The 57671-nt window shown below is 45.9% G+C and carries 51 protein-coding genes (2 of these 51 only partly in view); 21 read left to right on the top strand and 30 right to left on the bottom strand.

The genetic code is table 11. The features are described 5' to 3' along the window. Nucleotides 1-2358, top strand: the 3' portion of a protein-coding gene (locus SDEN_RS10405; protein ID WP_011496435.1) for an EAL domain-containing protein. Its footprint begins 210 nt before the window's first position; the window shows 2358 of its 2568 coding nt (coding positions 211-2568); its start codon lies beyond the left edge, outside the window; its stop codon occupies nucleotides 2356-2358. Between the two features lie 101 nt (nucleotides 2359-2459). Here the strand turns inward: SDEN_RS10405 and SDEN_RS10400 are convergent, their stop codons facing one another. From SDEN_RS10400 to SDEN_RS10360, 9 genes are all read right to left on the bottom strand, one after another. After that, the gene (locus SDEN_RS10400; protein ID WP_011496434.1) at nucleotides 2460-3803 is read right to left on the bottom strand and encodes an anti-phage deoxyguanosine triphosphatase; all 1344 of its coding nucleotides are present in this window, start codon (nucleotides 3801-3803) and stop codon (nucleotides 2460-2462) included. Between the two features lie 168 nt (nucleotides 3804-3971). Beyond that, a complete protein-coding gene (gene yfbR, locus SDEN_RS10395) occupies nucleotides 3972-4559 on the bottom strand; it encodes a 5'-deoxynucleotidase (protein ID WP_011496433.1) in 588 nt (195 codons plus the stop codon). Nucleotides 4560-4668: 109 nt separating this feature from the next. Continuing rightward, entirely contained in the window at nucleotides 4669-5883 is a 1215-nt protein-coding gene (locus SDEN_RS10390; protein WP_011496432.1) for a pyridoxal phosphate-dependent aminotransferase, read from the bottom strand. A gap of 420 nt (nucleotides 5884-6303) precedes the next feature. Continuing rightward, a complete protein-coding gene (gene efp / locus SDEN_RS10385; RefSeq protein WP_011496431.1) occupies nucleotides 6304-6864 on the bottom strand; it encodes an elongation factor P in 561 nt (186 codons plus the stop codon). A 2-nt stretch (nucleotides 6865-6866) separates the two neighbouring features. Then, complete coding sequence (earP, locus tag SDEN_RS10380) at nucleotides 6867-8090, bottom strand: elongation factor P maturation arginine rhamnosyltransferase EarP (RefSeq protein ID WP_011496430.1); 1224 nt, start codon at nucleotides 8088-8090, stop codon at nucleotides 6867-6869. Nucleotides 8091-8184: 94 nt separating this feature from the next. Beyond that, complete coding sequence (gene fldA / locus SDEN_RS10375; protein ID WP_011496429.1) at nucleotides 8185-8712, bottom strand: flavodoxin FldA; 528 nt, start codon at nucleotides 8710-8712, stop codon at nucleotides 8185-8187. Nucleotides 8713-8764: 52 nt separating this feature from the next. Continuing rightward, nucleotides 8765-9037, bottom strand: a complete 273-nt coding sequence (ybfE, locus tag SDEN_RS10370; protein ID WP_011496428.1) for a LexA regulated protein — start codon at nucleotides 9035-9037, stop codon at nucleotides 8765-8767. Nucleotides 9038-9046: 9 nt separating this feature from the next. Continuing rightward, nucleotides 9047-9268, bottom strand: a complete 222-nt coding sequence (locus SDEN_RS10365) for a DUF2788 domain-containing protein (RefSeq protein ID WP_011496427.1) — start codon at nucleotides 9266-9268, stop codon at nucleotides 9047-9049. A 270-nt stretch (nucleotides 9269-9538) separates the two neighbouring features. Then, a complete protein-coding gene (locus SDEN_RS10360; protein WP_011496426.1) occupies nucleotides 9539-10300 on the bottom strand; it encodes an alpha/beta fold hydrolase in 762 nt (253 codons plus the stop codon). Between the two features lie 327 nt (nucleotides 10301-10627). On the opposite strand from SDEN_RS10360, the gene seqA reads away from it, so the two are divergent. Both seqA and pgm read left to right on the top strand, forming a co-directional pair. Then, nucleotides 10628-11389, top strand: a complete 762-nt coding sequence (gene seqA / locus SDEN_RS10355) for a replication initiation negative regulator SeqA (protein ID WP_011496425.1) — start codon at nucleotides 10628-10630, stop codon at nucleotides 11387-11389. Nucleotides 11390-11619: 230 nt separating this feature from the next. Then, complete coding sequence (gene pgm / locus SDEN_RS10350) at nucleotides 11620-13326, top strand: phosphoglucomutase (alpha-D-glucose-1,6-bisphosphate-dependent) (RefSeq protein WP_011496424.1); 1707 nt, start codon at nucleotides 11620-11622, stop codon at nucleotides 13324-13326. A 652-nt stretch (nucleotides 13327-13978) separates the two neighbouring features. Here the strand turns inward: pgm and dndE are convergent. From dndE to SDEN_RS19815, 3 genes are all read right to left on the bottom strand, one after another. Further along, nucleotides 13979-14320: a DNA sulfur modification protein DndE gene (gene dndE / locus SDEN_RS10345; RefSeq protein ID WP_011496423.1), complete on the bottom strand. Its 342-nt coding sequence runs from the start codon at nucleotides 14318-14320 to the stop codon at nucleotides 13979-13981. Continuing rightward, on the bottom strand, nucleotides 14320-15618 hold the full coding sequence (dndD, locus tag SDEN_RS10340; protein ID WP_198134591.1) for a DNA sulfur modification protein DndD: 1299 nt from the start codon (nucleotides 15616-15618) through the stop codon (nucleotides 14320-14322). The genes dndE and dndD overlap by 1 nt, the downstream gene beginning before the upstream one ends. A gap of 167 nt (nucleotides 15619-15785) precedes the next feature. Next, nucleotides 15786-16940 (bottom strand): hypothetical protein, encoded by a 1155-nt coding sequence (locus SDEN_RS19815; protein WP_011496421.1) that lies wholly within the window; start codon nucleotides 16938-16940, stop codon nucleotides 15786-15788. 490 nt (nucleotides 16941-17430) lie between these two features. Here SDEN_RS19815 and SDEN_RS10330 point away from each other — a divergent pair, with 490 nt between their 5' ends. From SDEN_RS10330 to SDEN_RS10305, 6 genes are all read left to right on the top strand, one after another. After that, a complete protein-coding gene (locus SDEN_RS10330) occupies nucleotides 17431-17877 on the top strand; it encodes a c-type cytochrome (RefSeq protein ID WP_011496420.1) in 447 nt (148 codons plus the stop codon). Between the two features lie 15 nt (nucleotides 17878-17892). Continuing rightward, nucleotides 17893-19308, top strand: coding sequence for a cbb3-type cytochrome c oxidase subunit I (locus SDEN_RS10325; protein WP_011496419.1), 1416 nt, complete (start codon nucleotides 17893-17895; stop codon nucleotides 19306-19308). A 201-nt stretch (nucleotides 19309-19509) separates the two neighbouring features. After that, nucleotides 19510-21453 carry a nitric oxide reductase activation protein NorD gene (locus SDEN_RS10320; RefSeq protein WP_011496418.1) on the top strand — a complete coding sequence of 648 codons (1944 nt, stop codon included), beginning with the start codon at nucleotides 19510-19512 and terminating at the stop codon, nucleotides 21451-21453. Between the two features lie 139 nt (nucleotides 21454-21592). Further along, on the top strand, nucleotides 21593-22399 hold the full coding sequence (locus tag SDEN_RS10315) for a CbbQ/NirQ/NorQ/GpvN family protein (RefSeq protein ID WP_041405760.1): 807 nt from the start codon (nucleotides 21593-21595) through the stop codon (nucleotides 22397-22399). A gap of 8 nt (nucleotides 22400-22407) precedes the next feature. Continuing rightward, nucleotides 22408-23139 (top strand): cytochrome c oxidase subunit 3 family protein, encoded by a 732-nt coding sequence (locus SDEN_RS10310; RefSeq protein WP_011496416.1) that lies wholly within the window; start codon nucleotides 22408-22410, stop codon nucleotides 23137-23139. A 24-nt stretch (nucleotides 23140-23163) separates the two neighbouring features. Next, a complete protein-coding gene (locus SDEN_RS10305; RefSeq protein WP_011496415.1) occupies nucleotides 23164-23457 on the top strand; it encodes a cytochrome C oxidase subunit IV family protein in 294 nt (97 codons plus the stop codon). Nucleotides 23458-23474: 17 nt separating this feature from the next. Here SDEN_RS10305 and SDEN_RS10300 read toward each other — a convergent pair whose 3' ends face one another. The 4 genes from SDEN_RS10300 to SDEN_RS10285 all read right to left on the bottom strand — a co-directional run bounded on the left by SDEN_RS10300 (nucleotide 23475) and on the right by SDEN_RS10285 (nucleotide 26294). Further along, the gene (locus SDEN_RS10300) at nucleotides 23475-23903 is read right to left on the bottom strand and encodes a DUF6326 family protein (protein WP_011496414.1); all 429 of its coding nucleotides are present in this window, start codon (nucleotides 23901-23903) and stop codon (nucleotides 23475-23477) included. Between the two features lie 416 nt (nucleotides 23904-24319). Continuing rightward, nucleotides 24320-24637: an antibiotic biosynthesis monooxygenase family protein gene (locus SDEN_RS10295; protein WP_011496413.1), complete on the bottom strand. Its 318-nt coding sequence runs from the start codon at nucleotides 24635-24637 to the stop codon at nucleotides 24320-24322. Between the two features lie 66 nt (nucleotides 24638-24703). Next, nucleotides 24704-25879, bottom strand: coding sequence for a lanthionine synthetase C family protein (locus SDEN_RS10290; RefSeq protein WP_198134590.1), 1176 nt, complete (start codon nucleotides 25877-25879; stop codon nucleotides 24704-24706). A gap of 61 nt (nucleotides 25880-25940) precedes the next feature. Continuing rightward, the gene (locus SDEN_RS10285) at nucleotides 25941-26294 is read right to left on the bottom strand and encodes a DUF1428 domain-containing protein (protein ID WP_011496411.1); all 354 of its coding nucleotides are present in this window, start codon (nucleotides 26292-26294) and stop codon (nucleotides 25941-25943) included. A 370-nt stretch (nucleotides 26295-26664) separates the two neighbouring features. Between SDEN_RS10285 and SDEN_RS10280 the strand changes: the two genes are divergently transcribed. After that, complete coding sequence (locus SDEN_RS10280; RefSeq protein ID WP_198134589.1) at nucleotides 26665-27339, top strand: DUF4253 domain-containing protein; 675 nt, start codon at nucleotides 26665-26667, stop codon at nucleotides 27337-27339. 78 nt (nucleotides 27340-27417) lie between these two features. Here the strand turns inward: SDEN_RS10280 and norR are convergent, their stop codons facing one another. The 4 genes from norR to SDEN_RS10260 all read right to left on the bottom strand — a co-directional run bounded on the left by norR (nucleotide 27418) and on the right by SDEN_RS10260 (nucleotide 31655). After that, complete coding sequence (norR, locus tag SDEN_RS10275) at nucleotides 27418-29034, bottom strand: nitric oxide reductase transcriptional regulator NorR (RefSeq protein ID WP_011496409.1); 1617 nt, start codon at nucleotides 29032-29034, stop codon at nucleotides 27418-27420. A 213-nt stretch (nucleotides 29035-29247) separates the two neighbouring features. Then, a complete protein-coding gene (locus tag SDEN_RS10270) occupies nucleotides 29248-29559 on the bottom strand; it encodes a cytochrome C oxidase subunit IV family protein (RefSeq protein ID WP_011496408.1) in 312 nt (103 codons plus the stop codon). 59 nt (nucleotides 29560-29618) lie between these two features. Further along, complete coding sequence (locus SDEN_RS10265; RefSeq protein ID WP_157599850.1) at nucleotides 29619-30248, bottom strand: cytochrome c oxidase subunit 3 family protein; 630 nt, start codon at nucleotides 30246-30248, stop codon at nucleotides 29619-29621. A gap of 309 nt (nucleotides 30249-30557) precedes the next feature. After that, nucleotides 30558-31655 (bottom strand): cation diffusion facilitator family transporter, encoded by a 1098-nt coding sequence (locus tag SDEN_RS10260; protein WP_011496406.1) that lies wholly within the window; start codon nucleotides 31653-31655, stop codon nucleotides 30558-30560. 239 nt (nucleotides 31656-31894) lie between these two features. On the opposite strand from SDEN_RS10260, the gene SDEN_RS10255 reads away from it, so the two are divergent. The 4 genes from SDEN_RS10255 to SDEN_RS10240 all read left to right on the top strand — a co-directional run bounded on the left by SDEN_RS10255 (nucleotide 31895) and on the right by SDEN_RS10240 (nucleotide 37171). Beyond that, the gene (locus tag SDEN_RS10255; RefSeq protein WP_011496405.1) at nucleotides 31895-33643 is read left to right on the top strand and encodes a phospho-sugar mutase; all 1749 of its coding nucleotides are present in this window, start codon (nucleotides 31895-31897) and stop codon (nucleotides 33641-33643) included. Between the two features lie 151 nt (nucleotides 33644-33794). Further along, nucleotides 33795-34106 (top strand): hypothetical protein, encoded by a 312-nt coding sequence (locus tag SDEN_RS10250; protein ID WP_011496404.1) that lies wholly within the window; start codon nucleotides 33795-33797, stop codon nucleotides 34104-34106. A gap of 308 nt (nucleotides 34107-34414) precedes the next feature. Further along, on the top strand, nucleotides 34415-35290 hold the full coding sequence (locus SDEN_RS10245; RefSeq protein ID WP_041406220.1) for an EamA family transporter: 876 nt from the start codon (nucleotides 34415-34417) through the stop codon (nucleotides 35288-35290). Between the two features lie 273 nt (nucleotides 35291-35563). Beyond that, complete coding sequence (locus SDEN_RS10240) at nucleotides 35564-37171, top strand: methyl-accepting chemotaxis protein (RefSeq protein ID WP_011496402.1); 1608 nt, start codon at nucleotides 35564-35566, stop codon at nucleotides 37169-37171. A 61-nt stretch (nucleotides 37172-37232) separates the two neighbouring features. Here SDEN_RS10240 and SDEN_RS10235 read toward each other — a convergent pair whose 3' ends face one another. The 3 genes from SDEN_RS10235 to yvcK all read right to left on the bottom strand — a co-directional run bounded on the left by SDEN_RS10235 (nucleotide 37233) and on the right by yvcK (nucleotide 40750). Continuing rightward, entirely contained in the window at nucleotides 37233-37643 is a 411-nt protein-coding gene (locus SDEN_RS10235) for a CBS domain-containing protein (RefSeq protein WP_011496401.1), read from the bottom strand. A 334-nt stretch (nucleotides 37644-37977) separates the two neighbouring features. Then, entirely contained in the window at nucleotides 37978-39582 is a 1605-nt protein-coding gene (locus SDEN_RS10230) for an ABC-F family ATPase (RefSeq protein ID WP_011496400.1), read from the bottom strand. Nucleotides 39583-39790: 208 nt separating this feature from the next. Beyond that, a complete protein-coding gene (yvcK, locus tag SDEN_RS10225; RefSeq protein WP_011496399.1) occupies nucleotides 39791-40750 on the bottom strand; it encodes a uridine diphosphate-N-acetylglucosamine-binding protein YvcK in 960 nt (319 codons plus the stop codon). Between the two features lie 303 nt (nucleotides 40751-41053). Between yvcK and SDEN_RS10220 the strand changes: the two genes are divergently transcribed. After that, a complete protein-coding gene (locus tag SDEN_RS10220; RefSeq protein ID WP_011496398.1) occupies nucleotides 41054-41704 on the top strand; it encodes a DUF2987 domain-containing protein in 651 nt (216 codons plus the stop codon). A gap of 223 nt (nucleotides 41705-41927) precedes the next feature. Here the strand turns inward: SDEN_RS10220 and asnS are convergent, their stop codons facing one another. Beyond that, nucleotides 41928-43328 carry an asparagine--tRNA ligase gene (gene asnS / locus SDEN_RS10215; RefSeq protein WP_011496397.1) on the bottom strand — a complete coding sequence of 467 codons (1401 nt, stop codon included), beginning with the start codon at nucleotides 43326-43328 and terminating at the stop codon, nucleotides 41928-41930. A 243-nt stretch (nucleotides 43329-43571) separates the two neighbouring features. On the opposite strand from asnS, the gene SDEN_RS10210 reads away from it, so the two are divergent. After that, nucleotides 43572-43907: a hypothetical protein gene (locus SDEN_RS10210; RefSeq protein ID WP_011496396.1), complete on the top strand. Its 336-nt coding sequence runs from the start codon at nucleotides 43572-43574 to the stop codon at nucleotides 43905-43907. Here the strand turns inward: SDEN_RS10210 and SDEN_RS10205 are convergent. Further along, nucleotides 43872-44474, bottom strand: a complete 603-nt coding sequence (locus SDEN_RS10205; RefSeq protein WP_011496395.1) for a CoA pyrophosphatase — start codon at nucleotides 44472-44474, stop codon at nucleotides 43872-43874. The genes SDEN_RS10210 and SDEN_RS10205 overlap by 36 nt on opposite strands. A gap of 197 nt (nucleotides 44475-44671) precedes the next feature. Here SDEN_RS10205 and SDEN_RS10200 point away from each other — a divergent pair, with 197 nt between their 5' ends. Next, nucleotides 44672-45046, top strand: a complete 375-nt coding sequence (locus SDEN_RS10200) for a SirB2 family protein (protein ID WP_011496394.1) — start codon at nucleotides 44672-44674, stop codon at nucleotides 45044-45046. Nucleotides 45047-45079: 33 nt separating this feature from the next. Here SDEN_RS10200 and yfaE read toward each other — a convergent pair whose 3' ends face one another. The 3 genes from yfaE to nrdA form a co-directional block, all read right to left on the bottom strand. Next, on the bottom strand, nucleotides 45080-45493 hold the full coding sequence (gene yfaE, locus SDEN_RS10195) for a class I ribonucleotide reductase maintenance protein YfaE (protein ID WP_011496393.1): 414 nt from the start codon (nucleotides 45491-45493) through the stop codon (nucleotides 45080-45082). Further along, nucleotides 45483-46613, bottom strand: a complete 1131-nt coding sequence (gene nrdB / locus SDEN_RS10190) for a class Ia ribonucleoside-diphosphate reductase subunit beta (protein ID WP_011496392.1) — start codon at nucleotides 46611-46613, stop codon at nucleotides 45483-45485. The genes yfaE and nrdB overlap by 11 nt, the downstream gene beginning before the upstream one ends. A 64-nt stretch (nucleotides 46614-46677) precedes the next feature. After that, nucleotides 46678-48966 (bottom strand): class 1a ribonucleoside-diphosphate reductase subunit alpha, encoded by a 2289-nt coding sequence (gene nrdA / locus SDEN_RS10185; protein ID WP_011496391.1) that lies wholly within the window; start codon nucleotides 48964-48966, stop codon nucleotides 46678-46680. Nucleotides 48967-49819: 853 nt separating this feature from the next. Here nrdA and SDEN_RS20530 point away from each other — a divergent pair. Both SDEN_RS20530 and SDEN_RS10180 read left to right on the top strand, forming a co-directional pair. Continuing rightward, a complete protein-coding gene (locus SDEN_RS20530) occupies nucleotides 49820-49987 on the top strand; it encodes a hypothetical protein (protein ID WP_157599849.1) in 168 nt (55 codons plus the stop codon). Between the two features lie 618 nt (nucleotides 49988-50605). Continuing rightward, on the top strand, nucleotides 50606-51700 hold the full coding sequence (locus SDEN_RS10180) for a hypothetical protein (protein ID WP_011496390.1): 1095 nt from the start codon (nucleotides 50606-50608) through the stop codon (nucleotides 51698-51700). Nucleotides 51701-52401: 701 nt separating this feature from the next. Here SDEN_RS10180 and SDEN_RS10175 read toward each other — a convergent pair. Together SDEN_RS10175 and ubiG are read right to left on the bottom strand one after the other, a co-directional pair. Then, nucleotides 52402-53088, bottom strand: coding sequence for an HAD family hydrolase (locus SDEN_RS10175; protein ID WP_011496389.1), 687 nt, complete (start codon nucleotides 53086-53088; stop codon nucleotides 52402-52404). Beyond that, nucleotides 53088-53816 carry a bifunctional 2-polyprenyl-6-hydroxyphenol methylase/3-demethylubiquinol 3-O-methyltransferase UbiG gene (gene ubiG / locus SDEN_RS10170; RefSeq protein WP_011496388.1) on the bottom strand — a complete coding sequence of 243 codons (729 nt, stop codon included), beginning with the start codon at nucleotides 53814-53816 and terminating at the stop codon, nucleotides 53088-53090. The genes SDEN_RS10175 and ubiG overlap by 1 nt, the downstream gene beginning before the upstream one ends. Nucleotides 53817-54186: 370 nt before the next feature. Between ubiG and gyrA the strand changes: the two genes are divergently transcribed. Both gyrA and serC read left to right on the top strand, forming a co-directional pair. Further along, complete coding sequence (gyrA, locus tag SDEN_RS10165; protein ID WP_011496387.1) at nucleotides 54187-56913, top strand: DNA gyrase subunit A; 2727 nt, start codon at nucleotides 54187-54189, stop codon at nucleotides 56911-56913. Nucleotides 56914-57077: 164 nt separating this feature from the next. Further along, nucleotides 57078-57671, top strand: the 5' portion of a protein-coding gene (gene serC / locus SDEN_RS10160; protein WP_011496386.1) for a 3-phosphoserine/phosphohydroxythreonine transaminase. The gene runs 498 nt beyond the window's last position; the window shows 594 of its 1092 coding nt (coding positions 1-594); its start codon is at nucleotides 57078-57080; the stop codon falls past the right edge of the window.

The following is a 57671-nucleotide window of genomic DNA, read 5'->3' as shown; positions in this document are numbered from 1 at the left end:
CAATATAAGGACATCCCTTTTGTTTTTTATACTGCCACCTACGTCGAATCGAAAGATGAACAATTAGCGTATGCGCTAGGCGCTCAGCTATTTCTAATTAAGCCACTGGAGCCATTAGAGTTTATAAAGCGCATTAAAGGAGTGGTAAAAGATACATCATTAGGAAAGCTTACACCTGTAAGTATTGATGAAAATGAAAGTATTACGCAGCAGGAATATATTAAATTTTACAATTCTCGTATTAGAAAAAAATTAGACAAAAAAACTTTGGAACTGAACTCTGAACAGGAGGTTAGCCAGCAACATGAGAAAAATTATCAACGTTTAGTGGAGAGTTTAGATGTTGGTGTATTAGAGCTTGATCTAAAATTATTTATTTTGAACGCAAATAAAGCATGGCATAAACTACTGGGGGCAGCACTGGTTAAATTAGAGACTAATATGAGTTTCACTCAGTTATTCTCCACAGAGAATGCACTTATTTTACAGAGTGAGTGCGCGAAAATTATTGCTCAATCACAATTTAATTCAACCCAAACCATGCAGTTGAAAATGCTGGGGATAGAACATGACGTGCTATGGCTGAATCTGAGGCTGTCCGCGGTTATGGAAAATAATCACGTTATTGGTTTTTCTGCGATAATTTATAATATTACAGCGAGTTTGATTGACAGGCAAAAAATAGAGCGTTATTCGAGTATTTTTAACCATACTTCTCATGGGATCTTGGTATTGGATCATAATGGAAAAGTCGTCGAGGTTAATCCCGGGTTTCTAGCCTTGACTGGCCTGCCCATAGAGCCGTTCCTTGGCCGAGATTTTACTAAATTAAATTCAATAAAATTTACCAAGGAACAAAGAGCGAGTTTACGCTTATATATTAAGGCCGGTAAACCCTGGCAAGGTGAAGTAGTACATATACACTTAAATGGGATATCTAGAATTAGTCTGTTAAGTTTATTTGTATTACCTAGCCAAATGGTTGAACTACAGCAATTAGTGTGTTTTTTTACCGATATAAGTGACATAAAATCTTATCAAGATCAATTGCTGTATTTAACACGTCACGATAAAAATACCGGCCTTTACAATCGACTTCATTTTGTCACTTTACTCGATTATGAGTTAAAGCGTTGTGCAAGAGATGGTAGGCAGTTGGCTGTTTGTTTTTTAGATGTTGATAATTTTAAAGACATTAATGACACGTTTGGTCACGCCATTGGCGATGAGTTTATTGCTCTGCTAGCAACTAATCTTAAGAACAAGTTGCGACAAACGGATGTGATAGCGCGTTTTGGGGGAGATGAATTCATTATTTTCTTTGAAATAGAAGCCGAGCAGCAGAGTGCGGAGCAATCTATTACCAATATTCGCCAATTAGTGTCTGGTGAATTTATTACCAGCCAAGCGGTGATCAACGCGTCAGTGTCTCTTGGAATAGCGATTTATCCCAATGACGGACTCACTTCTGCGGAATTAATTAAAAATGCTGATACGGCAATGTACCATGCAAAAAAACAGGGTGTAGGCAGTTTCGCCTATTATCGTCAAGCACTTACAGAACAAGTGGTACGACGTATTTCGATCGTGGAAGATATTAAACAGGCATTACTGCTTAATCAATTTGAAATGTGGTATCAGCCTCAAATTGATGTGATCACCGAAGAAATTTCTGGTGCCGAGGCGTTAATTCGTTGGCAACATCCAACGAAGGGACTTATCAATCCAATAGATTTTATCCCTTTGGCAGAAGAATTAGGCCTCATAGCTGAGGTCGACCGTTGGGTAATGAACTCGGTATTTAATCAAGTTTTTAAGTGGCATGAAAAAAAGCTGTTTTTTGGTAGAGTGGCTTTAAATGTATCAACCAAGACCTTCAAACAATCAAAATTTAGACAACACTATGCTGAGGCTATTTCGCAATATCAGATAGACCCCAGTCATATTGAAATAGAAATAACTGAAGGTGCTTTTTCAGATGAGGAGGATATCTCACCTTTTCTGCAAGAATTACAGTCCCTAGGTTACGGGATTGCTATTGATGATTTCGGTACGGGTTATTCATCCTTATCAAGACTCAGATCCATACCTGTTAATAGGCTGAAAATAGACCGTAGTTTTATTGACCCTATAACAGACTCTCTCGCGGCTAAAGCCTTAGTGAAGTCCATTATAAATTTGGCACATTCACTGGACTTATGTGTCATTGCTGAAGGGATTGAAACCCAGCAGCATTTGACCATATTGAAGGAATTAGGCTGCAATCATATGCAAGGCTATTATATATCACGGCCACTACCTGTAGCCTTGTTTGAGATGTTTGTACAATCCTATTGCCCCAATCCCACTGGAACCTGACGTCACAGCATCACTCTCGTGGCAAGAGTGATGTCCAACTATTTTACATACATTCTCTATGGCGGAATTCAGAGACTAATTCGAGTTAATTTGACGAGGGATCACTGACCTAAATCCATAATGCCAGCAAATTTGGGGTCGAACAGTTGCTGATGCAAACGCCCCGCAAACTCATCTGTCATCCCTGAAATATAATCGGCAATCACCCGCATGGGATCCTGTCCGGCTTCACAGGCTTGGTGCCAACGGCTCTGAGTATTAAGCGGCAGCAAGCGTTCGGGATCGCTGGCAAAGGCTTCAAATAACTGCATCACGATTTGCTGGCCTTTATATTCTAGCATTTGAATTTCAGGTTTTCTGACAACATGCCTAAGCACAAACTGCTTGAGCACTTCCAATGCGGTGGCAAATCCAGGCTCCAATGTGGCATTGTATTTCAGCAGTGGATCACTGAAGTCTGGATGTTCTTCGATTAAAATGGCGGTGACAAACCCATTGACTAAGGTACCTATGGCATCTTTTCTGAGGTGGTGCTCACTGGAAAACAGCTTGTTGCCTATGGAGGAAAATTCCTTGGCCACCCATGCATCGTCACTCTGACTTAGGCAGGCGGCCACATCTTTGTCCCATTGCTCCCTCGTGACTATCCCCATGACGATGGCATCTTCTAAATCGTGCACCGCATAAGCTGTGTCATCGGCAAGCTCCATGATAGAGCAATCAAACGATTTATAAGCGGTTTTTCTGTGGGGATAACTTAGGTTATTGCTCAGAGGGGCAAGGCTCATAAATTTGTCTCTGTCTGCCGCCAGTAATGGCGCCAGCACCCAATCAAAATTGTCCTTATCCTCATTGAATATGCCTTTGACCGGTGTCCACTGTGAGGGTTTGAGCTGCCGATAGTTGGCAGGGGGGACAGAGCCTTGGTCAATATACATTTGCGAGCGAATAGCCGGGTATTTAAGTACGCCGAGTAAGGTTCTACGGGTAAGATTCATCCCCCAAGATAAGGTATAAGGCTCAAGGCGGGTTAGGATGCGAAACGTCTGGCCATTGCCCTCAAAACCGCCATGCTCACGCATCATGTAATTGAGCGCCACCTCGCCGCCATGGCCAAAGGGGGGGTGACCTATGTCGTGGGCCAGACACAAAGATTCTATCAAGCTCATGGAATTAAACAGAAACTTAAGCTGCGGGTATTTACGCTTAAGCTGCGCGGCTATGCCGGTGCCAATTTGTGACACTTCTAAGGAGTGAGTCAAGCGAGTACGATAGAAGTCATTCATACCCACACCCAGCACTTGAGTCTTAGCTTGTAGGCGCCTAAAGGCGGCGGAATGCAAAATCCGCGCTCGGTCACGCTGAAACGGGCTACGGTGATCGTTGCGCCTGTGTTTGTCTTCGGCCAGCGGTCTTTCATGCCAAGGGCTGATGACTGGTGGCACGTCTTGATTGCTTAAGACTGCAGAATCGATAATCACGGCTTTTGATGTCAGTTTACTCGGCACGATTTTGGTCACGTTATTCATCACTTTATTGGTCATGTTACTCACAGTGGCTTTAGGCATAAAAGGCAGCGCTATGCTATTGATTTAACAAACACGGACTTAGCCCTAGAGCATCTGGTTAATTTCATCTAAATCTAAGGTAAAGCTTGGAATAAAGCAGTCCCTGAAAAATTTAACCGCTGGGTTTGGGTTGGCATCTAGCATGGCCTCGAGGCGCTGCTTAGCACTATTAAACTCACTGTTGCCGGCTTTTTGTTCCTCTAGACACTTAAGATAGGCGCACAAAGTATCGGCGGATTTCACTAGGGCTTTATACTCAGGATCCGCAGCCGAGCTGTCAAACAGGCTCAAGTAGTCTTGCTTGAACTCCTCTGGCACCATCTCCAACATGCGCTGCTCGGCGATGGCTTCAATTTTCTTGTACTCGGCTTCGATTTCTTTATTGAAATACTTAACCGGGGTGGGCAAGTCGCCGGTTAATATTTCGCTGGCATCGTGGAAAATGGCGATGGTGGCGGTCTTGTTGACATCTAAATGGGTGGCAAACTTTTTATTGCTGATAATGGCTAGCGCATGGGCCACCATGGCCACTTGCAGTGAATGCTCCTGCACATTTTCTCGACGCACGTTGTACATTAATGGCCAGCGCTGAATAAGTTTCATGCGGGCTAGGTGGGCAAATAGATGACTCATGGGACTCCTTTATTCCAATAGGCATGGTGCTGAGCTTATCATGGCGTGCGGGCAAAAAAAAAGCGACTCTTTTGAGTCGCTTATCTAGCATTAGTCTAGTTTAAGCATATCACTGCCGATAGTCTTCGAGAAACTCGCCAAAATGGGTTAAGGCTTTGGTTAAGTCTTCCTTATGAGGTAAGAAGACCACCCTGAGGTGATCCGGCTCAGGCCAGTTAAAGGCACTGCCATGAACGAGGAGGATTTTTTGGCTCTTAAGTAAGTCCAGCACTAAGCGCTCATCATCCCTTAAGTTAAACTTTTTCATATCAAGCTTTGGGAAGGCATACAAGGCGCCCTTAGGTTTCTTACAACTGACCCCAGGGATTTGATTGAGCAAATCAAAACACACGTCGCGCTGCACCGTTAATCGGCCATTGGGTAAGATAAGTTCATTAATGGACTGGTAGCCACCGAGCGCAGTTTGAATGGCGTGCTGATTAGGTACATTGGAGCACAAGCGCATGGACGACAGCATTTCTAGGCCCTCGATATAACTCTTGGCTATCTTTAAGTTACCAGAGAGCATCATCCAGCCCACCCTAAAACCGGCGGCGCGGTAGGCTTTAGACAAGCCATTGAAGGTCACGGTAAGAATATCGTCAGACAATCTCGCCGCTGGCACATGCTGGGCTTCATCGTACAAAATCTTATCGTAAATCTCATCGGCAAACAGGATAAGGTCGTGCTGGCGACATAATTCAATCACCTCTAACAGCAAGGCTTCACTGTAAACCGCGCCAGTGGGATTGTTGGGGTTAATTAAGACGATGCCGCGAGTGCGCGGGGTGATCTTGGCTTTAATGTCATTGAGATCGGGGAACCAATCGGCCTCTTCATCACAGCGATAATGCACCGCCTTGCCGCCAGAAAGATTGGCTGCCGCGGTCCACAAGGGGTAATCGGGGGAGGGAATTAAAATCTCATCATCGGTATTCAGCAAGCCTTGTAATGCCATCATGATAAGCTCTGACACCCCATTGCCTATGTAGATGTCCTCGATGTCGACCCCAAAAATCCCCTGTGCTTGATAATGCTGCACTATGGCCTTGCGGGCAGAGAATAATCCTTTTGACTCACAATAGCCTTGGGCACTGGGTAAATTGAGAATAACGTCCCTGACAATTTCCTCAGGGGCTTCAAATCCAAAGGGCGCTGGGTTACCTATATTGAGCTTTAAGATGCGGTGACCTTCCTCTTCGAGGCGGCGGGCTTCCTTGTGGACTGGGCCGCGGATGTCATAACAGACGGAATCGAGCTTATTGGATTTGATAATAGGGCGCATGAATGGACTCTTTAAAATAGCTAACTAGACTAAAACAACATAAGTGTCAGAACCATAACTAAAAATTACCGCCAGAGGAAGGGGCTGATGAGCAAAGTTAAGGGTATTTTTTAAGATTTATCTGCTGAGAGTGGGTGGTAAGTAAAACTTAAATAGTGTTTTATGCTGAAATATTGTGTAAGTGCGGAGTTTTTAACTGATAGCTTGTAGGTTCTAAGGCTGATGTTCAGAATTCTAGGTTCTAGGTTCTAGGTTCTAGGTTCTAGGTTCTAGTTAATGGTTAACGGATAACTGATTACGGACTACGGATTACGAATAACGGATAACAGACTACAGATAACGGTTAACAGATGGCAAATCTTGGCCATAAAAAAAGCCAGCAAATGCTGGCTTAGGGTACTGAGTGAACAAGTTGGCGGATTAAGCGCGCTTCTTGAATTCACCAGTGCGAGTGTCGATTTCAATCTTGTCGCCAACTTTAACGAAGTCAGCCACAGTCACAGTACCGCCGCCAGTGATGGTTGCAGGCTTCATGACTTTACCAGAAGTATCGCCACGAGCTGAAGGCTCAGTGTAAATCACTTCACGAACAATATGAGTCGGTAATTCAACAGAAATTGCCTTGCCTTCGTAGAAGGTCACTTGGCAAGTTTCTTCCATACCATCGATGATATAGGCTGCAGCATCACCTAGGTTGTCAGCTTCAACGTCATACTGGTTGTAATCAGCATCCATGAAAACATACATAGGATCAGCAAAGTAAGAGTAAGTGCAATCAAGACGTTCAAGAACGATAACGTCCATCTTGTCTTCGCCTTTGAAGGTCTGTTCTGTGCCAGAATCAAGCAGCACGTGCTTTAACTTCAATTTTACGATAGCAGCGTTACGGCCAGAACGGGTAGTTTCAGTTTTCTGCACAACCCATGGGCTGCCATCTAACATGATCACGTTACCAGGACGGATTTCATGAGCAGTTTTCATTACTATATTCCTATTTTCGGTTTTTCAATTTTAGCGCGGCTCGATTTGCTGTTGACGAAATTAATCAGTCGAGTAGCGAGATCCGCGTCATTTAAAGCGTCAACGGGCCATTGTTGTAGATGGTGTTGCCCATCTTGTAACAAGGACAAATCAACAGAATTTAGTTGTTCCCAGTGGCTTAGCACTGAGTTTGACTCACCAGTGTTGAACGCGATATTAAGCTCAGACCAGTGGTTTGCCAATTCAGGAGCCAGATTATCGCAGTAAATTTCCAGAAAAGCTCTTAATTTTACCAGATGATAGTCATCTTCTTGGGGATATATGTGCCAAATAAAGGGTTTAGCTGCCCATTGTGCCCGTAAAAAGGAATCTTCACCGCGGACTATATTGAAATCTGCCGACCACAGCAGTCTGTCATAGCCTTGCTGATCTGTCATCGGCAAGATATGAATGGTTAAATTGCCTAAGTGAAATTGCTGACCGGGCATAATATCTGAGGCGTCACAATTAAGCAGCGCGGTTAAGCTATTTAAGCTGCGTCCCTTTGGGATCAGCGCATGGACTTTATCTTTACTTTGTTGCCACAGCTTACACAGGGCAGCAAGGGCAGGGGTTTCATAACTAAAGATGCTAATCACAGTGTCAGCAGGGTCAATGCCCTTGAGCCCAAGTTGAGTAAACAAGTTCACTTTATTGCAGGTGTCGGCCTGCCAGGCATCACGCTCGCTAAACAAGCCTTGCTCACAGATAAGCCCGCCACTTTTATCACTGAAACCCGGGAAGTAAAAATACTTAAGTAAACCATTAGTTTGCATGGAGGGCAGGCCGTGGCAGCCATCGACCCAAGCTTCGGCGCACAGGTACTCAAGGTTTAACCATACAGGCACTGTCTGCTTGGCGGCGTTAAGGCGGCTAAGTTCATCTTTAACAGACGCTGGCAGTTCACAGGCAAAGGCTTCAATCAATACATCGCCAGCACAATAGTCTTGGCTTAGGGGCTGATCCCACAGTTTAATGGTCACGCCATCGAAGTGTTGCGATCTTTGCTTGATATCGAGGGCGGGCAGAATATGAGCAAAACTTGCCAAGCAGTCGACCCACAAGGTGACATGGATGCCGTATTCCTTATGCAGCTGTTTGGCAAGGCGCCAGGTGACGCCGATATCGCCGAAGTTGTCCACCACTAGGCAGAAGATATCCCAGCGGCTGGCAGTAGTCGTTTTCATTCAATATCACATATACGCCAAGCGGCGAGAAAAAAGGGATAAAAAAAGCGGCCAAAGCCGCTTTGTTCAGGTACTGTCAGCTACTGACTTAAGACTAGTCAGCTAATTCTGCTAAGCACATTTCTTCATAAATTTGCTTAACCCAAGCATCGACGCGGCCTTCGGTTAGCTCTGGCTGACGGTCTTCATCTATGCCTAAGCCGATGAAATGCTTGTCATCCACTTGGCCTTTAGAGGCTTCAAAATCATAGCCTTCAATGGGCCAGTGACCGACAATAATGCCGCCGCGGGCTTGGACTATGTCACCCACCATGCCCATGGCATCGAGGAAGTATTCTGAATAGTCTTCTTGATCGCCACAGCCGAAAATAGCCACTAGCTTATCAGTAAAATCAATTTGCTCAAGTTCAGGGAAGAAGTCATCCCAATCACACTGAGCTTCGCCATAATACCAAGTTGGGATGCCAAACAGTATCATATCGAACTCGGCGATTTGCTCTTTAGTGCTCTTAGCGATGTCTTTAACATCTACCATCTGCTTACCCAGTTTTTTCTGGATCATTTTGGCGATGGCTTCGGTGTTGCCAGTGTCGCTACCGAAAAAAAGACCTACAGTTGCCATTGTCTATCCTTTAAATATTGAATTCGCTGTGTGCGATGTCTGAAAATAGCCTTCAGCCGTCCACTCGTTGCTGTAAAATTAACTCGATGAGCTGACTGCGGCTGATATTACTTGCCAAAGCCTGTTGATTCAAGGCGTCATACAAATCTTGTGACACCTTTAACTCTATTCGTTTTAATCCATTGGCACGGTCGCGCTGAATTTGATTACGTTTATTGACCTTAAGCTGCTGTTCCCGAGTCAGTGGATTACTTCTCGGACGTCCGCGACGTTTCTCAGAGGCAAAAAGGTCGATAGTGGTTCTGTCTGTTGCTTCTTTTGCCATGTTGTTTACTTAACCGATCCCTGAGCCTTCCCAGGTCATCTGAATAATACCCTTTACAATAAACCCGGCGCAGCCAAGAAATAATACAGCCCAAACGATGTAGCGACCAAATTTGGGCACTTGTCCTTGCTTGAGCACATCGTGGATGGCCATGCCGATAAAGAAAAATATCGCCGCAAAAAATAGGTTTAACCCTACGGACTCGATTAGATCCATGTATTGGTTCAACATCTGACTCTTTCCCCTACAGCTTAAGCACTTAGCAAATGTCTGGCGTTTGGACGGGGTTAACTGAGTAAAACCTTAACCGTCATTACACTAGGCCCATTAGCAAGGCTAAAAAAAGAGGCGAGAATATAGCACATCGTCCAGTGAGGGGCTATATGCTAGCGCGAAATTGGGTCATTCTCCTATTGAATTTACCCTTCAGTTTAACTCTCGGTCGTCAAGCCATGCTGACACTGAGCTTATATTGAGGTGTTGTAAATGGCGCTTATGAGGTTAACGGCCCTGTTCACCGACAAATTCTGCCACTAAACGATTAAAAATCTCAGGCTTTTGCGCGTGCAGCCAATGGCCCGCGCCATTAATGGTTTTGGCTTGTACCTTAGGGAACTGGGCCAAAATCCCTTGTTTGTGCTCGGCGCCCACATAATCTGAATCACCGCCTCTGATGATAAATGCAGCTTTAGTGTATGGGGCCGCGTCTATATCCCAGGCGATTAATTTATCATAACTAGCGATTAAGCCTTCAAGATTCATCTTCCAACCAAAGCCCACCTCTGCACGGCGCAGACTCTTGAGTAAAAACTGCGCCGTGGCATTGTCTATTCCCGCCTCGGTCAGATGAACAAGGGCGCTATTTCGAGTGGTATTGACTAAATCTAAGCTATTGAGCCCAGCAAACACAGTTTGATGCCGTGGTGGGTAGGCGGCGGGGGCGATATCGGCGGCCACCACAGAATCGATACGTTCTGGATACAAGAGCGCTGTGGCCATGGCGATTTTGCCGCCCATGGAGTGGCCCACTAAATGCGCCGAGCTTAAGTCTAAGGTGTCGAGTAACTGGATCACGGCTTCAGCCAATAGGGGATAATCCATCTGCTGCCAATGTTCGCTGAGCCCATGATTGGGCACATCGACGCGAATAACTTGGTGGGTTTTTTCAAGCTCATGACTTAAGGATTTTAAATTATCTAAGTCACCAAACAAACCATGAATGAGGACGACTGCTTGGCCTTCGCCACTGACTACAAAATGCATGGATAACCCTTTGGCTAGACGTAAAATAAGAAAGCTCAAGTTTGCCAAACAAAGCAGGCTCACTACAAGCCTGCCGTGCTAATTAGCGGGCTTATGGGCGGGTTTTTAATTTTGATTGCTGTTTTTTGCAGCAAGTGTCAGTCAAAACCGCTAAAAAGCCCGCATTTAGGATCATTTAGACTTTAACCTTTACAGTGAGTTGGCATACACTGGCAGGCGATCAACATTCTGTCCCCTGGGATCGAAACGCGGATCAACGAGATCATATTGTTATAAAACCCTCAAGAATAATAGTCGTCTAGGCACTGGCTCAAAGGAAGATAGGTTATGAAATACATAGAGGTAGATGAAGAGCTCTATCGTTTTATCGCAAGTAAAACAGAGCGTATTGGCGAAAGCGCATCGGATATATTACGCCGTTTGCTGACCTTGCCAGTAGACACAGTCACGCCTTTTGAGCCTAATGCCATTGATGAACCCAGCCTAGATGTGGCCCATCATCAAGCCAGTAATTTTGCCGCCTCAAACCAAGAACAGCAAACTGGCCATGGACATGCTGGCGAGCCAAGTGCCGTTCAAACTCCAGAGTCAAACGACTATGCTAAGGCTCAGCCCCACAGCAGCGGTTATCAACCTGGGCAGCTTGAAGGCCATAAGAGTGAGCCTCAAACCTTAGCTCAGCTGAATAGCCAGCCCTTGGCTGTGGGTCAATCAAGCCAATCTGCAACGAGCCAGGTGGATTTTAATGCCTTAGTGAATGAGCATCTGCTCAGTCAGCAAAAAGGCGCCGTGGGCCGTTTTATGTGGTTACTGGAAGGCTTAGCGGCATTGGCGCCAAGCCAGTTTAATAAGGTCTTACTGGTTCAAGGTAAAGGCCGGCTGTATTTTGCTCGCTCAAAAGACGAGTTATTGGCATCAAGCGCCTCGGCGAACCCCAAGGAAATTGGCACCACGGGTTACTGGGTGACCACCAATAACAATACCGCTAAAAAACAGGCCATCTTAGTGGAAGTGCTCACTAAGCTGCACTGCGATGAAACCTTGGCAAGCGCTATTGCCGATCGCATTTGTGACAAGGTCGCAGGATAGATTTCATTCTTGTGCTTTGTCTTGTTTTAGCCTTGTTAATGAGCCGTTTATATCAATGATATTCACACCATTGATATAAACTATCCGATCAAGGAGCGGTAATTCAAATGCGTTTAATCAAGACGAAGGCTTGAGAGCATAGTGGTGCTATGTTGAACGTCTTCAACGCAGAGTAATCACTTTTGAAACCCGCTCATCCTAGTATTTCTTTCGTTTTTAGGAGTAACACCATGGCAGTACATGCAGGGGCAGGGAAGCCAGCTCATCCATCACAGTTAGTCAATATCCCCAAGTTGATGAGCCATTATTACCGCTTAATTCCCAATGCACTGGACGTGAGTCAAAAAGTCACCTTCGGCACCTCAGGCCACAGGGGCTGCGCGCTAAATTCAAGCTTTAATCAGAACCACATTTGGGCCATTACCCAAGCCTTAGTGGACTATCGTAAAGACGCCAATATTACCGGCCCCATGCTGGTGGGTTTTGACACCCATGCGCTGTCTTACGCGGCGTATTTATCTGTGCTTGAAGTGTTAGTGGCTAACCAAGTGAAGGTCAAAGTACAACAGCTCGATGGTTTTACCCCAACGCCGGTGATTTCTCAGGCCATTGTTGTAGCCAATAGTCGTGCTAATAGCCATGCCAATTCTTTAAACAACAGCGACACTCAGGCTGCTAATACACTTGAGAATGTACTTGAATTAACCGATGGCTTGATCATTACTCCGTCTCACAATCCGCCTCAAGATGGCGGTATTAAATACAACCCGCCCCATGGCGGCCCAGCTGAAACTTCGATTACTAAAGGTATCGAAGCCAAGGCCAACGAGTATTTAATCAATCAGTTAAGTGGCGTGAAAAAAGTTAATTACGGCGCAGCGTTGGCATCCACTTGGATAGAAGAAGTGGACTTTATCACCCCCTATGTGGCGGATTTAGCCAAGGTTATCGACATGCAGGCCATTAAAAAGGCTAACCTTCGCATCGGCGTTGACCCACTAGGCGGCTCAGGCATTCATTATTGGCAGCCCATCGCCGAGCACTACGGCTTAGACATCACGCTCGTGAATGACAGGGTCGATCCCACTTTTGCCTTTATGCCGCTGGATAAAGACGGCAAAATCCGCATGGACTGCTCATCCCCCTATGCCATGGCAGGACTCTTGGCCCACAAGGATGCGTTTGATTTGTGCGTCGGTAACGATCCCGATTACGACAGACACGGCATCGTTTGCCCAGGCACTGGGCTGATGAACCCCAATCACTTTTTAGCGGTTGCCATCGACTATTTACTCACCCACAGATCAGAGTGGCCAAGCAATATCGCCATCGGCAAGACGCTTGTCTCCAGCGCCATGATAGACAAGGTCTGCGCTATGCATGAGCGCGACTGCTTCGAAGTGCCCGTGGGCTTTAAATGGTTTGTTGACGGTCTTGCTAACAGCACAGTGGCCTTTGGCGGCGAAGAAAGCGCCGGCGCCGCGTTTTTGCAGCGTGATGGCAGCACCTGGTGCACGGATAAAGACGGCTTTATCATGGCGCTACTGGCGGCAGAAATCCTTGCGGTCACAGGGCAAACCCCCGCCGAGCGTTACCAGGCACTGACGGCTAAATTTGGTGAAAGCTTTTATCAAAGGGTCGACAGCCCCATCAGCCTCAAGAAAAAAGCCAAGTTTGAGCAACTCACACCAGAGAGCTTTGCTAATGAAAGCGAGCTTGCAGGGGAGGCCATCACCGCCATCCTCACTCACGCCCCAGGGAATAATGCTGCAATAGGCGGCATCAAAGTCACCACAGCCAACGGCTGGTTCGCCGCCAGACCTTCAGGCACCGAAGCGCTATTCAAGCTTTACGGCGAAAGCTTTATCAGCCAAGCCCACCTCGACACCCTGCTGCAAGACGCCAAAGCCATGGTGGACCGGGGATTGAAGGGCTAATTTAAAAGCTTACGAAATGGTATTTACGCGTGTGGTACAGTCGCACTACTGTGTTCACTCTACGACACGCGTGAATACGTCCCTGTAGCTCGCTTCGACGTCCTGTCTCAGACGGTCGTCTCACGAATCACAGTAGTTCTACTTTTAGGCTTTGGTGTGGTCTGTGAGTTTATAAGCTAAATCGTGAAGAATTAGACACTAAGCCACAGGTGTAAAGCCTTGAAATCACCTTCACTCAGCGACAGGCAGCGCTCTTGATTTAAACCAAAGTCGACTGACCCGTCTGATGTGAAAGGATTCACAAATGCCGCGATGGCATGGATGCCAAAGAGCGGCCATGAGTCGGACGGTCGTCTCGCAAATTGCCATGGTTCGGCTCGATAGTTTTAGTGGTATCAGTTAGCTACAGCTATATCGTTTAGAAAGATTAAACGACAGGTTTACAGTTTTGCCATGGCCCATTTCTTTCATAAAAAGTCTCGATGACACGCCGCGCTCTTGATTTAAATCAAAAGCGTCCGTGTAGTTAGCTTCGACGTCCATTCTTTATTTGCGGGAAGTAGACGTCGTCTCGCAAATCACCATGGTTCGGCTCGGTGGTTTTGGTGGTGTTTGTGAGTTTAAAATGATCAAACACTTCACTACTTAAATCCTAAACAATATCGACTAATGATTTAGCGGAACGTAATGTTTTTACCCCGTGTTGAACATGTGTGGCCCAAGCTTTTTCAAGTTCTTTGCTATCAAGAGATGGGTAGAGCATCTTTAAAGTGCAATCAATGACGAGTGTCAAATCGCCTAGCCAAGTGACTTTATCTAACACAAGTGAACCATCTAATTTTATAGATGGGTCATGGTAGCGGTAACCACTTTCAACGGATTTAAAAAATGCCAATCTAGATACAACATTCGGAGTCACTTTTGCTTTTAGTTTCAAACGACGTAATAGTTCTTCAGTTTCTTTTGTCAATTTTAGGCCGCGGGTAGGTAACATTAAACAGCCTCCTGTAAATTAGCTTTTTTCCAAAAGTAGCCTTTCTCAATCGATGAAGATTGAGTTTCAGCATTGAAAGTGATTTGATAGCTTTGATGGATACTGCCTTCTAGGGCATCGAAAAATCCAGCATCTACTTCAGTATCGGTTGAAAGAATAATGACCTGTTCTGAAGCCTCTGGAAAATAATGACTAATTAATTTGTTTCTATGTTTTGAATCTAAACGACCAAGAGGAGTATCTATGACCACCGGTAGCTTCTTACCCGCGACTTTTCCTAATGCATCTAGCATAGCAATCGCATAAATTTGCTTTTCGCCCGCAGATATCGCTTTCCTATCAATATGCCGTTGCTTGCTGTCATATAAAGAAACATCAAAACTATTACGGTCTATTTTTGCATGGATATCTAAATCATTCTTTCTGGCTAGCTTATGGTATGAAGTATTAAACTCAGATTCTAGTTGTGATAGGCGAGTTTGACTCAATTGTGCACGTAACTGTTCTAATAACTCGATTACTGAGAGGGCACGAGATGCAGAATCATTATCACCAAACGCACGTTTCATATCAGTATGCAATTTCAACAAGCGTTGGGCCACTTGTTGAGCTTTACTGAATTTATCTTTTGCTTCGATAAGTGCATCGGTGTATTTCTTAACTGCTTCTTTTTTTGTTTTTTCAAATTGACGCAGTTCATCAAAAGCAATCTTAAGCTGCTCTTTCTCAGGTGCTCTTTCAATATTTACGGCCGCGTTATCAATTGCATTTTCAAGTGATGAAATAATTAATTTTTGCTTTGTGACCCTTTCATATGAGTGCTGGCTCGTATCTTCTATTTGAGCGTGTAGCAAACCACTTTGCTGATCAGACATACCAAACTCAACCTCAGGTAAAGCCACATTTCCCATGAATGCAGTAATCTCAGTCTGAAGTAATGAGATGGTATCGCTGCTTTGTAACCGTGATTTACATAAAGCAGCTTCTAATTGTGGCAAGAATTGATCAAATTGAGTGGAAAAGTTCTGTCTTAACCGATAATCAGACTCTTGCTTTAAATATCCAATGAGCATGCTAAGCGTGTTAGGTGCAAGACTTAATGGATAGCAGCCATCAAGTTCCTTTAACACTAAGGCTTCAGCTTCATGCTTTGCGCTAATAAGGCCATCGACTTCTTTCTTTGTTTCTTCTCTATCGTTTGCCCAAGCACCACCACCCGTTAATAATTTTTGTTCCGCTACTCTAACTGAACGGCTAAGCTCGGTTATCACGTTATGCTGGATTTCTTGCTTCGGCAAAATCTTGTACATCGATAATGGTGCCTATTCGTAAATCAACCTTTTGAAAATCCTGCCATTGTATTGTACTCATCTGCCTTCCTTTGACTGGGTTTTTAATCGAGTAGTGTGGCTTTTGCTAAGTGCTAACTTAGCCTATATGCATTATCCAAGCTAGGTCATGGGAGTCAATCCCAGTGCTCGTTAAGTTGAGTGCTCGTTAAGGTCAGTGCTTGTTGGCACAGGGCCAGTTGCAGGCGTATGGCATCGAGATATTGGGAGGCGGTATTGTCAGCAAGGTACCAATAGCGGGAGTGTGATTCGATATTGTCTGGGCGCATTATGGGGTGCTGCTGCAGGCTTTGATCAACAAACAAGGCTTCAACGTCCATGAGTGCCTGTTGCAATGCTATTGGATTGAGTTTGCCTCGCCATTGTTGGCTGTCAAGTTGACTCAGATCTGCTAGTTGATTGAGCGCCGTTTGATATTCACCTGGGCCTTTGGGTGCGCGAGTGGCTATCAGATGCAAGAGTGCAAAGGCGCTGCTTTGCATGTCTTCACTGGGTAGAAAGGCACTGTTTGTAAGAGCATTGTTTGTAAAAGCACTGCTTGCAAAAGAACTGTCTTTACAAGAACTGGCTTTAGCAGAATGGGCTGCAGTGTGAGTCCTCTGTTCCTCTAACACTAGCTCTGGCCAGTGGATAGCATGTTTCTTGGTACCGTTTTGGCTGGCGTCATGTCGGGGTTCATCATTGTTAGCAGGCGCTTGACTGAAGATTTCAAGGGCGATGCGCCGCTCCCCAAGCCAGTTATGCACCACACAGGGCAGATGCTGCTCTGGAGTCATTGCAGAGTCTCGATAAAGGCTTGGCAATAATGACATGCGGCTCACTTGCACTGGCGCTAGTTGGCTTAACAGGGCAAAACAGGTCAGCCCTGAGGAGGGCCAACAGTTTAGCCTCTGCGCTAATTGCTTTGCCATGGTAAACAGTTGCTGGCTGAAGGACTCACATTGTTCCTGAGTTAATTGGCTGGACTGCACCACAAAAGCCGCATCGGCGGCAGCAAACCCCCCATTAGCGATATTGATAATGGCTGCCTCTGCGCTGTCATAGCTTGGTGCAGTGCTTGCAAGTGCGCCGCTTTCGGCCGCCGCGCCATCCACAAGAGTGTCTTCGCCAAGAGAGCCTTGGTACAGCGAGCCTTCGACAAGAGAAGCATCGAAAAGCGTGCCATTAAAAATAAAGCTTAATCCTCGCTTAAGGGGCTGCCATTCACCGCTGGCATTACCGACGATTAACACTTGGCTGAGCTGTTCTGGGGTGAATGGGGAGGTAATCAAACGCTTGCCTTAGATAAGTTCGTTGTTATGTCAGTGTGAGTTTATGTTCTTTTTTAGTAACTCATGTTTATTGACTAATTTTTAGTGACTCATGTTTATTGACCCCTGTGTTGAGCCAGTATTTGGGGCCAGCCGTGTAAGCCACTGCCGTAATATCCGTCATTTAGGCTGTGGATCCTAACGGATTTTCATTACAAACAACAGCATCCACCAGCATGGCCCGAGCGGTCAACTCATTGAATAACCCCAGCTGCTCAAAAAATACTCAAAAGGTAAGTTAATGAGCCACTTAGCTTTTCTTTAGCCTTGTCTAATTAACACGTCCTTAGAGTCAGTGATGTGCCATTAACAACAAGGGTGTTGTCAATCGGACTCCCCCCTGTGCGGGCTCGGTTTGGACTTAATTAAATTCCTTTTAATACAAGGCGTTACAAATTGGCATACATGTTGCTATGTGTAGCTGTGCAAATCATATCTCAAGGAGTCGTTAATGGCTGAAAAATTTACAAAAAGCATGGCTCGTAATATTTATTACGGCGGCAGCTTTTTCTTTTTGTTACTGCTATTCGGTTTGTCGGTGGACACAGTCCGCCAATTGCCAAAGCGGGAAAATAGGGACGCGCTGACTGAACATGTGGTCAAAGGCAAAGGCTTATGGGAAACCAACAATTGCATAGGTTGTCACAGCTTGATGGGCGAGGGTGCTTACTATGCGCCTGAGCTTGCCAATGTGTTTGACCGACGGGGAGCGGGCAATGAAGCCGCATTTAAGAGCTATCTACGTGCATGGATGAATGCCCAGCCTTTGGCCATTCCTCATCGTCGTAAGATGCCGCAATTTAACTTAACCGATGCTGAAATTGATAACTTGGCCGAGTTTCTGATCTGGACCTCCAGAATTGACGATAACAATTGGCCACCGAATATCGAAGGTTAAGCAGAGGACAAAAATATGAAGTATGAATCTCAACTCATTGCAAAACCCTATTTTATTTTTGCGATGATTTTATTCGCAGGCCAAGTCATTTTTGGTTTACTCATGGGCTTGCAATACTTAAACGGTGATGCAGGTTTTCCTTACATTCCTTTTAACGCCGCCCGCATGGTGCACACTAACTTATTGATAGTCTGGATGCTGTTTGGCTTTATGGGAGCGAGTTATTACTTGGTGCCCGAAGAGGCCGAAACTGAGCTTTACAGCCCAGTACTCGCCAAAATCACCTTCTGGGTGTTTGTGGTCGCGGGCGTGGCAACCATCTTGGGCTACTTGTTAGTGCCCTATGCTGAGCTTGCGAGGATCACTAAAAATGAGCTGTTTCCTACCATGGGACGTGAATTTTTAGAGCAGCCTACCATCACTAAAATTGGCATAGTGTTAGTCTGCCTGTCCTTCGTGTTTAATATTGCGATGACAATATTAAAAGGTCGAAAGACAGTGATTAATATGGTGTTGATCACAGGTCTTGCTGGCCTTGCGCTCTTCTATCTGTTCTCTTTCTATAACCCTGACAGCTTAACCATGGATAAGTACTTCTGGTGGTTTGTGGTGCATTTATGGGTTGAAGGCGTGTGGGAGTTGATCTTAGGTGCTTTATTGGCCTTCGTGTTGATTAAAGTGACAGGAGTGGATCGCGAGCACATCGAAAAATGGCTCTATGTGATTATTGCCATGGCGCTGATCTCCGGCCTTATCGGTATGGGTCACCACTACTTCTGGGTGGGTCCACCAAGATACTGGTTATGGATGGGATCTTTCTTCTCAGCCCTTGAGCCTGTGCCTTTCTTCATGATGGTGCTATTTGCCTTCAAGATGGTGAAAGAACGTCGCCGTGAACACGGTAACAAGATAGCCACCACTTGGGCCCAAGGTACGGCGGTAATGGCCTTCCTCGGTGCCGGTGTATGGGGCTTCTTACATACCTTAGCGCCAGTGAATTACTACACCCACGGCACTCAGCTTACTGCCGCCCATGGTCATTTAGCCTTCTTTGGCGCCTATGCCATGGTGGTGATGTGCATGATTTCCTACTCTATGCCTGTGATGAACGGTCGCCCTCAGGGCAACAGTGCTCAGGCGCAGAAAGTGGAACGCTGGGGCTTCTGGCTTATGTGTATCGGTATGCTTGGCATTACCTTTGCGCTGACGGCGGCGGGGATTTGGCAGGTGGCGCTACAACGCATTCCAGATGCGGGCGAAGCCTTAAGCTTTATGGCAACCCAGGATGCTATCGCCCCCTTCTATGTGGCTCGACTCTTGTTTGGCTTACTCTTTGCTGCTGGGGTAATCACCTATTTTGCTAGCTTTGTGGTGGCTAATCGTGGCGCCAAGCAAACGAGCAGTGAAGGACTGACTGAGCAGACAGCGTAAGCTAACGCTAACGCCTAACGCTTAACTATAAGTGATATAGGTGGGATTGTGAGCCTGCAATCCCATTCAAGCTAAACCGTTAAGCTAAACCGATAAGCCAGCCTGGTAAGTTTTCACCCTCTTACTTGGCTGGGCTTTTTTCTGAAGCAACGCCACAGAACATAGGCGTTCACACTGATAACCTGGCAATAAGAGGTCACAATGGAAGAAGTTGTCGGTAAAATATGGGACAAATGGTTAACATCACAGGTGGCCACAGACCATCTCGATGCCAAGGTCCATTTCAGTGAAGTGCAATCGCAATTATTAGTCTATTACCGTGCCATGGGCGGTGACAGCGCTAAAAGCCTTGAAATAGCTGAAAAACGTGAGTTAAATATTAGCCGCACCACAATGCAAAAAATTGCCGGTAGCCATAAGCAGTTTTACTTAAGCTGGCAAGATGAACGCAGCCTAAGGCTGCCCCCTTATATCGCGCTATTTGCCGATAAAACCTTGAATCAATCCTTATATTTTTGGCTCACCGCCTTGGCCGCACAACTCGATAAGCAGCGCCGAGCAGATGTTGGCGATGGCAAGGAAACCACAACGGCTGTGATGGCCGATTGGTTCAATGATAATCAAAGAGCAACTTGTGCTCTCTTAAGTCAATATGCCGGCCTTAGGCGGCTTTACAGCAATTTGGCTCATGAAGTCTTACGCCTACGTACTGCTGAATTTCAGGCGAACACGCCAAGTTTGGGAGAACCCCAGAAGAGGAATATGTCGTTTTTTAATCGCGATGATGGTCAAGCACAGGCTGAGAAAGCCGTAATGACAGTGATTAAAATCCCAGGTTCAATTAACGAACTCCCACGCTGCAGCAAAGACGTGCAAGCTGTGCCGCTGTGGATCTATCCACCTATCGAAAACTTAGGCAGTGGCGTCAACTTTGATCCTTTGGATGATAAGAATCAGCAGTCAAAGCCTAAGCATAAGTCCGGCGAGCTGCCAAAAATCGAGCAGCGCAAGAAAGCCCAATACGTGGATGATAATCGTAAAACCGATGGCCTGTTGGTGTTTCAAGCCGAAGCTCTGATGACCTGGACCGAACAAATCAATCTAGACCGTTGCCAGAGTGATGAAGACGATGATGCCGATATCACTGATATTGCAGAAGATTTAGATATAATTAGCTTGTCTCGTCACAGAAAGGCCAATGCCGCCCGCATTCGCTTCGATTTAGACTTACCCGCCGCCGCCCAAGATGATTTACGCCTCGGCGAAGGTATCTTTTTGCCAGAATGGGATTATAAACAGCAGCGCTTAGTGGAAAACGCCTGTGTGCTGCAAACCATGATAAGCGATGAGGTCGAGCCCCTTGCTTTATCCAGTGAATATCAAAAATTGAGCCAAGATATTCTGGCGTTATTTGCCCATTTAGGCTTGACCCCAACACGTAGAAAAGCCCAGCAAAGCGGCGATGACATAGATCTCGATGCCTGGCTTGATAATCATGCTCAGCCAGTCAAAGACAGCAGTAAACAGGCGTTTTATATTGATACCCAGCGGCAGAACAGGGACGTCAATTGTTTAATATTGGCGGATTTATCCTTGTCTACCGAAGCCTATATCGATGATAACCAGCGGGTGATAGACGTTATCCGCGACAGTTTAATGGTATTTAGTGAGGCGCTGACTCGCCTTGGGGATGAGTTTGCCTTGTATGGGTTTTCATCGGTGCGCAGTCAACATGTGCGTTTCCACATACTAAAAAATTTCGACATGCCCCACAGCGATCATGTCCGCGGTCGTATTGCCCGTATTGAACCTGGCTACTACACCCGCATGGGCGCCGCCATTCGCCAATCCAGTGAATTATTGAGCCAGCGGGGCGGGGTTAATAAAGTATTGCTCATTATCACAGACGGTAAACCTAACGATTTAGACAAGTACGAAGGCCGTTATGGCCTCGAAGATACTCGCCAAGCCATTATTGAAGCCAAGCTGTTAGGCCTAGTGCCGTACTGCGTCACCATAGATAACAAAGGCCACGATTATCTGCCTTATCTATTTGGAACCAATGGCTTTTCTATCGTAAGTAATGCCAGTGAACTACCGCGGGTGTTACCTAAAATTTACTTACAGCTCACCGCCGCGCACTAATACTCATACTAGTTACTCATACTAGTTACTCATACTAGTCATTCATATCAGTGGTTGATGTTAACCCACTGATGATGAGCTTGCGGTGATGAACTTATTGACTGACATTTTTTGCCAGAAACCTAAAAGAGAGACGGCCATGACAACAGAGACTCATTATGACACCCAAGCGGCGAACAGCTGCTATTACCAAGTTCAAGGCAGTGAAGTGGAGATTTTTAATTTCGCCAAGACTCATGACTTGCCTGTGCTTATTAAGGGACCGACCGGTTGCGGTAAGACCCGCTTCGTGGAGTTTATGGCAGAAAGTTTAGGCCGAGAGCTAGTGACTGTCTCTTGCCATGATGATTTAACCGCAGCAGATTTGCTGGGGCGTCATTTAGTTAGCTCAGAAGGCACCTTCTGGCAAGATGGCCCGCTGACCCGCGCGGTGCGCCATGGGGGCATTTGCTATTTGGATGAAATTATCGAAGCCCGTAAAGACACCACAGTAGTGCTGCACTCGTTATCGGATCATCGCCGCGAGCTGCACCTTGAGCGCACCGGTGAAGTGATAAAGGCCCACAAAGATTTTATGCTGGTGGTGTCTTATAACCCAGGTTATCAGAACATGATGAAGGGCCTTAAACCCAGTACTCGACAGCGCTTTGTGGCCATGTCGTTCGATTACCCAAGCCCAGAACAAGAAGCAGAAATTTTAGTCCATGAAGCGGGCATAACCACTGAGCTTGCCCATACCTTAGTCAAATTAGGGGCGGACATTCGCCGTTTAAGTGATATTGATTTAAAGGCGGCAGTCTCCACCCGGTTACTGATTTATGCGGCGAAAATGATGTCCAGCGGTTGCCATGCGCAGATGGCGTGTTTGCATTGCATTATTGAGCCGTTAACCGATGAGAAGCAGACAATAGAAGCGCTAACCCAGCTTGTTAACGCACATTTCTAAGCTTACCCATGACAGATGCTATCGCTGAGGCTCATGCTGCTAATCCTGTTCCATGTCCTGTTGCAAGCAGTACTGCTAATGCTCAGAGCGGCGTGGTAACTGAGCAGGCGCTTGACCCTAAGCCGGAACTTGAAGATAAGTTGGCACTTGAAGATAAGCTGGCACTTGAAGAAAAGCCGTCTCTTAACTCAGAGCCGCCAGGTTCCATGGCGGTATGGGTGTTTATCTACGCAGAGCTGACTGAATTTGGGCTGTTTTTTATCTTGTTTTTGGTGGCAAAAGCTTATTTCCCTGACGATTTTAGTCAAGGGCCGGCAAAACTCAGCACCCTTGCGGGCCTTGCCAATACCCTCATTCTACTTACTAGTAGCTTTTGCATGGTGAATGCCATGAGGGCGATAAAAGCGGGCAGAGCAGGAGTGACACTCAATTGGTTGCTGCTAACCATTGCCGCGGGCGGCCTGTATTGCGCTGTTAAGTATTGGGAATTTGGTCGTAATCAAGACCTTGGCATTCACCCAAGGGATGACTATTTCATTGCGGCCTACTATTACATTGGTTTCAATCACTTGCTCCATGTGCTTATTGGCATGGCAAGCATTGGCTTTGTGGCTATGCTAACCGCATTAGGCTTTTATGACGGGAAAAACCATGAAGGCTTGGAGAGCGCCGCAACTTACTGGCACATGATAGATCTGGTGTGGATCATTATCTTTCCACTCTTATATGTGCTGCATTAACTGAGAACAAGAGGGTAATGATATATGGCCAGTGGAGTGATTAATCGGCTGTTGGCGACACCTACCATGGTGTGGCAGATGTTGATTTTACTGACATTAACCAGTGCCGCCTTAGCAGACGCCAGCGTTACCGAAACTAGCTTTGGCTTGGGCAAGTTAAGCTTATTGCTAGTCGGCGTCATCGTGCTCGTGAAGGGTAATCTAGTGATCGATTATTTTATGGGACTCAAACACACCAGAGGTTGGCCACTGAAGATAATGAAAGCCTACCTCGCACTTATGCTAGTGCTTATCGGCACTAGCTTGGCGTATTTTTAGTTGTGGTACTCGCGTAATTACTGTGCGGTTTTAGGCCAGTTCCACGCATACCAAATCGTCGTCATAGATAGCAATATTTCAATCGCCGTTAGGTATAAATAATAGACCCAAGTGGATTCAATATTGACTGCCACAAGCAGAATTATGTATAGCAGCGGTAAGATGATATTTAACCAACGATTAATCGCAGGCTTTAACACTAAGGTGAGAAATATCATCACACTCGGGATAGACATGAGCAGTGCAACGGCAAAAAATTCTATTTGAATGCCTTCTTTTTCCGCTGATACCGCCATGGCGTCAGCTAAAATGCCAGGCACATAAACTTGTATATAGTCACCATAAACGTAGCAAAACATCACAGCGACCCAGAGTGAAGATATGACGAGTTTCACGTTGATGGGGACGTCTTCTAAAACCCGGTTTATTTGATTAGTCGAACTCATTTGAACTCCATTTTCTGTGTAATGCTCCCCTGATAAAGACTGCGAAGCGGGGTAGATAAGCCCAGTGGAGCTTAGACTCAGCCGAGCTGTATGCGAGAAGTGTGATAAACATCCTCAGGTGTATTTGAAAACGTCTAAGTAATACACTTTAATTATTAATAACTTATCAGCTAGAACATGCCTGTACAAGCCTTCTCTAACTAGAAGTCTCTGAGGATTTGTAAGCATTCATTAAATTTTCCCTCTGACTTTATACAGAAGGGATGTTAGCCCAATGGCCGAGGTCACTTTGCTATTTATCGCTATATTTATCCCCGCATTCCAAACGCACAATTGGGCAAACGTGACAGATCTTAATTACAACTCCGATGTTAATAGGAGGGTGTTGGGCAAAATACAGTTTACTGCAGTACTTGTTAGATACCGTAATCTCGTTCGACTTTTGCAATACGGACCTTAAATGCATCATACCAAGATTGATGGCCCATTTTTTGAGCGGTTAAGTGCTCAGTGTTGGCTTTCCATTGTTTAATGGCATCTAAATCTGCCCAGTAAGAGACGGTAATGCCCACATCTTCCCTTGCGGACTCTATACCTAAAAATCCTGGCTGCTGTGCGGCGAGTGTGACCATCTTTTCTGCCATTTCAGAGTAACCATTATCGCCTGGTGTACGTGTGGAAGTGAAAATCACCGCGAAGTAGGGCGGCGCAGGAGTATTGGCTATGACTGACATTGTGGCTCCTAGGGTTAGATCATGTCTTGAGGGCATTTATCCCATAGTTATTTTAGCATCAGAGACTTAGAATAAATCCAAGCCAGGGATTGCCGCATGTTGTGGATTAAGACAATGAACCAAATAAATGGCCAGCCCTGCATCACCTGTCCATAAGGTGAATCGCCCTTGGCCGTAATGTGCTCGTGCTTTCTGACATTGTTCAATAGCGTGCATGGCGAACTTTCTGGCTCTTTCAAGCCAAACGGCTTGGCCTGTTCGTCGGTACATATACAAAAAGGCATAGCCGTTACCCGCAGTGCCATGACAGATGTTCGAGCCTTTGTTGAGCGGTCCCGCTTGCCATACCAGCTCAGCGGTTTGTACTAACAACTGATCGAGTTGATTGGATGTACAGGAGTCAATCTTAGGTGTTCTTGCCATTGCAGTCACGATTCCAGCAGCCCCGTGACACCACTGCACCAGCAGTTTATCAATCTTGGGTTTAGTACACAGAGGCCAGTTGGTGAAGTTCCCTGCTTTTTTTGCCGCGATATTTAACGTAATAAGGGTACGCTTAATGATGAGCTCTGGGTAGTTATCTGGCAGTAAATCAGCACCTTGTAAAAGAATATTCGCATTACCTACCACACCATGACAAGCACCATAATAATGACGTTTAGGCCCAAAAACTTGACTTTGCCAAAGCCATTCTCCCGTCTTGGTATCTAGCAGCCAATTATCCATTAATGAGGTTGCGCCTTTAACGAATACCTCTTTCCAGCAATTTTCACCGGTTTTACGATAAAGTGCTAAGGCGGCATGCATCATGCCACTCTGTCCTGAGGTTATTTCATACAGAGGAAGTGCGATAGTGTCTTCCATACAGCGCAAAACACGACGAGCGAGTTGTGCATCATCGAGTTTCTTTAAGATTGCAGGCATTAATATGCCAAGTTCACCTATTTGTAAGCCAGGTTCAACGCAAACATCGGGGTTTTTCAAAAAGGATTGGTAAACGTTTTCTAATGCACCAGACAAGTCAATGACGTTATAACCGTAGCCATCGAGTAGTTGTAACGCGTGAATTGTCCCTGCAGCTCCGGCATAGGCAGACCATTTAGGCCCACTTCTGGGATAGCTTTGTGCATCCTGCGGATGGGTGGGCCAGCATGCATCGGCTGATAGTGAATGTTGAATATCATTAATGATGGATGATATTTCTGACTGAACGACATTTTGATCCCAGTGGCTTTCAGTCAAGGGTTTGTGCCGTGATTTATCAAATAACATAGAGTAAATAATGTTTTACCAGTGTTAAGCACTACTCAGTTTCAAGGACTTGGAAACCACCGTATATTAAACGCTTACCATCGAAGGGCATGGGATTATTGTCTGGGTGCATTCTAGCGTCCTGCATGATCGCCTGCCAGCCAGCGTCTCGTACGTCCTTCGAAGGCCACACAACAGATGAAAAAACGACCGTTTCGTCTTCGCCACATTTCACCGCCATTGGAAAAGAAGTGACCTCGCCCTCTGGGACGTCATCTCCCCAGGCCTCAGTGATCTTGAGTGCGCCATGGTCTTTAAACACCAGAGCCGTCAATTTCGCGTGTTCAATGTATTTATCTTTGTTTGCCGTTGGTACGGCGGCGACAAAACCATCCATGTAAGACATAACATCTCCTTTTTTATTGCTGATTGAGGTTCACATTATCGCTTATTACACGGTTTTATAGATTACTTCTTCGTGTAAGTGATTGATTAAAATAATCCTACACTAACACAGCGTTTGAAGTAAAGCGCTAAGCCATGTTGTTTTTTTAGCCAACAAGGCATGCCATTAAATGTGCCTTATGCAGTGAAATTATTGGCAATTATCAGTTAGCGATGTGTTAGCGGAGCAATGAAAACTGTCTGGGTCGTGTATTTATTGCAGATCACATTTCATTTATACTTCCGGCTTTTTTAAACATCAGAATATAGAAATAATGAATAAGCTTATCTTTTTTGGATCAGCCCTGCTCATAATAGTATCAATTTACTGTGTGTTAAGCCTGATAGCTCGTATTTTCCGGCCACCAGAAGCCGATTATCTTGAGAAGAAATATCAACAAGTCATGGCAGATAAAAAATTAATAGACAGCTTAGCCAATGATGAGTTGCAACTCCTTAAAAAATTGAATTTCTCCACCAAACTGCTTAGCAAGATCAAGCAAATTAATACGAATAAGATAACGCAGCTTCATAAAGTGTATACGGAATGTGCTGACGAGTTCGATGATGAGTATTTTGAGGGTGTATTTTTATCTTGTTCAGAGCGTGAAGCGAAAATGGCGATAAATGACTTGAAACATGAGTTTCAAAAGCAGGGATACCTAATATTTCGTAACGACAGCGATCATCTTGGTAGTGGGTTAGCGGTTATCAAGGGAAGCGAGCCATGGGATATTCTCCGTTATAGGCAAACTGATGGCTGCAATTATGGACTTGACACTCAAGCTATTATTAAACAACTACGTGATTGGGGTGTCACCGAAGTGTTAGGCGTAGGACGTGATTGGGTCGAATTTGACTTCGGCCGCTTTGCTGATGATGAGATGGCATTGGCAGCTGAACTCTATGAATTTTGTCCAGATATTATCGAGCAAGGTCTAGGTTCAGTAGAGAAGCTGGCTGATTGCCTAGATGTGTCAACTCAAATCACATTATGGTGGGATTAATTGCCACAAAAAAATGAGTACAACTCAATAAAACGTATCGCACTTATTATCTGAATTAGGGTTATCTGAAATCAGGCCTTAAGGAATTAGCCCTAAACGTTTGGCTTGACGATGCAAATTCCCTCGGTCTAACTGTAACTGCCGCGCGGCTTTGGCCCAGACTTGGCTATTGTCATCAAGTGATTGGCGTATGACTTGGCGCTGAAAATCAGCCACCCTATCGTTGAAGGAGCGACTAATGACTGGCGGCTCGACTTTTTCTTCTCGATTTGCGGCAGCGAACGTCTCGTCACTGGTTGATGGATTAGAATCAGGCGAGTTTGAGTTAAACGCGGTCAACTCAGTGAGTCCTTGGCTCATGGGCTCGCAGGCAAAGGTTAAGTGATGCAGCTGGATGACAGTAATGCCTTTAGCTTCGGCGCTGGCTTTCAAGGCGGCGCGCATTAAAACATGTTGTAATTCTCGTACGTTGCCGGGCCAAGGATAGCCCTGAAGCTTTTGCATGGCGGCTTGTGTTAAACGCACTGTCTTGGCGCTGCTTAGGCCAATCTTATGTTTAAGGTTGGTGAGTATATTGCCGCACAGCAAGGGGATATCGTCTTGCCGCTCTCGCAGCGGCGGGACATTGAGGGGATAGACACATAACCTGTGGTACAAGTCTTCTCGAAATAGGCCTTCTTTTACTCGCTGAAGTAAATTGCGATTGGAGGCGGCGATGATGCGCACGTCCACATGAATGTTGCGGTCAAGGCCAATGCGCTGAATTTCACCTTCCTGAATGACACGCAATAATTTTGCCTGTAATTCTAAGGATAACTCACCCACTTCATCGAGAAACAGTGTGCCTTGATGGGCCAGCTCAAATTTGCCCATTCTGTCTTTGGCGGCGCCAGTGAAGGCACCTTTACTGTGACCAAATAACTCGCTCTCTGCCAAGGTATCGGGCAGGGCGGCGCAATTGACTTGCACTAAGGCTTGGGCTCGGCGTTTAGATTGTGCGTGCAGGCTGCGAGCCACCAGCTCCTTCCCCACACCGGTTTCACCGCCAATGATCACAGATAATTCGGAGTTTGCCACAATGCGAATATCGTCTTTAAGGGCCTGCATGCAGGGGGTCTCACCGATGAAGTCAGACTTTTTTAACGGCTTTTGCTTAAATACACTGTCATTGTCATCAAGCTTATACTGCTGGCGGTCCAACTGATTGAGCAAGTTAACGTTACGTATGGTCGCGGCGGCAAGGGCTGCTAGGGTTGCGATAGTAATATCGTCTATGGCATCGAAGGCGCCCACATTGAGCGCATCTAAGGTGAGTACCCCAACGAGCCTGCCTTCGACAAAGAGGCTGCAACCTATGCAGGCATGAACATCGAGTACACGTTTAGGATCTATGACCAAGTAGCCATCATAAGGGTCGGCAAGTTCAGAGTCGGCGTTAAAGCGAATAGGTTGCTTGGAAGCCATAATGGCTTGCAATCTAGGGTGGTCCTCAGGGGAAAATCCCATGCCCAGCACTTCGGGCAGCAGGCCATCCACGGCGACGGGCACTAATTCATGGCCTTGATATTCAAGTAGGGCTACCGCATCACAGGGCATGACTTGGTTAACGGCTGTCATAAAGCGCTGATAGAGGGCTTTTTTAGGCAGGCTTTGGCTAAGATCTAAAGCGATATCCAGTAACGTTTGCTCTAGCATGACAGGCTCCGTGATAACAATTGACAACATAATGGCCTTAAACTGGCCGTCTGTTGTCAATATATCAACATTGCTGCGCTTGTCTCGTCAGTCTTAGGCAGACTGTGATCGGCGGCGCAGTTTTGCTAAAAGCGTTAACTTAACACTAGGCGTTATCCAGACTTAACTATCTAATTAGCGGTTTGGGGTAGCGCTTTTTTTATGGATGCTGCTTTATAGGTAAAGGATAGCGGTCAGCAGCACAGGGATGATCACAGGGTAGCTCAAGGTGAATAGCCGAAATGCGCGAGGGGCGGTGCGCATTTCCATAAATACATCGACAATTTGCATGCCCTTTATCATAGTCATCAATAGGATAAGGGCAATGCTTAGCATCCTAACTCCATTGTTAGCAAGCACTGTGTAGTCAGCTAATGCGTCTAGAGGGAAATAGCTGATGGCCGTAGTGAGGCAAGTTAAGCCAATTAAGAGAATGGCGGCTTGGTGTATTAAGCTTGTGTGCTTGCTGCATTGAGTGTTAGGCATAATTAGCTTCCTTGTCGCTTGTGATGAGTTCAAACCCTTCTTAAAGTAATGTGCCCGTATTAATGGGCAATATAAATTAAGAAAAACACTAAAATCCACACCAGATCCACCATGTGCCAGTAAGCGGCTGCGGCTTCAAACCCCCTGTAATCATTGGGGCCATAACGCTGTTGTCGGCTTTGCTGATGAAGATACACTAAAATCATGCAGCCAAGCACCACGTGCATAAAATGAAATCCTGTGATCAAAAAGTACAAGGTGAAAAAGTCATTGGTGGATAGGTCAAAACCTGCGTTTATCAGTAGGGCGTACTCCCATATTTTGGCCACCAGATAGATAAAGGCGAACAACAAGGCCCCGCGGAGTAAATGACTGACACGGATATTGTGTCCTTGTTTGGCATTAACCAGCGCCAGTGCCAGAAGGTAGCTGCTCATGAGTAAGCTTAAGGTGCATAGCAAGCCGATAGAGAGATGAATAAGGCTCTGCCCCTTAGCAAACATCTGCGGCTCTATACGTTTCATCACAGCAAAACCGATAAAAAATAGCGCGAATACGGTTAATTCCATGGCGATCAGTAGCCACATGGCCATATCCCCTGGGATCTGGTTTTTATATTTTTGCTGCACTAATACATTGGGTATTACATTCGGTAATGCTTGTGGTAAAGAGGTGGATTTATTATTCATAGCACTCATTATTGGCTAAGGAGATGACATTTATATCAGTCAGATAAGCAAATTATGTTCCTAGTGCATCCATGAGTCAGCCTTTTGTACTCGTTATGTGATCTCGGTTAGCTAATTGGGATGCAGTCCTATCACAATCGACATTTTACTGGGCGAAATGTCAGACTATTGTGCCCGTGTTTATTTTGAGGTGAGCCTAGTTGACTGAGTGGATGCCAATATTTGGAGCAACTTAGGCCGTGTCAAACTGACACGCATAGGCAATAGTGATTAGCTATTATGACGAGTCACTAATACTAATCACGAATACTAGTCACGAATACTGGCACCATCATGGGTACCAACGCTCCCCCGACTTTCACTCGTGTCACCGTCTCGGCAAGTTTCATCGGGCATTTCTAGCTCGATATTAGTGTGAGATAACTTGTAAGGGGCTAGAGTAACCGCGATTTGCTGTTTGAGATTGAGTTGCGCTGTTGGGGTTAGCTCATGGGCTAAGACGATATGGGCGGTGAGGACATGCTGCTCGCCATCCAAAGACCAAAAGTGAAGATGATGCAGGCTATCCACAGCATCCAGTGTAACTAGCGCTTGCTGTATTTGCTGTTGCTGCTGAGTGTCGGGCACGGCTTGAAGGAATATTTGCAAGGTTTGCGTTAAATTTTTAAGCACATTCACCAAAATAAACAGGGTAAATAGAATCGACAGTATAGGGTCCAAAATCGGCCATTCCACAAACATCAGCACCACAGACACAATCAACACGGCCACCCAGCCGAGCACATCCTCTAACAGATGCCAGTTAAGCACCCGTTCATTGATTGAGGTGCCACTGCTGAGTTTGTAAGCGGCAACCCCATTGACCATGATGCCAAAAATGGCTAAGACAAACATGCCTTCGGTGACGGGCATTTGCGGGGAGCTTAAGCGCGGGATGGCTTCAGTGAGCACCCACACAGAGCCGAGTACCAATACTAGCCCATTGATAAGCGCCCCTAATAAGGAGAAACGCTTATAGCCATAGCTAAATTTGCGGTTGGCTTGCTTGTTACTGAGTTTATTAAGCACCCAAGCACTGCCGATGGACAAGCTGTCGCCTAAGTCATGGACGGCGTCGGCCATAATGGCGGTGGAGTTAGTGAGCCAGCCACCGATAAATTCTATGATAGTAAAACTGACATTAAGCACAAAGGCCCAGCCAATGCGATTAGACGACATGTCGGTAAAATCACCATGCTGGTGCGAATGACTGTGCTTGTGTTTTTTGCTGTGCTTAGCGTTATGAGAGTGGGATCCAGTATTGCGCTGTGAATGGTCAGTAATACCTTTGTCAGCCTGTGCAGGTTCGGCCTCTTGTGAATGAGGTTTAGGGTGAGAATGTGACTGCGGCAAGTCTTGATGGGCCATCCTTCGCTCCTTAAAAAGAGATACCAAACGCATTTTACCATCAGCAAGATTAAGCGACTGGCACTACCATCATTACGCCACTTTATTCATCTTTTCAAGGCTTTTACCTTTAGTCATCCAAGCTGGGACATTGAAAATGGCTAAAATTGTGTAAAAACCTCTTTGACCGCTAGCCAGTTTTCGCCCCGTGTGCCATGGTATGAGGCATTAGCATTAACTCACTCCCCATGAGGTTATCCATGAATAGTCAGCTGCAATTTCAAGTTAATCATTGGCTAGGCCAACTGAATGATGACAATGAAAAACAGGCATTAGAAGCGTTAATTGCAGAAGGCGATGAGGCAAAAATTGCCGCCTGCTTTAGTGGCCGCTTGGAATTTGGCACAGCGGGTATTCGCGGCATTGTCGGTCCTGGCCCTATGGGTATGAATCGTTTGGTGGTGCGTCAAACTACCGCAGGACTTGGGACGTATTTGCAGGGACAAATAAAAGAGGCGTGCCAGCGGGGTGTGGTGATTGGTTATGATGGTCGTCATGACTCGCGGCAATTTGCTCATGATGCGGCGAGTGTGTTAACGGGTATGGGGTTTAAGGTGTTCCTCACCGCCAAAGTTGCCGCAACGCCCTTGGTGGCTTTTGGGGTGAAACATTTTGGCGCCGCAGCAGGCATAGTGGTGACAGCCAGCCACAATCCACCGGCTTACAACGGCTATAAAGTGTATTGGCACAATGGTGCACAGATTATTGCGCCCCATGACACAGGTATTGCCGCCTGTATTGAGTATGCCGCCACTCAGGCTTTGCCTTTTTGCGAGCTTATCGACGCCACTAAACAAGAGAAGTTACATTGGTTAATGGATGATTTTTACGAGTCTTATAGGCACCAGTTGTATCATGCTGCCGTGCTGCAATTTGGACTCGAAAAGAACGAAGAGGGCAAGGTGTTTACTCCAGGAGCCGATAACATCAGCTTGGCTTATACCGCCATGCATGGTGTTGGGGCTAACATGGCTGAGATAGTGCTTAAGGATGCTGGATTTAATCGGGTATTCAGTGTTGCGGTGCAGCGAGAGCCCGATGGTAATTTCCCAACGGTGAATTTTCCTAATCCTGAGGAGCCAGGCGCCATGGATCTGGTGATTGCCGAAGCCAAACAGCACCAGGCCATGCTGGCTTGCGCTAACGATCCCGATGCGGACCGATTTGCGGTGGCTGTACGTAAAGATGACGGTGACTATCAAATGCTCACTGGCGATCAGGTCGGGGTGTTACTGGGGCATTATTTGCTTAGCCATTCGAGCAGCGATCAGCGCTTGGTGGGGTGTACTATTGTGTCTTCGAGCTTGTTATCTAAAATCGCCGCGGCATTCGATGCGCCTTGCTACACCACGCTGACTGGATTTAAGTGGTTGATGAATGAGGCCATCGGACTTTCTACTCCCCATTCCCGGTTCTTGTTCGCCTATGAGGAAGCCTTAGGGTATACCGTGGGTAATCTGGTGTGGGACAAAGATGGCCTGTCGGCGCTGGTGGCTTTTGCAAAATTGTGCGCCGAGCTTAGCTGTCATAATTACACGATTTGGGATAGGTTAACCGAAATTTATCAGCAGCATGGCTATCATTTAAACAGTCAAGTGAGTATCGCGACTTCAGGGGATGCTGGGACCATAGGTGCTAAGTTAAGGGCTGAGAATGTCCAGCAGATAGGCGGGTTTGCTGTGCTTGCGTGTTCAGATCTTAACGCCAGTGAAAAGCGTTATTCGGATGGCAAACGTGAAATCATAGACTTACCTAAAAGCGATGTGCTTATCTATGAATTAGCAGAAGGACAGCGGGTTATTGTCAGGCCATCGGGCACTGAGCCTAAAGTTAAGTGTTATTACGAAGTTAACCTTCCTATGTTAGCCGATGAAACCTTAGCCCAAGTGCGAATTCGGGCACAATTAAAGATGGATAGCCTGATTGAGGCACATCAAGCGTCACTCTAGGATTCATAGCGCCTAACTTGCCTTGTTGCCTTGTCGTTTGTTGCGAAAGTGATGAAAGTGATGACAGTTTTGCTGGCTTTTGCCTGTCTACTTCAATGTACTTTGCCGTTGTTTCTATGAATGGCAAGCGATCAGCAAAAGAGGTGACAGTATGTGTGGAACCCCAAGAGCGGCTTGGTATTCGGTTACAACGGTTATACCTAAGCCATCGTTGAGTTTAATGGCCAGTTTAACCCTAGAACAGAGAAGACGATTGGCACTACAGGCTAATAAGGCCGATGACAGGCGGGCCAAAAAAGAGCAAGAGCAAAAGCAGGAGCAACATGAGGCCGTCAAAGAGTTAGCGAATAAACAGCCTAAACCGGTAAAGGCGCTAGTGGATGCTGGCAAAGCAAAATCTGTCTCCTCTGAAGGCGTTATCATGTCGTTTTGGCATTGGCTCGATAACAAGTGTGCGTTTTAATGTCCCATCGCTAAATTTTATAACTTTCTAGCTTCACCCCTCAGGTTATCCACTTCTGTTTCATATGTTTTTTCCAACATGGGGCAAGCCATCTTTGCCCATGATTATTCTGCCGTTACAGAGGCTGCGATGATCCAGATTACTGCAAATGATTATCGACTCTAGTTAACCTGCTTAGGGTCCATGCTCATTCGCCCTCAATGAGGTCTGACTTGGAGCGTGTGTGAGATATATTTGATGTGCTTAGTGAGTGGCCTCGGGTAGAATGCCTGTCTAAAGGCTTTTTCAGTGTTGTGGACTTATTATCTATGCAAATCAACCGCGTATTATTAACCGCAGTGGCCAGCGTTTTGCTTGCCATGGTGACCATTCAGTCTGGTGCGTCATTAGCAAAACAGCTTTTCCCTGTAGTTGGCCCCGATGGCACTACAGCGCTGCGCTTAGGCTTTGCTGCGCTTATTCTATGGCTGGTGTTTCGTCCTTGGCGTGCCTTGCCTCAAGGGCGGGATTGGCAGAGCATTATCATTTATGGTTTGTGCCTTGGCGGAATGAACATCTTATTTTATTTAGCCATAGACAGAATTCCTCTTGGCATCGCGGTTGCGCTTGAATTTACTGGGCCTTTAGCCGTGGCGCTTTTTGGCTCAAAGAGAAAGAGCGATCTATTTTGGGTGGGCTGTGCTATTGCGGGGATCTTACTGTTATTGCCTGATCTGAGTAGCGCCGAAGGCTTAGATCTCGGCGGTGCACTCATGGCGCTGGGAGCGGGTGCTTGTTGGGCGGGCTATATACTCTTTGGTACCCGCACGGGTAAGCAAACATCAGGCGGGATCACTGTAGCCTTAGGCATGACGGTGGCGGCCATTGCTATAGTGCCCATCGGGGTTGTAAGTCAAGGGATGGCGCTACTGAGCTGGGAAGTCTTGCCTCTTGGTCTGCTGGTGGGGGTGTTATCCAGTGCATTGCCGTATTCGTTGGAAATGGTGGCATTACGCAATATGCCAACCCAAGCCTTTAGTGTATTGATGAGCTTGGAGCCCGCCATCGCCGCCTTAGCCGGTTTTATCATTCTGGCTGAGCAATTAACCTTGTGGCAATGGGCCGCCATAGGTTTAGTCATCGTCGCGTCCATGGGCAGTAGCTTGACGCCGGCAAAAATAAAGCCTGCCGTCATCAATGAATAAATCTTAGTTGTAGGGAAAGTGGGGCAAGTTCACACTTTTCGCATAAACCTTTGCCTATTCGGGTAAATCTTGTCAGGTCACAGTCTAGGGCTATTGTCTTAGATTGTGAATAATCTTAGTATGCAGCGGCACTATTTTTAGGACACTAGTTCTAGGTTCTAGGCCGGTACCTTGTCTATCCAGATGAGTATTTTGTCTATCTAGAACAGTGCGTTAAGAAATTGTTAACTCCCAGCATACAAGATGTAACCTTAAGGATGAGAATTTTACCCTATGGCATTGAAATCAATTCAGCATAAGATCTACGCGTCACTGGCGTTTACCGGTGTCTTGGTCTTAACCGCTAGCATAGTCATTAACTCTAACCAGCAACGCGCCTTAGCCCAAGAAACCGTTGAGAGTACTGTGCATTTGTTGGCCGACAATTATTTCGACTCCCTCAATACCATGATGCTCACTGGCACTATGGCCAACCGTGACATTCTCAGCAATAAAATTCGCAGTCAGGCCAATATTAAGGATGCGCATATTATTCGCGGCCAGCAGGTGAATACCCTCTATGGTCAAGGTAAAGCAGAAGAACAGGCGCAAACCCCAGCAGAAGAGGCGGCGCTGTTAGGCAAAGAAGCCATGTTTATCGAAAAACGCGATAATTTTAGGGTGCTCACCTATTTAAAACCTCTGGTTGCCAGCGCAGACAGTAATGGCGTTAACTGTTTGGGCTGTCATCAGGCACAAGAAGGTGATGTCCTTGGGGTGGTGAAACTGAGCTATTCGCTGCAACAAATTGACAAGGCGGTCAATCGAAACACCCTGTTTAGCACAGGATTATTAACTGTCATTTTCTTAGTCACCTTTATTTTTCTTGGGGTACTGTTTAGAAAACTCTTTATCAAGCGCCTTAAACGCATAGGTAACATCATGCGCTCAGCGACGCAGAACAAAGACTTGAGCGCTAATATTAATGACAGCTCAGGGGATGAGTTAGGGCTACTAGCGGCTAACTTCAACCAAATGATGGCATCCTTCAAAGACAGCATACTCAAGGTGTCTGCTTCATCGAAAGTGCTCATCCAATCCGCCGAAACCATACACAGCACGGCAGAAGCCACCGAAGAGGCTATCAAGCATCAAAAAGAAGGCACGGACTCTGTGGCAGCCGCCATTAATGAATTGGGCACAAGTTCAGCAGAAGTGAGAAACACCACACATTTTGCCTCGCAAAAATCAGATGAAACCAACAGGTTGGCTAAGCACAATACCCTGATCGCCGAGCAAACAGAGCAGAGTATTAACCAACTTGCGGCGGATGTACGTGACGCGGCCTCTAAGGTTGGCCAGTTGCAACAGCAAACCTTAGAAGTGGGCAAGGTACTGGAGGTCATCAGTGCCATCGCCGAGCAAACCAATCTGTTGGCGTTAAACGCCGCCATTGAAGCGGCAAGGGCAGGTGAAACCGGTCGCGGTTTCGCCGTGGTTGCCGATGAAGTCCGCTCTTTGGCCACTAAGACTCACCATTCCACCGATGAAATTCGCAAAACCATCGCTAAGCTGCAACAAGAAGCTCAAAATACAGTCATTGCCATGAATGCTTCGTCCACCGAAGCGGATGAGCGGGCTAATCAAGTGCAGTTAGTGGCGCAGGCGCTGCGGGACATCTCTGTGCAGATGAGTGAAATTAATCAGCTTAATGTGCACATGGCCGATGCCACTGAGCAGCAAAACCTTGCCGCGGAAGAAATTAACCGCAGCGTGATTGGCATTCGTGATAACGCCGAGCAATCCTTGGTGGATGCCCGCGGCAGTAAGTTGGTCAGTGAAAAATTGTTACGTTTGTCTAAATCCTTAGACGAGCAGGTGGGGCTTTTTAAGCTGGATTAAGCCGGACTGAATTCGATGGGATCCAACCTGGATCCCATTCTTGATCCTATTCTGATTCAAATTAAGCTTGGCTAAAACTTCTGAGCAGGTCTTTCCAGGTAATGATCCCTAAGATAATGTTATTTTCTAACACGGGAAGGCAGCCTATCCCGTGCTTGAGAATAAGCTGACTTGCCTGCTTGATATCGATATCAGGGGCGACTGTGATGGGATCATGGCTCATCACTTGATGAACCCGTTTTTGCAAGGTGTCTGTGTCGCGGACAAACTCTGCTGCCGTGCCTAGATTCGGGCTTAAGGCGCGCACCAGATCCCGATGTGAAAGCACCCCTTGCAGTTGGTTATCTTCATCGATAACCAGTAGGTGGTTAAATTTTACATTATCGAAAATGTCTTTAGCCACTTGCAACCTGTCATCCATGTCCACAGTGACAACCCGGCGACTCATGATCTGCGAAACTAACACATTCATAATCTATTCCTTAGCATGAATACAAGCGAACTATCATAAGCTTATACCAAAGGCGCGAGATAAATAACATATCAAGACTAATAAAGTGCTTAATTTTACTCGCCAAGGACATGCTTACCGTCTTATTGCTTGTAGATCACCCCATCTTTCATCACAAAACTCAGGTTTTCCATCAGACTGTTATAGCATTTTGTTCGATAGATGACGGGATTGGCGAAAGGGGTGTTTTGGATAAAAAAACACCCGTCATTGAAAGACAATGACGGGTGAGTTGAGGCGCTGCTTTAAAAAGGCTTAAGTGTTTGAACCCAAGCCTTAAGCTTGATGCCTTGGTTTATGCGATTTTTTGTGCTTCTGACTGGCTGGCTAAGTATTCATCGAAGCTGCCTTGGAAGTTAATCAATTTTTTATCTTTGATGTCTATGACGCGGGTTGCCAGTGACGAGACAAATTCTCTGTCATGGCTCACGAAAATCAAGGTCCCTTCGAAGTCTTTTAAGGCGTTATTCAAGGCTTCAATGGCTTCCATGTCCATGTGGTTGGTGGGTTCATCCATGATAAGCACATTGACGTCTTGCATCATCAACTTGCCAAACAATAGACGGTTTTTCTCACCACCGGAACAATTACGGGCTTTCTTGTTGGCATCATCTTCGGTGAACAGTAAACGGCCTAACATGCCGCGCACCATCAAATCGTTGTGCTTAGGTAAACGCCACTGTGACATCCAATCCATCAGGGTAAGATCGTTATCAAAATCGGCACTGCTGTCTTGGGGGCAATAACCTACGGCCGCATTTTCAGACCACTTGACCACGCCTTCTTTATGGCTTAATTCGTTCACTAGGCAACGCAGTAGTGTGGTCTTACCCACGCCGTTTTCACCTATGATAGCAAGCTTGGCGCCGGCTTCTAAGATCAAATCGCCACCGGTGAATAACATGCCTTCATCGAAACCATGGCCTAAGCCTTCTAATATTAAGGCTTGGCGGTGCATTTTCTTGCCGGCTTCAAAACGTATGGATGGGGTAATACGGCTGGAAGATTTAACATCATCAAGCTTAATTTTGTCCATTTTCTTAGCACGAGAGCTGGCCTGCTTTGCTTTAGAGGCGTTGGCCCCGAATCGATTAACGAAGTCTTGTAGTTCATCGATTTCAGCACTCTTCTTGGCATTTCCTGCCAAAAGCTGCTCACGGATAAGGCTTGATTGAGCCAAGAAGAACTCATAGTTACCTGGGTAAATGCGCAGTTCACCATAATCTATGTCAGCCATATGGGTACAGACGGCATTCAAGAAATGCCTGTCGTGGGAAATGATGATCATGGTGCATTTGCGCTTATTAAGCTCTGTCTCTAACCAGCTGATGGTGTGAATATCCAAGTTGTTGGTCGGTTCGTCCAGTAGCAAGATGTCGGGATTGGCAAATAAGGCCTGAGCCAGCAATACCCTTAACTTTTTACCTGGAGGCACTTGCTGCATTAAGCCAAAATGCATCGACTCATCTATACCAGCTTCGATTAATATTTCACCGGCGCGGCTTTCGGCGCTGTAACCGTCCATTTCGGCAAATTCACTTTCAAGATCGCCCACTCGCATGCCATCTTCATCTGTCATATCAGGCTTAGCGTAAATGGCTTCACGCTCTTGCTTGACCTTCCACAGTTTCATGTCGCCCATGATCACGGTATCTATGACACTGTGTTGCTCAAACGCGAACTGATCTTGACTCAAGTTACCCACTTTCAAACCGGGTGTAATAGACACATTGCCTGAGGTTGGTGCCAGTGCGCCGCTTAATATTTTCATAAACGTGGACTTACCACATCCATTGGCGCCGATTAAGCCGTAACGGTTGCCGTGACCAAATTGCGCCGATATGTTTTCGAATAATGGCTCTGGGCCAAATTGCATGGTGATGTTTGCGGTAGAGATCAAAGCGGGACTTCCTAGGGTATCAATGAGATAAGGCGACACAAGCCATTTAATAAAACGGGGCAAGTGCCTAGAACTGGTCGCGCAGTATACAGACTAAGGGGTAAAGATGCGAGTGGAACCTGATGCCTACGAAGGAGATACGCCGGCATCAATCAAATTGACTGTACTATTGGCAGTACTTTTGGCAGTACTATAAAGAAGGGGACACTCAGATTGTCGTCAGTGTGGGCCTAAGTAAGGCTTGCAACTTAGCCGCTTTCGACTGGACAATAACCCGTTCTATGGCATGGCGTAATAGTTGTTTATCGTGCCTGCCACTGTCTTGCTTAGATGCCAATGGGAAATAATTATAAAGCCCTTCTAACCTGATGTCCTTACCATGGCAAATTACCTGGCTAATGACATCTTTACCTATGGCCTGATGACACCAGGCGATTTTATCAGCCAAGCTGATGTGTTTTGCCGGTGATAACTCTTGATGCAAGTTATCGATAAAGATGATTTGGCCGTGGGTTTTTCTTAAGGCTTGGGCTAATTCAGGCAACAATAGGTTTGGCATTATGCTGGTTAAGAAACTGCCTGGCCCTAAGATAATGACCTCAGCATTTAAAATTGACTCGCAGGCCTCTGAGGTGGCAGAGACCTCGGGCTCTAGCATTAATGCCAGCGGCGCATCTGCCATATCATCCACATTGAGCTCACCAAAGATTTTCGCGCCGCAGGCGCTTAGTGCCACCAAATGGGTGGAGTGCTCGGACATAGGGATAATACGGGTGTTGATTTGCAACATATTGCGAATGAGATCCACCGCTTCCAAGGGTCTGACGCAGAGTTGATCTAGGGCATAGAGGATAAGGTTACCTAAATTATGACCTTGTAGCTCATTCTCAGTTTCGAACCTGTGATCCAATAAGCGTGCACCTAAGGAAGGGCGCATAGCCAAATGAGAGATACAGTTACGCAGATCCCCCCAAGCTATGGTGTTTTGATCTTGCCTGAGCCTGCCGGTCGAGCCGCCATTGTCCGTGGTGGCAACTATCCCTGTAAGCCGTGGACCCATGGAAGATAAGGCGGATAACACCCGGCCTAAGCCGTGGCCACCACCTATGGCAACCAATTGTTGTATTGAATCGAGTTGGCTTGTTGCCAATAAATCTTGATTACCCATGCAGGGATTTTCCTTAAAACCTGGTGGTGGCATTCTAAAGTAAATTTTGTCAGTTTACTCATAGCAAATGCAATAATTGTTATAGCTGTCTGAAATACAGGCAGAAGTGGGCGTTTTTAGCGGGGAATACATTATTTTAACGTCGTTTCAGTTACACTGTGGCGCAATTGAGCCGCCAAGCTAAAACTTAGCCACAGCTAAAAGTGGCTGAGCACTGATTGGATTGGCGCAGGCGTTACTGATTGTTAAACAAGGCCGCCGCATTCTCTACCCTATTTTGTTCGAATTCCAAGGAAACCTGTTATGAAATTATCATGCTTAAGTGGCGGTCTTTTGAGCCTAGCAATGGCGTTGAATGCAACCTCTGTCAGTGCAGAAACCGTCTCACTGGAATACGTGGGTTTCTATGACAGGTTAAAGCAAGTGAATAAGCACAACTATCCACTGGCTGAGCTTGCTTTTAGCGTGCCTAAAACTCCAGATTGCACCATTATCTCTGGCAACATCACCACAGTAAAGACCAGTGCACCGCTGTCTTATGATGAGTCTCAGCGTTTATTCCTGCCCTTCGATGCCGAGTTTAAGTCAGATCGCGGTCTCATTAATTTAGAGATGACAGGTAAAGCTGAAAGCTGCGCCATTGCCATGCAAGTGCGGGCTAAATCTGTGCAGCAAGACTACAAGAAAATCGAGTTGTTGCAAGTAAAGGCTGACATGGATGCGCTGCTTGATGGCTTGCAGGGGTTCCCGATGAAGTATTTCAGAAAACCCTTAAGCGGATTAACCTTTGAGTTTGCCGCTGGTGCTTTGCAGAGCCCAGTAATACGCCTGAATGGCATTGAACAGCCGCTCACAGAGCAAGGCCGTTTTACCTTAACCAACGGGCAGATTGACCAGTTAGAACAGTTGCAGTTTAGCGTTAAGCCGTTAGTGTTAAGTCCGCTTATAGACTAATGGGCTGAAATTAAAAGCGTCATTATCAGTATTGGTCGTCAGCCACAATATCAGTAGCCCATAGCCAGCATTAAATTAATCGATTAAAGGCATTTAAATAGGCTTGTTGTAAGTCTTTCATTTGCTCTTTCGACAGTGCCTTTTTCATGGCGGCGTAAGAAATAAAAAAACGCGCATTAAGCGCGTTTTTTGTCTGAAGCTTAAGCCTCTCTATAGACAGATATTAAAAGCTTGCTGACCGTGGTGCACGAGGGAAGGGGATAACATCACGAATGTTGTTAACACCTGTCACGTAAGAGACTAAACGCTCAAACCCTAGACCAAAACCTGCATGCGGCACTGTGCCGTAACGGCGTAAATCTCGGTACCACCAGTAATCTTCTTGGCTTAACTCCATTTCAGCAAGGCGGGCATCGAGCACATCTAAACGCTCTTCACGCTGTGCGCCGCCGATGATTTCGCCTATGCCTGGTGCCAATACGTCCATGGCGGCAACGGTTTTACCGTCATCGTTTAAGCGCATGTAGAAGGCTTTAATGTCTTTGGGGTAGTTCTTAACGACCACAGGGGCTTTAAAGTGTTCTTCGGCTAAGTAGCGCTCATGCTCAGACTGTAAGTCGATTCCCCATTCAACGGCGAATTCAAACTTCTTGCCACAGTTTTTAAGGATTTCAACCGCATCTGTGTAATCCACTTGAGCAAAATCACTGCTGACGAAGGCTTGCAGGCGCTCGATAACGGTTTTGTCGACACGCTCGTTGAAGAAGCTTAAGTCATCCATGCGCTCATTAAGCACAGCGTTGAAGGCATATTTCAGCATGTCTTCAGCCAATTTTGCCGCATCATCCAAGGTGGCGAAGGCCACTTCTGGCTCAACCATCCAAAACTCAGCCAAGTGGCGCGTGGTGTTTGAGTTTTCAGCGCGGAAGGTCGGGCCAAAGGTATACACTTTTGACAGGGCGCAGGCATAGGTTTCAGCGTTAAGCTGACCCGATACCGTAAGGAATGATTCTTTACCGAAAAAGTCTTTATCGTAATCCACTTTGCCCGCGTCAGTGCGAGGCAGGTTTTCCATGTCTAATGTGGACACGCGGAACATTTCTCCGGCGCCTTCACAATCAGAGGCTGTGATAAGTGGGGTTGATACCCAAATAAAGCCTTGCTCATGATAGAAGCGGTGAATGGCCTGGGATAAACAGTTACGTACGCGGGCCACGGCGCCTATGATGTTGGTTCTTGGGCGAAGGTGAGCAAGCTCACGTAAATGTTCGATAGAGTGACGTTTCGCGGCCATGGGGTAGGTATCAGGATCATCAACCCAACCGGTAACTTCAACAGCAGTCACTTGTAGCTCGAACGCTTGACCCGCACCTGGAGATTCAACCACATCACCTGTCATGACTAAAGAGCAACCGGCAGTAAGCTTAAGCACTTCATCGTCGTAATTGGGTAAATTATTAGGGATTACGCCTTGAATAGGATCGAAACAAGATCCGTCATACAGGGCCAAAAATGAAATACCAGCTTTAGAATCACGACGGGTTCTAACCCAGCCACGTACAGTGACTTGTGAACCTACAGCATGATCACCGTTAAATACAGAAGCGACAGATGCAATGCTCATTGTTGCTTAACTCTCCAATGGATCGATAATAATAGAAAAAAGTGCATTTATCTTACCTTGCTGGAGACATTTAACAAGCTGTAAACGCTGATCTATAGAGATTATCAGTCAAGTTTTTGTTATCGTATTGAAATCGGCCTGAAAAAGGCGAAAACTGATTAAAAATAGTGCAGTATCTGCCTATAAGAATAATAAACATCGTCAGCCCAAGGTGATACTCAGGGGCAAATAAGGATTTATGGCATGACTAAGGTGCGAGTGTTTCAAACAATACTAACTTTGCTCTCAATAGCGGGTTGGGCATTGGCCGTGTATGCCTTGTTGGTATTTGGTGAGGCAAGGCCGGACAGGGCGGTGGGCTACTTTCTCAGTAAAGGCGTGGCGGTCAGGTTGCATTGGGATCCTGAGTTGACTGTGCAACTTGAATACATCATTTGGGCCTGTGCTGGCATTAGCTTTGTGAATTTGGCGTTTAATTTTTATGTATCGAGTCATAGCAAAGTGGGTTACTGGGTCAATATCCCCTTGCTGTTTTTGGTTTCATTAGCGGCTGGTTTGTATATTCGCTACGTTATCTAGACTGATATGGCGGCAGAGCAAATCTATGATGGCTGCCGTTACCCCCCAAATAAAGCGGTCTTCGAACGGCATAAGATACACAGTGTATTCCTTGCCATTGCGCATAAAGCGTTTCTGATGACGGTTTTCCTGCTGAATAAAGTATTGCAATGGCACAGTGAAACAGTCTTGTACTTCACCTGGGTCAATCACTAGCTTAAATGGCCGTTCGATAATTCCAACCACGGGAGTGACATCAAAGCCGGTGAAGGTTTTATGGGTTGGAAACTGCCCCAGCACTTCAACATTGCTACTGGCTAACCCTATTTCTTCATGGGCTTCCCTTAACGCTGTGGCAATATCGTCTTTATCGCCTTGCTCTGTCTTACCTCCGGGAAAACTGATTTGCCCAGGATGGGAGCGTAGGTGCATCGGTCTTTGAGTGAGCAGTATATGCAGTTGCTGATTTTTTTCAATTAATGGGATAAGAACAGCGGCCTTACGACTGGGCATTTTTACCGGCGCCGAGGGGATGACATCGCTAAGCCTGTGTAAACTATAACGGGTTCTAAATTCGTTTTTATCCATACTGATGACCTTATATCATTTTCTCACTACACCATATTACCACCACTGCCGTACTGACCCTAGGGTCATCTTCCTACCCATATTCTCTTGAAACTAAGCTTTGATATAGATCAAGGATTGTTGGTGCAATTCCGGTTACCTTTAAACGTGCGTTTGAATACAGCGCATCCGATCAACAGGATAACCAAGGTCATCATATGTACGCTATGTTGTTAAAAACCCATTTAATCTTAGTGGGTTTGAGCATGTTCAGTTTCATCCTACGATCTAGTTGGGCCTATTACTATCCACATTTATTGGCTAATGAAATCGCCCTTAAAAGCCACAAGATAGTGACATTATTGTTATTATTATCGGCGCTGCTCTTGTGCATCTCCCTTGGGCAATATCCTTTTGTGGATGCCTGGTTAACGGAAAAACTCGTGTTATTAGTCTTGTATGTTGCAGCAGCGCTTATGGCCTTTAATTCAAGACTTGCGCCTAAGGTACGTGGCCTTGTTATCATGACAGCGTGCGTGAGCCTTGTGCTGATGGTCATTATCGCCAAGACGCACAGCAGCTTAGTACTTTAGTTGGGACCTTGTACTGTTCAAAAAGTGCTTTTGTTAGGCGGTATCGCGCTGTGAAATCGATAAGTTTGATTTGTTGGTTTGAATGGCTTCTTGGTTAGTGCGGCTCTGCAGTACTTTTTTCTTAACCGCAGTCGCACAAAGCGGCCTTGCGATAAGCTCAACCCCCTCGGTGGAAAGGTTCAGACTGAGATCAGTTTTGGGAATACAGCAACAGGGCAGGCATTCGTCCTGTTTAAGGCTGGCAATAGGTTCCTTAATGTAAGTCACTTCACCCGCCAGCACTTGGGTCTTACAGGCGCCGCAAAATCCATTGCGACACTCTGAAAATATCTTCACCTTTTTATCTTCTAAGGCTTCAAGCAGGGTGGCTTGCTGCCCATCAAACAAGATGACGGGCTGCAATTTCAAGCTGATTATGGGCGCTTTTGTGAAGGTTTTATAAGTCAAAATCTAAGAACTCGTCGCTGTTAACGGAAGAGTCAATCTGGCCTACTAGGTAGGAGGACACTTCCACTTCTTGAGGGGCTACTTGCACAGCATCACTTTCTAGCCAATTTTTCATCCAAGGTAAAGGATTAGAAATTTCAGCATAAGGCTGGGGCAAATGAACCGATTTCATTCTTTGGTTGGTGATGTATTCCACATATTGGCACAAGATCTGCTCATTAAGGCCTATCATTGAGCCATCTTTGAACAGGTATTTAGCCCATTCTTTTTCTTGCTCGGCGGCTTTATAGAATAAATCATAGGCTTGCTGCTGGCATTCTATGGCAATTTCTGCCATTTCTGGATCGTCTTTGCCACCTTGCATCAAGGCTAAAATGTGTTGAGTGCTGTTAAGGTGCAAGGCTTCATCGCGGGCAATTAAGCGGATGATCTTGGCATTGCCTTCCATGAGTTTGCGCTCAGCGAAAGCGAATGAACAGGCAAAACTGACGTAGAAGCGAATGGCTTCTAGAGCATTGACTGACATCATGCACAGGTAAAGGGATTTCTTTAACACCCTTAAGTTCACTGTGACTTGCTTGCCTTCGATAAGGTGAGTACCCGCACCGTGAAGATTAAAAATCTGGGTTAAATGGATTAAGTCATCGTAGTACTTTGCAATGTCACCGGCACGTTTTAAAATTTCATCATTCACGACGATATCATCGAAGATAACCGAAGGGTCGTTAACAATATTACGTATGATATGGGTGTAAGAACGTGAGTGAATGGTTTCTGAAAAGGACCAAGTCTCAATCCACGTCTCAAGCTCAGGCAGTGACACTAACGGCAAGAAAGCCACGTTGGGCGAACGGCCCTGGATAGAGTCCAGCAAGGTTTGGTACTTAAGATTAGAGATAAAAATATGCTTCTCATGCTCAGGTAAGGCGGTAAAGTCAATCTTGTCGCGGCTGACATCAACTTCTTCTGGGCGCCAAAAGAAAGACAATTGTTTTTCGATGAGCTTTTCAAATATGTCGTATTTTTGCTGATCGTAGCGAGCCACGTTGACCGATTGCCCAAAGAACATGGGTTCTTTGGTGGCATCGTTCGGAGTTTGACAAAATGTAGAATAAGCCATGTTTACGCTTCCATGAGAAGGGGGACCTTAGGTCCCCATACAAGTTAAAATATTGACAGTAAGATTAAATCTTACATGCACCGCCGGCACAATCATCATCTTCTTCAATCACAGCGGTGATCTCATCAAACTGATCGGACGCGCCATCGCGAGTGTTATGGTAATACAGTGTCTTCACCCCAAGTTTGTAGGCGCCGAGCAAGTCTTTAAGCAAGGTCTGCATCGGCACTTTACGGCCTTCAAATCGGCTTGGGTCATAGTTAGTGTTGGCCGAAATGGCTTGGTCGACAAACTTTTGCATGATACCCACCAGCTGCAAGTAACCATCATTGTTTGGCATGTTCCATAACAATTCATAGCTGTCACGCAGTTCATCAAAATCCGGTACCACTTGCTTCAACTGACCATCTTTACTGGCCTTAACGCTGATGAGTCCACGAGGTGGCTCGATACCGTTAGTGGCGTTAGAGATTTGCGATGATGTCTCAGACGGCATGAGTGCAGACAAGGTCGAGTTACGTAAGCCGTGTTCTAGTATGTCTTTACGCAGCGCTTCCCAATCCATGTGCAAAGGCTCACTGCATATGGCGTCTAAATCCCGCTTATAAGTGTCAATGGGCAAGATGCCTTTTGAATAAGTGGTCTCGTTAAATAACGGACAGGCCCCTTGCTCTTTAGCCAAGTTCATCGAGGCTTTTAACAGATAGAACTGTATGGCTTCGAATGTCCTGTGAGTTAAATTGTTAGCTGAACCATCCGAGTACTTTTTGCCATTTTTGGCCAAGTAGTTGGCGAAGTTAATCACGCCTATGCCTAAAGTACGGCGATTCATCGAACCCAGCTGAGCCGAAATAATCGGGTAATCTTGATAATCTAACAGGTTATCAAGGGCGCGAACCGCTAAATCCGCTAAGGGTTCTAGCTCACTTAAGTCTTTGATTGCACCTAAGTTTAGAGCTGAAAGCGTACAGAGTGCGATTTCACCTTCAGGGTCGTCAATATTTTTAAGCGGTTTGGTCGGCAAGGCGATTTCTAAACAAAGGTTAGATTGTTTAATCGGCGCTACGCTTGGGTCAAACGGGCTGTGAGTGTTGCAGTGATCCACGTTCTGAATGTAAATACGGCCCGTTGAAGCACGTTCTTGCATCATGAGTGAAAATAATTCAACAGCCTTTAAGGTCTTGCGGCGAATACGAGTGTCTTGTTCATACTGTAAATACAGGCGCTCAAATTCCACTTGGTCGGCGAAGAATGCATCATACATGCCTGGTACATCAGATGGGCTAAATAGGCTGATGTCTTGACCTTTAATCAAACGCTGATACATCAACTTGTTTAACTGCACGCCATAATCTAAGTGACGCACACGGTTATCATCGACGCCGCGGTTATTCTTAAGTACCAGCAGAGATTCAACTTCTAAATGCCATATTGGGTAGAAGAGGGTGGCAGCACCGCCACGTACGCCGCCTTGAGAGCACGACTTAACCGCAGTTTGAAAATACTTATAGAAGGGTAAGCAACCTGTGTGGAAAGCTTCACCACCGCGAATTGGGCTGCCTAGGGCGCGAATACGGCCGGCGTTAATGCCAATGCCAGCGCGCTGGCTAACGTATTTTACAATAGAAGAAGCCGTGGCATTGATTGAATCTAGGCTGTCATCACACTCGATTAACACACATGAGCTAAATTGACGTGTCGGGGTGCGCACGCCTGCCATGATAGGTGTCGGCAAGGAGATCTTAAAGTTTGAGGTCGCATCATAGAAGTCTTTGATGTACTTAAGGCGTGTTTCAGCCGGATAGCGAGCAAACAAACAGGCCGCCACTAAGATGTAGAGGAACTGAGCGCTCTCATACACTTCATGGGTGACACGATTTTGCACTAGATACTTGCCTTCTAACTGCTTAACCGCAGCATAGGAGAAGTTCATGTCGCGCCAGTGATCGATATAAGTATCCATCACTTCAAGTTCTTCACGGGTGTAGTCGGTGAGGATATTCTTGTCGTATTTGCCAAGCTCAACCAAGCGGGTAACGTGATCAACCAGGCTTGGTGGCTCAAATTGGCCATAGGCTTTTTTACGCAAATGGAACACGGCTAAACGGGCCGCTACAAACTGGTAATCAGGCGAATCTGGAGAGATAAGATCGGCCGCAGCTTTAATGATAGTTTCATGAATGGCTTCTGTTGGAATGCCGTCAAAAAACTGCAAGTGGGATCTCAGTTCGACTTCTGAAACCGAGACGTTTTTTAAACCCTTGGTTGACCAAGTAATTACGCGGTGGATTTTATCCAAATCGATGGATTCACGTTCGCCACTTCGCTTGGTGACTGTCATATTGGTATTCATTAAAGAGAGGCCCTGTTGCTATCTTAGATCACTAAAGCGTTTGCGCAGATCCCTTGAGGTAATCGCTTGACACTCAAACTCGTTACTTAAGGTTTCTATGTAAATCATCTGTTCATTCAGAGGATCCGATCGCAAAATCTGCGATGCCAATGATGAAAAACCGCCAAAAACTACAGCGCACAGCCTGTGGATCCTTTGGTGGTTAAACTAACCAAGCAAATGTAAAGTAAAACGACATGCCATGTCAGCATTACTTTGTCTTGAATAGTGTCTCAGATTGTGAGTGACACACAAGATATAGTGTTAAATAAATTTTGTACCTACAAGATAGTGAGTTCAGGACACATTTGCAAGCATGTTTTTTTGAATAACTTGTGGATATCTTGAGGATAACGAGAAGCGTTAGTAGAGACTAACCCTAGAGGTCAAATTGAGCTAGGTTTTCAAAGCGAAGAACAAATTTCAATCATTTTTTTCGGCTTGTTTTGATCGCTAAAATAAGCAGCGATCGATTTATGCAGACATCTTTGTGATTGATCTTTCCTGGGAATTAAGATCGGCGCTCACAAGGGTTATGTTAAGCATCAAAACACGCCATGACGTCGGCAAGAAGTAGGTGGTCGCCTCGGCTTTCCCGTGGTGGAGCGTCATGGTCCACCTTTTCAGTTTTGGTGTGTCTGTTAGCGTTAAAAGATTATCAATCTGACTTTGCAATCAGGCAGCATCTCCAGCCATTAACCAAACTGGTTTTGGACAAAAGCGCTTCATAATTTAATCATGAAGTACATACAGAAACATGCTGGATTTTTATCTAAACGGTAACTCTGATGCTAATGAGAGGGTGTTGGACTAAATGGCTCGAGTGCGTGAGCAGCAGGGATGCTGCGCCCGAGCCCACAGGGACGTGTTGACGGCGTCACTCGGGACGTTAGTCCAATGGCCGAGTTCACCTATCGAGCATAATCAAAACACCTTTAAACTGCTATTCGATATAGAGTTTGTGCAAAATGGTGAAACTTAGAAAAGCTGGTCACTGAAACTCCAGCATTAAGGCTTGCCATGGCCCATTTCTTTCTTAGAAAGTCTCACCGACACGCGTGCTCTTGATTTAAATCCAAAGCGTCCCTGTAGCTTGCTTCGACGTCCCTTCTCCTAAACAAAGAGTAGACGGTCGTCTCGCCTTTCTTGTAGTGAAGCGTCATGGTTCACCTTCTTAGCAGTTGTGTATCTGTTAGCCCTTAAAAGATTACCAACCTGACTTTAGCGATCGATAAGCATCGACCGCTATCAGATTTAACACGTTTTTGGACAGAAATGAGTCAGCCATTTTGCTAAATTAGTCAGATACGGATTAGTTTTAATATAGGGAAACATGTCCGATAGGGGGGAATAATGGTCTTGATTAAGAAGAAAAACAAAACTGCCTGATTTATGAAAAACTACTGTTTTTTTAATAGATTTAAGCGGCAAACTGTACCTACATCACTGCTTATTAATCCAGCAGAATTTCACAGGTTTATTGAGTGTCTGAACGAACCCTTCTACTTCAAGTTTGAAGCGTTTCATCTGAATGAAAAATTGAAAAAATATCAGCTCTCTGTTTGAAAAAATTTCAGTCATTTATAAGGTTAATTTACGAATGAAAAACGTGGTCAGTGACGACAAAATTCGCAACTTTCGAGATTTAGTAAATTCAAACTCAAGTTTTGTATATCAAATCTACAAAGATAAAGGTGGTAAGAATCTTTTCAACCTAGTTTGTTCATATATGGATTGGATCACAGTGTCCGTTCGTCACTTAGAGAATGCGTCTGAGTTTGACAAAAACATTGATACAAAGTGCATGCAGATCTACTCTCTCATCTCTTCCATTGATCTCATTTTCGAGTCAATCAAACAACTTCACAGAGTTTTTATAAACGAAAAAACGCTTCCGTTTTCGGGTGAGAAAAACTGCTTCGAGAAGCGCCTTTTCTCGAATGAAGATGATAATACCTATTTTAAAACGATTAGAGCTTGCTTTGGTGCTCACCCTGTAGCGTTGAATCAAGAAAACACTAAGCGTTTTGCAAGTTGGCCGTTCGATAGTCATTTCAATGCCGGCGATTTAACAGTTCATTTATATAGCAGAGATGTAAATGAAGAGGATTTAGCATTGCACCTCAACATAGATGAGTTACTGGAATTTCTCACAACTCGATATGACTACCTTGATGTTATTGCAGACAAAATAGAAACTCTCTTTTTCGAGCATCAACAAAACCTTTCAAAACAGTTGATTGAAACTAAAGCCGATCCTCTTCAACAACTCTACGTGCTTAAAACTGAGTCAGAGAAAAGATTAGACAACGATTATTATAACGGTGAGATTGACGATTTGATTATGATTTTCGAAGCAGAAGTAACCGAGCCTACTCTTGTGCCAATGGCTGAGAATTATAAAGATTCTCTCTTACCTCTAATTGAAGAGATTAAGACGAATCTTCAAGAAATGAACATCGTTGATTTAGATAATGATTCTAACCTGAGAGTAAGATCAGACCTTAGCAGAGAATTAAGCTATGAACTGCAAAAGTTCTTCACTTGGGTTCACGGTGATAGATACGATCACTTACTCGATTACTACTTAGAACGGTTCAACACTGTTACGAATGGCAAGTTTAACTTCAATAAGAGTGATGAGATCAACCTCATCTTTCTCAAAGCAAAGTTGATGTTAGCTCAAGAGCTTTAAAGACCCTGTATGCTCGACTGCCCCGGCCATGGGATGGACGGTCGTCTCGCCTTTCTCGTAATGAAGCGTCATGGCTCACCTTATATATTTAGGTGTAACCTGTTAGCTCTTAAAATCTAGACCCATACTTATGTAAACCTTAACAGTACATTAACAGGGTACATCAACTCCCCTCGAAGTTGCCGATTTATTCACCTAAAAATACCGTGCAACCATCAGGGATGATGGTTAAGGCTCGTTGGGCACATGGATGTGCTGTCGAGCCGTTAGGTATTTTTAGGTGAATATGAGGTTCAACAACTTCGTCGGGGCGGCATGGAGGGAGCTCCAAGGGGGAGGGATTGCTGTTGATCTTTCCCCCTTGGTCGGGTGTGGGTTGAAGACCCACGACGTTAATCCAAACGGAGTTTGGACACCTTCTAAACTCACTTTGGCGCAAAAACGTGCCAGCACTTAATCATCATGCATATACACAAACATACTGATTTTTTTATCTAAATGGTAACTCTGATGCTAATGAGAGGGTGTTGGACTAAATGGCTCGAGTCTATCTCATACTCTTCCTATCACGTTAGGGCAGCAGGGATGCTGCGCCCGAGCCCATAGGGACCTTTTAATAGGTAAACTTTTTACAGTGAGAGTCGGCGCCACTTGGGACCTTAGTCCAATGGCCGAGGTTACCCGTTGAACTTATGCTTAACTCATTTCAAAGAAAACAAGTCCGTGACCTCAAACGCGCTATTAAATTGGTATCGAGACGGCCAAGAGGCGGGCTCATCATCACGGGCTAAATACCCCCACAGGGCAATACCGCCTTGCATATTGGCATTGTGAGCCGCTTGAAGGTCCCGCAGTGCATCCCCTAAATACAAGATGTGTGCTGGCGCCACTGCAATTTGCTGCGCTGCCAGTAACATGGGGGCGGTATGAGGCTTAGAATAAAGGGTGCTGTCACCACTGATGATAGTGCCAAGCTGTGCATTTAAGCCTAAGACATCAATAAGTGGCCTCGCGAAACGGGCCGGTTTATTAGTCACGACCCCGATGGGAAGCCCGAGCGCTTTAAGCTGCGCTAATAATGGTGCGATACCATCAAATAGCTGACTCTGCTGACCATTAATGACTTGATAATGTTCAAGTAGGCCTTGACGTACCTGGGCCTTAACCTCTTCGCTGGCAAAGGCGATGGCCGCGTTGACCATGGCCATGCTGCCATGGGAAGCAAAAGGGCGGATAAACTCAGGCTGTTGGCGCTCGAAGCCTGCAGTTTCTAGGCTGAGATTGAGCGCTTCAATCAAGTCTGGCGCCGTATCGACTAAGGTGCCGTCTAAATCAAACAGTACCGCCTGAATCTCTGTGCCAGGCACTGGGTGTTGAGATATCGACATTAATCGGCCATCTTCTGGGTGGCTATCATGTAGTTCACCTCAAGACTTTTGGTGTAACTGAAGATAGAGGTCAGCGGATTGAAGCTAATGCCAAGGGCGTCTTTACAGATTAAGTCAGTATTATCCACCATGGCCATGAGTTCAGACGGGCGAATAAACTTACTGTGATCGTGCGTGCCTATGGGCAGGAGCTTTAACAGATACTCAGCCCCTAAGATGGCTTGTACGTAGGAGAGCATATTGCGGTTAATGGTTGAGAAAAACACAAAGCCGCCCGGTTCTACCATGTCGCAACAAGCTTGAATGACGGATTGGGGATCCGGCACATGTTCAAGCATTTCCATGCAGGTTACCACTTGGTAATGGTTTGCATGGCTCGCGCTATGCGCTTCTGCGGTGGTCTTGTGGTAATTCACCATGACGCCAGATTCTAAGGCGTGCAGACGAGCCACTTCTAAGGGCGCCTCGCCCATGTCTATGCCGTCTACATTGGCGCCAAGTTTTGCCATGCTTTCTGATAAAATGCCGCCGCCACAGCCCACGTCCAACACCTTTTTAGCAAAAATGCCGCCAGCCGTGCTGTCGATATAATTGAGCCTTAAGGGGTTGAGTTGATGCAAAGGCTTAAACTCGCCATTGGGATCCCACCAACTTTGTGCCATGGCTTCAAATTTGGCGATTTCGGCGGGGTCAACGTTTGCCTGAGTCGTGTGTGTGTCGTTGGGCATGATAGTAACCTAAGGTTTTGATTATCTTCTGCGCGGCATTATAGCCTCTCAAACAGGGTAAAGTCCTTAGCTAATGAAAGCGGTGACAGGTAATTGCTCAATTTATCAGCGAAAGCGCCCCTGAAGTGCCTAAAAGCAGACGCTAAAGGGTGAAATTTAGGCTGAAAACTACAGTGCTACTGTTTGGGGAACGTGCTTAATCTCGCTGAATACATTCATTTTTATTGCTTTTTTCTAACCAGTAAAGGATTAACTGCGTCTTAGCCCTAGCGACAATAAATATCTGTGTTAGAATGCCAAATCACGTTTTTGAGCTCGGCGATAAATGGAATCATAATTGCCGGCTAATTTTCAGGGGAACGAGCAGTTTATGACTGATCTGGCATCATCTATTTCGCCAATTAATATCGAAGACGAACTAAAGAATTCTTACCTTGATTACGCCATGAGCGTAATCGTAGGCCGCGCACTACCGGATGTACGTGATGGCTTAAAGCCTGTGCATCGCCGGGTGCTATTCGCCATGAGCGAATTAAAGAACGATTGGAATAAACCTTATAAGAAATCCGCTCGTGTGGTCGGTGACGTAATCGGTAAGTATCACCCTCATGGTGATAGCGCCGTATATGACGCGATTGTTCGTTTAGCGCAGCCGTTTTCACTGCGTTACACCTTAGTCGATGGTCAAGGTAACTTCGGTTCGGTGGATGGCGATAGCGCGGCAGCAATGCGTTATACCGAAATCCGTATGCAGAAATTAGCCCATTCACTACTGGCTGATCTTGAAAAAGAAACCGTGGATTTTGTGCCTAACTATGACGGCACTGAAATGATCCCTGCGGTATTGCCGACTCGGGTACCTAACCTGTTGATCAACGGTTCATCGGGTATCGCTGTAGGTATGGCGACGAATATTCCACCACACAACTTAACGGAAGTGGTTAAAGGCTGTTTAGCCTTAATCGATGAGCCAAGCTTGTCCATTGAACAGTTGATGGAATATATCCCAGGCCCAGATTTCCCAACGGCAGCGTCTATCAACGGTCGTAAAGGCATTATTGATGCCTATAAAACCGGTCGCGGCCGCGCAGTAATGCGCTCAAAAGCTGAAATTGAAACCGAAGATAACGGCCGCGAGCGTATTATCGTTCACGAAATTCCGTACCAGGTGAACAAAGCCCGCCTAATTGAGAAAATTGCCGAGCTAGTCAAAGACAAGAAAATCGAAGGCATTAGCGGTTTACGTGATGAGTCTGATAAAGACGGCATGCGTATCGTGATTGAAATCAAACGCGGCGAAGTGGGCGAGGTAGTATTAAACAACCTTTATGCCCAAACTCAGATGCAGTGTTCTTTTGGCATTAACATGGTGGCGTTAACCAACGGCCAACCTAAGTTATTTAACCTGAAAGAAATGCTTGAGTGCTTTATTCTTCACCGCCGTGAAGTGGTCACCCGCCGCACCGTATTCGAACTGCGTAAAGCCCGCGAACGTGCGCATATTTTAGAAGCGTTAGCCATAGCACTGGCAAACATTGACCCGATTATCGCGTTAATCAAAGCCTCGCCAACACCAGCAGAAGCTAAGCTGCAATTGGTTGCACAAGGTTGGGAACTTGGCCATGTACAAGGCATGCTTGAAAAAGCCGGCGATGATGCGGCGCGTCCTGAATGGTTAGAGCCAGAATACGGCATCCGTGATGGTCAATACTTCCTCACTGAGCAGCAAGCCCAGGCGATTCTTGAGTTACGTCTTCACAGATTAACTGGCCTTGAACATGAAAAAATTCTGTCAGAATATGAAGAATTATTGATTGTTATTGCGGGACTACTGCTTATTCTTCGTAGCCCAGAGCGTTTGATGGAAGTCATCAAGGAAGAGCTTGAAGAAGTGCTTGAGCAATACGGTGACGTGCGCCGCACCATAATCAACGAAAACGAAATCGATATGAGTCTTGAAGATCTTATCAATGAAGAAGACGTTGTGGTGACCTTGTCTCACACAGGTTATGCCAAGTACCAGCCGTTATCTGATTACCAGGCTCAGCGCCGTGGTGGTAAAGGCAAGGCTGCGACCAAGGTAAAAGATGAAGATTTCGTCGAGAAACTACTGGTGGCGAATACACACGACACCATATTGTGCTTCTCAGACTTCGGTAAGATGTACTGGCTAAAAGTGTATCAATTACCGCTTGCGAGCCGTACAGCCCGTGGTCGACCTATTGTTAACTTGCTGCCGCTATCCGATGGCGAGCGTATCACGGCTATATTGCCAGTGCGTGAATACGCCGATGATAAGTTTATTATCATGGCGACTGCTCACGGTACGGTGAAGAAAACGGCGTTAACGGCTTACAGCAATCCAAGAGCGAACGGCATTATTGCGGTGAACTTAAAAGATGGCGATCAGCTGATTGGCGTTGATATTACTGACGGCAGCGACGACATCATGTTGTTCTCTAACGAAGGTAAAGTGGTACGTTTCAACGAGAAAGCGCGCGACTCTGAAACCGGTGAAGTGAAGATTGACGCCGAAACTGGCGAAGAAATCATTGCGCTGCGTCCAATGGGCCGCACCGCAACCGGCGTTCGTGGTATTAAGCTTGAAGATGGCCAGAAAGTGGTTTCACTTATTGTGCCTAAAGGCGATGGCGCTATCTTAACTGTGACCGAAAACGGTTATGGCAAGCGTACTGAACTGAATGAATACCCAGCTAAGAGCCGCGGCACTAAAGGTGTGGTTTCTATCAAGGTCACAGAACGTAACGGCGCCGTTGTTGGTGCTGTGCAAGTGGGTGAGTTTGATGAAATTATGCTTATCAGTGATAAAGGCACCTTAGTACGTACCCCAGCTGAAGGCGTGTCCATTATAGGCCGTAACACTCAAGGCGTGACCATCATTCGCACCGCAGAAGACGAGAAAGTCGTCGGTTTGCAGCGCATTGAAGAAATTCAAACTGATGAGATCCTCGATGCCGACGGCAACGTGATAGTGCCTGCTGAGTCTGTCGATGGTGATGAGCTAAGCACTGATACTCGTGCTACAGCCACTGAAGCCCCTGCTCAAACAGACAGTGCTGAAGACGAGCAAGAATAAGCTTCTTGTTTGACTTGAATGCCATAACGAGCGCCTTAGGGCGCTCGTTTTATTTTACGGAAAAAATATCATCTAAAACAGTCAATAAAGGCCTATTCAACCACAGAGTAAATACTTTAGTATTGGCTGATTAGCACATTAGTTTGGATCTTGAGGAGTAAGCAGTGAGCCGTATTTACAACTTTTGCGCGGGGCCAGCCATGTTACCCGCCGCCGTGATGCAAAAAGCCCAACAGGAATTACTCGACTGGAATGGCCTTGGCGTCTCTGTCATGGAAATTAGTCACCGCAGCAAAGAGTTTATTGCCTTAGCTGAGCAAGCCGAAGTGAATTTACGCCAGCTGATGAATATTCCTAATCATTACCATGTGCTGTTTATGCACGGTGGTGGCCGCAGTCAGTTTTCCAATGTGGTCAACAACTTTCTAGGCGATCACGGCAGAGCCTTGTATTTAGTCAGCGGTCAATGGTCGCAATCTGCGGTTGAAGAAGCGCAAAAACTAGCCGGTGAAGCGCAAATTGATGCACTCAATATTGTGACTAAGGCTGATGGCCTTAATCAAGTGACATTACCTGACTTACACAGCATAAAAAAAGACTATCGCTATGTGCATTACTGTACCAATGAAACAGTGGATGGCATAGAGATTTTCGATGAGCTCGACAGCCCTTGGCCAATCGTCGCGGATCTTTCCTCAACCATAATGTCCCGAGAGATAGATGTTAGCCGCTATGGCCTCATATATGCTGGCGCGCAG

It is taken from the genome of Shewanella denitrificans OS217, from assembly GCF_000013765.1.
Lineage (GTDB): Bacteria > Pseudomonadota > Gammaproteobacteria > Enterobacterales > Shewanellaceae > Shewanella > Shewanella denitrificans.
Note: the sequence above shows the minus strand (reverse complement) of the source record. Positions and strands in the feature narration are given on the sequence as shown.

Bases quoted from the DNA above. Each gene is read 5' to 3' on its own strand.
- SDEN_RS10310 (WP_011496416.1), top strand. From the start codon at position 22,408: ATGACAGATGCTATCGCTGAGGCTCATGCTGCTAATCCTGTTCCATGT.
- gyrA (WP_011496387.1), top strand. From the start codon at position 54,187: ATGACTGATCTGGCATCATCTATTTCGCCAATTAATATCGAAGACGAA.
- yvcK (WP_011496399.1), bottom strand. From the start codon at position 40,750: ATGGGTAATCAAGATTTATTGGCAACAAGCCAACTCGATTCAATACAA.
- SDEN_RS10240 (WP_011496402.1), top strand. From the start codon at position 35,564: ATGGCATTGAAATCAATTCAGCATAAGATCTACGCGTCACTGGCGTTT.
- earP (WP_011496430.1), bottom strand. From the start codon at position 8,090: ATGAAAACGACTACTGCCAGCCGCTGGGATATCTTCTGCCTAGTGGTG.
- SDEN_RS10180 (WP_011496390.1), top strand. From the start codon at position 50,606: ATGAAAAACGTGGTCAGTGACGACAAAATTCGCAACTTTCGAGATTTA.
- dndE (WP_011496423.1), bottom strand. From the start codon at position 14,320: ATGTTACCTACCCGCGGCCTAAAATTGACAAAAGAAACTGAAGAACTA.
- SDEN_RS10250 (WP_011496404.1), top strand. From the start codon at position 33,795: ATGTGTGGAACCCCAAGAGCGGCTTGGTATTCGGTTACAACGGTTATA.
- SDEN_RS10330 (WP_011496420.1), top strand. From the start codon at position 17,431: ATGGCTGAAAAATTTACAAAAAGCATGGCTCGTAATATTTATTACGGC.
- SDEN_RS10390 (WP_011496432.1), bottom strand. From the start codon at position 5,883: ATGCGCCCTATTATCAAATCCAATAAGCTCGATTCCGTCTGTTATGAC.
- nrdA (WP_011496391.1), bottom strand. From the start codon at position 48,966: ATGAATACCAATATGACAGTCACCAAGCGAAGTGGCGAACGTGAATCC.
- ybfE (WP_011496428.1), bottom strand. From the start codon at position 9,037: ATGGCAAAAGAAGCAACAGACAGAACCACTATCGACCTTTTTGCCTCT.
- ubiG (WP_011496388.1), bottom strand. From the start codon at position 53,816: ATGCCCAACGACACACACACGACTCAGGCAAACGTTGACCCCGCCGAA.
- SDEN_RS10200 (WP_011496394.1), top strand. From the start codon at position 44,672: ATGTACGCTATGTTGTTAAAAACCCATTTAATCTTAGTGGGTTTGAGC.
- SDEN_RS10205 (WP_011496395.1), bottom strand. From the start codon at position 44,474: ATGGATAAAAACGAATTTAGAACCCGTTATAGTTTACACAGGCTTAGC.
- nrdB (WP_011496392.1), bottom strand. From the start codon at position 46,613: ATGGCTTATTCTACATTTTGTCAAACTCCGAACGATGCCACCAAAGAA.
- pgm (WP_011496424.1), top strand. From the start codon at position 11,620: ATGGCAGTACATGCAGGGGCAGGGAAGCCAGCTCATCCATCACAGTTA.
- SDEN_RS10270 (WP_011496408.1), bottom strand. From the start codon at position 29,559: ATGCCTAACACTCAATGCAGCAAGCACACAAGCTTAATACACCAAGCC.
- SDEN_RS10210 (WP_011496396.1), top strand. From the start codon at position 43,572: ATGACTAAGGTGCGAGTGTTTCAAACAATACTAACTTTGCTCTCAATA.
- SDEN_RS10365 (WP_011496427.1), bottom strand. From the start codon at position 9,268: ATGTTGAACCAATACATGGATCTAATCGAGTCCGTAGGGTTAAACCTA.
- SDEN_RS10320 (WP_011496418.1), top strand. From the start codon at position 19,510: ATGGAAGAAGTTGTCGGTAAAATATGGGACAAATGGTTAACATCACAG.
- SDEN_RS10260 (WP_011496406.1), bottom strand. From the start codon at position 31,655: ATGGCCCATCAAGACTTGCCGCAGTCACATTCTCACCCTAAACCTCAT.
- fldA (WP_011496429.1), bottom strand. From the start codon at position 8,712: ATGGCAACTGTAGGTCTTTTTTTCGGTAGCGACACTGGCAACACCGAA.
- SDEN_RS10300 (WP_011496414.1), bottom strand. From the start codon at position 23,903: ATGAGTTCGACTAATCAAATAAACCGGGTTTTAGAAGACGTCCCCATC.
- SDEN_RS10175 (WP_011496389.1), bottom strand. From the start codon at position 53,088: ATGTCGATATCTCAACACCCAGTGCCTGGCACAGAGATTCAGGCGGTA.
- efp (WP_011496431.1), bottom strand. From the start codon at position 6,864: ATGAAAACTGCTCATGAAATCCGTCCTGGTAACGTGATCATGTTAGAT.
- SDEN_RS10305 (WP_011496415.1), top strand. From the start codon at position 23,164: ATGGCCAGTGGAGTGATTAATCGGCTGTTGGCGACACCTACCATGGTG.
- SDEN_RS10265 (WP_157599850.1), bottom strand. From the start codon at position 30,248: ATGAATAATAAATCCACCTCTTTACCACAAGCATTACCGAATGTAATA.
- SDEN_RS10285 (WP_011496411.1), bottom strand. From the start codon at position 26,294: ATGTCTTACATGGATGGTTTTGTCGCCGCCGTACCAACGGCAAACAAA.
- SDEN_RS10295 (WP_011496413.1), bottom strand. From the start codon at position 24,637: ATGTCAGTCATAGCCAATACTCCTGCGCCGCCCTACTTCGCGGTGATT.
- norR (WP_011496409.1), bottom strand. From the start codon at position 29,034: ATGCTAGAGCAAACGTTACTGGATATCGCTTTAGATCTTAGCCAAAGC.
- SDEN_RS10220 (WP_011496398.1), top strand. From the start codon at position 41,054: ATGAAATTATCATGCTTAAGTGGCGGTCTTTTGAGCCTAGCAATGGCG.
- SDEN_RS10255 (WP_011496405.1), top strand. From the start codon at position 31,895: ATGAATAGTCAGCTGCAATTTCAAGTTAATCATTGGCTAGGCCAACTG.
- SDEN_RS10360 (WP_011496426.1), bottom strand. From the start codon at position 10,300: ATGCATTTTGTAGTCAGTGGCGAAGGCCAAGCAGTCGTCCTCATTCAT.
- seqA (WP_011496425.1), top strand. From the start codon at position 10,628: ATGAAATACATAGAGGTAGATGAAGAGCTCTATCGTTTTATCGCAAGT.
- SDEN_RS10235 (WP_011496401.1), bottom strand. From the start codon at position 37,643: ATGAATGTGTTAGTTTCGCAGATCATGAGTCGCCGGGTTGTCACTGTG.
- SDEN_RS10325 (WP_011496419.1), top strand. From the start codon at position 17,893: ATGAAGTATGAATCTCAACTCATTGCAAAACCCTATTTTATTTTTGCG.
- asnS (WP_011496397.1), bottom strand. From the start codon at position 43,328: ATGAGCATTGCATCTGTCGCTTCTGTATTTAACGGTGATCATGCTGTA.
- SDEN_RS20530 (WP_157599849.1), top strand. From the start codon at position 49,820: ATGGCTCGAGTGCGTGAGCAGCAGGGATGCTGCGCCCGAGCCCACAGG.
- SDEN_RS10315 (WP_041405760.1), top strand. From the start codon at position 21,593: ATGACAACAGAGACTCATTATGACACCCAAGCGGCGAACAGCTGCTAT.
- yfbR (WP_011496433.1), bottom strand. From the start codon at position 4,559: ATGAGTCATCTATTTGCCCACCTAGCCCGCATGAAACTTATTCAGCGC.
- SDEN_RS10245 (WP_041406220.1), top strand. From the start codon at position 34,415: ATGCAAATCAACCGCGTATTATTAACCGCAGTGGCCAGCGTTTTGCTT.